Here is a 57,671-nt window from a genome sequence, read left to right as displayed (position 1 = left end):
AATTCCAAACTTATCTCTTAAATATTTTAATTCCATTATTAATTCTTCTAGGTTTATATAAATATTAGGCATAATACTATATCTATCTTTAACTCCTTCTACAAAGAAGCGTTTTCTGCAAGTTTGAATTAGTTCTAAAAATATCTCTAATAATCTCCTAAACGAAGTAACTGGAAGCATATTATTTATATCAATTACTAATTCGTTAATAGTACTTCCATCAATAGAGGTTACATATGATACACAAACTAATATTACATCTAAGAAATATACATTATTATATTTACTACATATATAATTCACATTATCATGAGCTTCGCTTATTCTTATATTACTTGGATGTTCCTGATGAACATTTAAAATATCTTTATCAAATACAAATTTACTTCCAGATTTATATAGTCGTATACCTAAATCATAATCTTCATACCCATAACCAACTATACTTTCATCAAACATACCAACCTGTATAACTCTACTTCTTTCTACAGAAACGTTATTAGTTATGAAAAATCTCCATGGTAAAGCATAGTCTCTAAAATTATCTCCGTATCTATCTAATATACCTTTTAAAATTTTCATAAAATCTGTATCTAAATTATAAATATAATTTAAATAACTTCTATCTACTATAGATTCACTACTTATTAATGGTTGCTTGTCCATCTTAATATCATCTATATCCATTCCATATATAGGTAATATATCATCTTTATAATTCAAACCAGCTTTCTCTAATTCTTTATAATAAAAAGTATTTATTCGCTTCCATGGAACACCACATACAACTATATTTCCTTCTTCATGGTGCTTTAAATGTCTGGTTATGAAATCTATAGGTGCTAACATATCACTATCGTGAAATATTAATATATCTCCTTCTGCTCTTTTTACCCCTTCATTTCTACCATGTGCAATTCCTTTATTCTCCTTTACTCTTACAAACTTAAGAGGATATTTAGATTCAAACTCCTTTAACATCTCTATTGTGTTATCATTAGATCCGTTATCAACTACAACTACTTCAAAAGTATCATAGTCACAATCTTGATTATTTAAAGTTATTAAATTATAATATAACCTTTCTCTCGAGTTGTAAGATGGAATTATGACGCTCACTCTCATAAAATCTATCTCCTTATACCTTATTAGTTAATTATCTTCAACTTCAGCTACTGTTTTATACTCTATAAATGTCGGATCAATCTTTTCAACTTCATCAATAAGATTAGTTAATAGCTTTCTATATATTTCATATATAAAAGGTTGATTTATTCTATCTTCTTCGTGAATTTGTCTTATATCATTCTTATTAACTATTCTAAAACCACTAAAGTGATAGAAAATCAATTTATCATTATTTACCATTATATTGCTATCTCTAACACTAAATCTATATTTCGGATAATTCCAATGTCCAATATTTATACCTGGTGTTGTAATCTCTTCAACATCTTTAAATAAGAATGGCATATCCTCAAGATATTTCTGGTCCCCAAACTTATTATCTTCCGGATTTGCCGTGCAACTTTCAATACACTTCTTATCCCACCACTTTACACACTCTATGCCATTTATATCGTTTTTAAAACTAATAAATCCTGAGTTATACTTACCAGTAAGATACTGCATATATTGATTAAATTCCTTAGAATACATAGGCAAAAATATTTCTCCACTTGATAGTAATACAGATGCCTCAGGCTGATTCTCAAAAATTATTCTAACGTCTTGTAAAAAGAATAGGTCTGAATCTATATAAGTCACCCTTTCTATAGAGTTATCCATCTCAAAAATATATCTTATAAACCCTGGTTTTAATGTCCAACAATATTGATTCAATAATCTCTTATCCTCTAAATCTATTAAATCAGCTCTATTTAGTTGAGATATTGTAAATAATCTTAGTCTATCAAAATTAACTTTCTTTAAGAATTCATAACATTTATTATCTACACAAAGAACATATATTACGAAATCATCCAGTGTTTCATATAAAGATAAAAAGCAAGCAATACCTTGAATTAACCTTGTCTTAGAAACAACAGCACAAAAAACACTCTTTTTCATACCTATTTATCTCCTAAAAACTCTTTATACCACTTTACTGTTTTTGCTAATCCATCCTCTATTGTATACTTTGGATTCCATCCTAATATATCTCTAGCTTTCTTTGCAGATAAATATTGATGTTTTATTTCATTACTTCCTATATTTAATATTATAGGTTTTAATTCACTACCCATAATATTTAATATTTTGTCTACTAATTCTAAAACTGTTAATTGAATTTCATTACTAAAATTAAATGCTTGTCCTCCTAAATTTTGCTCCTCAATTTTTTCTGCTAAAGTAATATATGCTTCTACTGCATCTTCAACATAAAAATAATCTCTGATAAAGGTACCATCACTTCTAATTATTGGTGCTTCTCCTTTTAATATTGATTTAATACTTTGGGGAATAATTCTATTAAAATTTAAATCTCCTCCACCATATAAATTTCCACATCTAGTTATACAAACTGGTAGCTTATAGGTTTCATAATAACTTTGAGCAATTAAATCTGCACAACTCTTTGAAACATCGTAAGGATGTTTTCCTTGTAAAGGCATACTTTCATCATATGGAAGCTTCTCTTGATCTCCATAAGCTTTGTCGCTAGATGCCACTACCACTCTTCTAATTAATGGACTTCTCCTGGATGCTTCAAGTATATTCCATGTTCCTTGAATATTAGAAATAAATGTTCCTAATGGATTCCTATTTGCAACGCCTACAATTGCTTGAGCTGCTAAATGAAAAACTGTATCTATCTCATATTCTCCTAATATTCTTTCTATTAAATAATAATCTTCTAAACTTCCTCGTACTACATTTATGGATTTATATTCATCACCACTATAAAGATTAGATTTTGGTATATCATCTCTTACCAATAAGGTTACATTAGCACCATAATCAACAAGAGCCTTAGTTAAATAGCTACCTAAAAATCCTGTTCCACCAGTTATAAAAATATTTTTATCTTTCCAAAACTTATCATTTGTACCTACCATATTTTCCACAATCTCCTTCCCTCATTCCACATTATATTTACATTATTAATATCACTTAAAGTATCCATTGCAGTCCAAAAACCATTATGCATATAAACTGCTAACTGATTATCTGCAACTAACTTTTTCAATGGACTTTGCTCTAAAACACATGTTGAATCATTTTCTAAATAATTAAATATTTCTGGTTCGAATACAAAAAATCCACCATTTATTATTTCTTCTGTATTTTTCTTTTCCTCAAATGATTTAGCTACTCCATCTCCTACTGTTAAAATGCCATATTGACTCTTTTTATATATTCCAGTTACAGTTGCTATCCTTCCTTGCTTCTTATGAAATTTTAATAATTCCTCTATATCTATATCAGCTAAGCCATCTCCATAAGTTAACATGAATGTTTCGTTTCCAATATATTCTTTAGCTCTTTTTATTCTTCCTCCAGTCATTGTATCAATACCTGTATCAACGAAAGTTATCTTAAAGTCTTCAGGATCTGAATACACTTTTATATCTCCACTATTCATATCTAACTTAAAACTATTAGTTTTCCAGTAGTAATCCATAAAATATTCCTTTATTTTTTCCCCTTTATATCCTAATAACAAAATGAAATCATTAAATTTATAATACTGATACATTTTCATTATATGCCACAATATTGGCATACCCCCAACCTCACATAGAGGTTTAGGGGTATCCACTGTTAATTGACTCATTCTAATTCCCTTTCCACCTGCAAGTATAACAACTTTCATCTTTAGTCACTCCCTTTTTTACTATAGTTTATATTTTTCAAAATTAATTAATGATTTAGCATCTAAATATCCACAATGATCAATTTCTTCATATAGAATAATAACTATTAACACACTCCATATTAATCCACGCGTCTCACAAAAAGTCGTTTCAGAATTTATACTAATAACACGCTTATCTTTAATAAAATTATTTATTCTATCTTCTAATTCTCTAAAATTTTTCCCATTAAATATTTTTACTTTCACTATTTTAGATTCCTTTAGCCAAATTTTTTATACTACATATTATTCCTAACTATAAATTATGTTCCATTAATTTCCCATATTTATCACATCTCATTTTGTAGCAAATAAATTTATAAATAAAAACAGTATTAACTATTTAATAAGCTAATACTGTTTTTGTTTGTAATTTTTTACCATTGATTATAAAAGTCAAATTTTTTGTTAAAGAAAATCACTCCTACTCCACCTATTCCCAAGTGAGTTCCTAATACACAACCTATTTTAGTAATTACACATTTAGTATCTTCTCCAAATCTTTCTTTTATAGCTTTAACAACCGCTTCTGCAGCTTCTTCATCATCAGCATGCCCTATTCCAATAACCTGGTCAGTAAACCCATCTATCCTTTCTTCAACTATATCTAAAAGAGTATTTATAGATTTTTTCTTCCCTCTAACCTTTTTAATAACTTCCAGATAACCATTGTTTACATCTAACATAGGTTTTAAATCAAGCATTGTCCCTAGAGCAGCCTGAACCTTGTTAATTCTGCCACCTTTCATAAGCCAGTTTAAATCTTCTAATATAAATACATGCTCGATATGATTAGTCATTTCATAAATATAGTTGATAATATTCTCAAAGCTTTCTTTATTTTCAATAAGCTTTATTACCTGCATAGCTATTACTCCTATGCCTATGGCCCCAGCCTTTGTATCTATAACTTCTATTTTTCTTTCTGGATATCTTTCCTTAAATTCTTTTGAAATATTCTTTGCTAAATCACAAGTTCCAGATAAAACAGATGAAAACGCTAAATATATAAAATCATTACCTTCCTCACAATGTCTATCAAATGTTTCATAAATTGCTGCCGGCGATACTTGAGATGTTTTAGGTAAAATACCATTTCTCATTTCTTCATAAACCTGGTCTATCGTTATAGTTACTCTATCTAAATACTCTTTATCATTAATCATTACTCTAAGTGGTAATATATCTATGTCATATTTATCATACATTTCTTCTGGCAAATCGCAAATACTATCAACAATTAACTTAATCATATTTTTCTCCTTAAATTTAACATATCATATATAATTTTTTCCAATACAACAAGTAATATATACCTATTTTCTATTAATATAAATATTTATTTTTATTAATTAATACAATATTAAAAAAATATTTTTAAAATTTTTACTTGTTTTATCCTAAAAAGAAAAAATGAGATGTCTCTAAAATTATTTTTAAAATCATTTTAGAGACATCCCCATAATTAATAATTCACAATTCTTAATTATTTAGAATTTCCTTCCTCCACCACCATGAGAATTTCCACTACTTGATGTATGAGTTGTTGTTCTTCCGCCACTACCGCCTGAATTACCATTATTCTTAGGAATTTTTCTTCTAGTAGTATTTGTCGTTATAAATCTATCACTTCTTCTAGTAAAATTAATTGAATTTCTATCTAGGTAATTTTCTTCAGGTAATGCTGCTGGCTTTTTATACTGCATAACTACAATTCCACATATAACTGAACTTATTACTAACGCTATTAATAATGCAATAAAAACTCTTTTTATTTTTGCTTCGGTAGATAGTACAATATCACCATTTGCATCAACCGTATATTGTTTTGATGGTATCCCTTTTTCTAAGCAATAGCTTGTATCCTTTAAAAATATTTCTGCACCTTTAGAGTAATTACCGTCACTTAAATATGAATATACATCATCTAAAATACTATCTACTCTGCTATCTGTAAAATATCTCTCACCATTTCCTGACGTAGAAATATATACTTCACGGTCATCCATATTTATAAGCATAAGTATACTACTATTCTTATCACCAAGTCCGTAGCCTTCATAGTCAAAAAAATCATCTGCATACTCCTTAGAGCTTTTACCTTGATTATCATTAGTTGTTACTATAACTATATCCATATTATATTTATGTGATATTTTATTAATAGAACTTTCTAAACTATTTATTTCTTCATCAGAAAATAAAGTTGCGTTATCTACTACTCTCTTAAGGTCAGCACTTATATTACTACTTAATGAAATACATAAAATCATCATGAATGCAATTACTAAAACTCTACTTATTATCTTTTTCATATAAGCATACCTCCTATAAGTGCTACTATAAATGAAATCACAAATAATATAGTAAATAATATACCTATACGCCCTTTAGATACTGGGAGAGATCCATATACTTCTCCGCTTTGTCCATTAATTGCAAATATATAATTTTTATTATTAAATTGATAAGTTAACATCCATACAGGAAATAATGCGTATTTAAATTTAGCATTGCTGTACTTACTATTAAAACTTCTTTCACTTACTATGCTATATCCATTAATAGAATTTCTTAAAATATTATTTACAGAATTATTAATAGTACTCTTTATACTAGGTAATACATCCTCCTTAGTTCTATCATATTTATCTGCTAAAAATCCTGGAAGATATGCCATAGAAAAATCCTTTATCTCATTATAATCAAAAGGTTCAATAGCTGTCATAACTTTATCATCTGCCTTTGAAGATGCGTTATGAGGAACATTATCAAATTTTAATTTAGCTTCTCTATATACTTCATAAGTATCAGTCTTTGTATATTCATAATCTCCCTGTCTCCAAGTCATTATTTTTTTTCCTATGGCCATCATGCTTCCATCTACATCACAGTCAAAAAGCCAGTATGGTATATATATACCAGTTATTTTTTCAAGCTGCTTTGCTGATGTAAACTCCTTAGGTATAAACCATTTTTTCTTTGACCAGTTCAATAAAATTTCTTCTGCTTTTCTCTTATCAATCTTAAAGGGAATAACTTTTGAAGGCTTGAAATCTCCTGATAATTTATCTGTTAATATAACTGGTCCATGACAGTAATAGCAAAATGTTGCTGCTGTGGATTTATCCGCAACCACTTCTGCCCCACACCTTGGACACTTATATACTCTTGTATTATTATTTATTTCATCACGTAATTCATCTGATATCTGTTCTTCACTATATTCACCACTTCTATCATCTTCTTTTTTAAGATAATCTTCTAACTCTTGAATTGAAAATGTGCTTAGGCAATAATCACATTTACCTTTCTGTGACTGCGCATCAAATGTTACATGTGCACCACAATTAGGACATTTATAAACAGCAGCTCCCATTTATTCACCTCATCTAATTAATACTAAATAAATAATAACATCATTTACAGTTTAAGTAAATCTACGCATATCTTATAATACTTATGCCTATCTATTATCATTATGAAAAACAAGTTATATTTATAATAAAAATCCTAAGAAAATAATCAAATATTATTTTCTTAGGATATCTACAACAACTATATTAGGTCTATTAAATAATCTTAATGGAAAACCACTATTCCCTAATCCCCTACTTACAATTAATTTATTATTTTCTCCATACATCCCTGAGTAATATTTTGGTAGTATTCCTTGCCCTGGGGCAAATAATCCTCCTACAAAAGGTAGTATAAATTGACCACCATGTGCATGACCTGAAAACATAATATCAAAGTTGTGTCTACTATATAATGTATCTTCATTTGCATCATAATTTTCTGGATAATGGGATAATACAAATTTTAACCCATTCATATTTTCTAACTTCTTTAGTAAGAGCTCTGATTTTTCTCCCTCATATTTACTCTTAACTTTTTCATAAAATAATTCTCCACTATCTATCCTATTTTCTACTAAACCTAAGATATTAATAATAGTGGATTTTATCTTTATCGTCTTTATTTCATTATCTAATACTACAACATTATTAGCTCTTAACTTATGTAATATTTCATTAATTCTCTTACATCTCATTTCATTATTTCCAGGAATATAGAATACCGGAATATTATTATTTACTTCAGCTAAAAAACTAATTATTTTATCAATTCTTTTCATGTTAGAATCTATTAAATCACCAGTAGCGACTACTATATCTGGTTTTTCATTAAATATTATATCCTTCAATATCTTATTATCTTTTCCGAATTCCTTACTATGCAAATCAGAAAGCTGTAAAACTTTTATATTATCATTACTACTTGAATCTATATTAAATCTTGTTATTTGTATTTTATTATTTTGATAATAACAAAAGCCATATGCAGATAATGCTGTAATTCCCAATGTCAAAAAACTCATATAAATTTCTCCAATTAATAATTTTAAATATAATTATATCACTTTTAATAATTATATTTTATTAAATATTAATGAAACTTTTAAAAATAAATAATAACTACTTTCCCATCTAACTTTTTCATACTTTCTCCTCCTTATAAATCTGTTATCTCTCTAATAACATATTTTCCCTTAATAAATTGCTACTAATTTATGTCTATATTATTAGTAATAACTTAAAATTTATTATTTCTATTACTTAACTAACAAAAATATTACTATTTTAGTTTGATACCCAAAATACTTGACATCATTTTATTTTTAAATTAAAATGATATTAATTTGATAATCAAAGTAATTTGGAGGTTTATTATGAACTTTAATATAGTTACGGATTCTACATCCGATATAACACAAGTAGATGCAAGAGAAAAAAATATACAAGTAGTTCCACTTCGTATTCTTTTTGAAGATGGTGAATACCACGATGGAATTAATATAAGTACTGAGGAATTTTATAATAAATTAGAATCTGCAAAAGTTTTACCTCAGACAAGCCAACCTTCCCCTGAGGATTTCTTTAAAATATTTGAAAAAGCGAAAAACAATGATGAAGCCGTACTTGTAATCACATTATCTAGCTCCTTAAGCGGCACATATCAAAGTGCAACTATAGCGAAAAATATTTGTGAATATGAAAAAATTTATATAGTAGATAGTCAAACTGTAACTTTAGGTTTAAAAGTTCTAGTTGATTATGCTATTTCACTTAGAAATGATGGTAAATCAATTGAAGAAACTTTTGAAATCTTAGAAAGAGAAAAACAAAATATTCGTATTTTCGCTGCAGTAGATACTTTAGAATACTTAAAAAAAGGTGGAAGACTTTCAAGTGCTGCAGCTTTAGCAGGTACTCTATTAAATCTTAAACCTATAGTGAAGGTTCAAGACGGTGCAGTATCTATGGCTGCTAAAGCTAGAGGAACTAATAATTCATACTCAAAAATAAAAGCTTTAATAGAAGAAGCTGGTGGAATAGATGAAACTAGATCTTATACTCTTGGATATACTGGCTCATCATCTAATTTAAATCAATTCGCCACTTTTATTGATAAGACATATAATCTTAAAAATTGTCCAATAAGTGCAATAGGTAGTACAGTTGGTGTACATGCTGGTCCTGGCGCTTGTGGTATAGCATTCTTTATAAAAACAACAAATTAATTATTCATACTCATACATTTATTAAATGATGATAGTTATAATGTACTAATTATCATCATTTTTTATAAATTATACTTTTTATGATTAGAATTACATTTTTGTGTCAAAAATTATAAATGACCATAAACCACTCTAATGTAATATAAATTGCATTACTCAATTGTGTGCCTCATAGGTGATCTTATAGAGATCCCTACACTTAAATTAAAGAAGGTGTATATTTAGTATTCTAAATATACACCTTCTTTAATTTCTACATATAAAATGTAACAATTTTCATATATTTTATTCTAATAAAAATAGCCGCAAATAATTACGACTATTATTTATTACCTTTTATTTAGTTTATTATTTGTACTATATTTTCTATCTCTACTTCCATTACTCATTTTTTCGTTTCTATTTTTTTGTTCCTTGCCTTTTCCTTGATACCTTCTTGATTTTCTACTATTATTACTCTTATGTTTATCAGTACCTTGTTTTATGACAGGTGGTACTATATTAATTATTTCAAACTTTTCTTCTTCGAGTACTGGTATTGATTTTCCTATAACTTTTTCAATTCTTCTAAATATTTCTAGTTCTTCTGAATCGCATAAAGTAATTGCAACTCCCTCTCTCCCAGCTCTTCCTGTACGTCCTATTCTATGTACATATGTCTCTGGGACATCTGGTAAATCGTAATTTATAACATGTGATAATTCATCTACATCTATACCTCTAGCTGCTATATCTGTAGCAACTAAAACTCTTAAACTACCTTCTTTAAAATTATTTAAAGCTAATTGTCTTTGATTTTGAGATTTGTTACCATGAATAGCTGCTGCTTCAATACCTACATTATTAAGGTCCTTTGCTATTTTATTTGCACCATGTTTAGTTCTTGAAAAGACTATAACTGATTTTATAGATTCATCCTTTAGTAAATGTACTAATAGTGACTTTTTATTTTTCTTTGAGACCATATATGCCCCTTGTGAAATAATATCTACTGTTGATGAAACTGGTTGAACTTCTACCTTAACTGGATTTTTCAAAATAGAGTTTACAAGTTTCATAACTTCTTTAGGCATAGTAGCTGAGAATAATAAATTTTGTCTTTCTTTAGGTAATTTTGATATTATTCTCTTTACATCATGAATCATTCCCATATCTAACATACGATCTGCTTCATCAAGTACAAAATACTTAACATTTTTTAAATCAACATGTCTTTGATTTGATAAATCTATAAGTCTTCCTGGTGTTGCTATTAAAACATCTATTCCAGATTTTATTTTTCTAACTTGTGAACTTTGATTTACACCGCCAAATATTACTGTACTTTTAATATCTAAATGCTTTGAATATGTAGCAACATTTTCACCTATTTGTATTGCTAACTCTCTTGTTGGAGCTACTATTAAAGCTTTTAACACTCTCTCATTATTAACCATCTTCTCTTCACTTATTCTTTGTAATATCGGAATAGAAAAAGCTGCCGTCTTACCTGTTCCTGTTTGTGCGCAGCCTAATATATCTCTTCCACCTAATATTGATGGTATTGATTGCTCTTGAATTGGTGTTGGTTTTTCATATCCTGACTCTTCTATAGCCTTTAATATAGGTTCTATTATATTTAAATCTTTAAATAACATTATTTCTCCTCTTTAATAAAAATTATTTTCCACATAAAAATGAACGCTATATAAATGCAACTCACTAACATAAGCATTTATATAGCGTTCGTTATCATTCATTATATATTATTTTTATAATAATTTCATTAATTATTTATTGGAATATTAAAAACACTATTAATTTAGATGTAATAATAAAGTGTACCAACCGATATTTACTATAATTAAATAAATTAATTATATGTTATAATCTATAGGAACATAAGATGACTTTAGAGGTGACAATATGAACGATATCGAAAAAATTGTTAAAGACGTTACTTTAACATATGAACAAAAAGTATTATCTTTAGCTAGATATGCTGAAAATAGTGTAAAAGTATTAAATATTTCTGACGAAACTCAAAAACTAAGAGATGCAGGTATAATCTGTGATTTATTCGAAGGTAATGTACCTTATAGACCTAGATATATACTTCCTGATTATGAAAAGTTCATAAAAGAAGGATGTAAATTTTTAGAATTAGCTCCTCCAACAAACATATGGGAAGCTACTACAAATTTATTAATAATGTATAAACATGTTCCTTCAATCACTTCAATGCCAGTTTACATTGGTAATATAGACTACCTATTAGAGCCATTTATAGTAGATGAAGCTGAAGCTAAGCTTGCAATTAGATTATTCTTAACTCAATTAGATAGAACTATAACAGACTCTTTCTGCCATGGTAACTTAGGTCCAAAACCAACTAGGGCGGCTAAAATAATATTAGAAGTTGAAAGAGAGTTAGAAAATGCTATTCCTAACTTAACTTTAAAATATAGTGAAGAAACTCCAACCGATTTAGCTATTGAAGCTATTAAAACAGCATTAGTTACAGCTAAACCAAGCTTTGCAAATCATAAAATGTTTACCGAAGATTTAGGTAACTACGGAATTGCTAGCTGCTACAATGGTCTACATGTTGGCGGTGGAGCTCATACCTTAGTTAGAATGAGATTATCTACTTTAGCTTCTACTGCTACTGATATTGATGATTTCTTCAATGATAAATTACCTAATGCTATGCAATGTATGGCTGAATATATAAATGAAAGAATTAGATACATAGTTGAAGAAAGTACTTTCTTTGAAACTAACTTCTTAGTAAAAGAAGGATTTATAAGCAAAGATAGATTTACTTCTATGTTTGGTCTTGTAGGACTTGCTGAAGCTGTTAATATCCTACTTAAAGCTGAAAATTTAGAAGACAAATTTGGTCACTGCAAAAAAGCTGATGATCTTGGCGTTAGAATAATGGACTTTATGGAAAACTTCATAAATAACTTTGAAAGTAAACACTGTAAAGTTACTAACAAAAGACTTTTACTTCATGCTCAAGTAGGTATTGGTGATGATATAAATATAAGCCCAGGTTCAAGAATTCCAATAGGCGAAGAACCTGAATTATGGAAGCACTTAAAACAAACTGCTAGATTTCATAAATACTTCCCATCAGGTGTTGGTGATATATTCCCATTTGAAATGAATGCAATGAACAACCCTGAATTTATATTAAATATAATTCAAGGTGCATTTAGAGAAGGTATGAGATATTTCTCACTTTACTCTTCAGATGCTGATGTAATAAGAATAACTGGATACTTAGTTAAGAAAAGTGAAATTGAAAAGCTAAATAGAGGTGAAGCTACACTTCAAGATACAGTTGTTTTAGGACAAGGACAAGTTCAAAACGGTAAAGTACTTGAGAGAATGATACGATAATGACTGGATTCGTTAATAATATAATTCCTTTTAGCTCTGTTGATGGGCCAGGAAATAGAACTGCTATTTTTCTACAGGGCTGTAATTTCAACTGTATCTACTGTCATAATCCTGAAACAATAAATATATGTGGTAACTGTGGTACATGTATCACAGCTTGCCCTAATGGAGCTATTGCTCAAAATAACAGTAAAGTTTTTTGGGATAAAACAAAATGCTGTAATTGTGATGCTTGTATAAAAGCATGTAATAATAACAGTAGTCCTAAAGTTTCTAAAATGTCTACTGATGATATAATTAATGAAGTAACTAACTATAAACCTTTTATCCAAGGAATAACTGTATCAGGTGGAGAATGTACTCTTCAAGAAGACTTTTTGATAAGTTTATTTACTAAAGCTAAATCATTAGGATTAACTTGTTTTGTTGATAGTAATGGTTCTAAGGACTTTAAAGAAATGGCTAATCTTTTAGAACTTTGTGATGGTGTTATGCTTGATGTTAAATCATTCGATAATAGTATACATAACAAATATATAGATTTTGATAATAAACATGTATTATCAAATTTGGACTACTTAGCTTCTATAGGTAAACTTTATGAGGTAAGAACTGTCATCGTTCCTGAAATATTTAATAATGAAGAAACAGTAAAAAGAGTTTCTGAAATTATAAACAAATATGATCCAAATATAAGATATAAACTTATAAAGTTCAGAAATCTTGGAGTAAGGCACTCTTTAAAGTCTCACCCAAGTCCTTCTGATAAATATATGGATGAACTTAAAAATATTTCAGAAAAAAATGGTTGTAAAAATATTATTATAGTCTAGGAAAATACAAAGTATATATTATTTATTACTCCATAACCTATTTAAGAATTACTTTTTAAAGGAGACTTATTTTATGGAAAATCGTTTATTTAAATTAAGCCAAGTTGCTCAAGGTGATGATAAAGAAGCTAAGAAAACAGTAGTTTATACTTCCGATTCTACTACCGCTGCTGTTTGGGTTGTAAAGCCTAATCAATTTATCCCTACACATAAGCATACTACATCAGACGACTTATGGATTTGTATTCAAGGAACTGGAGTAGTTTACCCTGAAAAAGATAAAGAGGTTCCTTTCACTAAAGGAGATATGCTTTTATCTACTAAAGATGCACAACATGGTCTAAAAAATACAGGTAATGAAGATATTATACTAGTTAGTGTAATTGCTCCATTCCCATCTGACTTTGTAGGCTTAGAATAAAATTAAAATAAAACAACGCTTAATTTTACTTAAGCGTTGTTTTTTTACTTTATCTTTGTAAAAATACTGAAAAAGTTGTTCCTTTTCCTTTTTTAGATTTTACTTTAATATATCCCCCTTGTTTTATTATGATCTCATTAGTTAAATATAATCCTATTCCTATCCCCTCAACTTCTGATACCTCTCTACTCCTATAAAACCTTTTAAATATATTATTTATATCTTCTTCAGAAATTCCTATACCTGTATCCATAATATCTATCTTAGTAAATAACTCCCATTCCTCAACAGAAATACTAATTCTACCGCCATTATCAGTATATTTTACTGCATTTTCAATAATATTAAGCAAAGCTTCACTAGTCCACTTTTTATCATGATTTGCCTTTATAAATGTTGGACATTCTATTTCTAAGTCAATCTCTTTCTCTTCAGCCTTTAAGTACACTCCACTTAAAGCATTAGCTATAGTATCACTTAAAGTGCTATTAACTTTATTTAGCGATATTATATTACTTTCTAACCTCGACATTTTAATCAAAGCTTGCACCAGCCACTCTAGCTTAGATACTTGAAACTTCATATTATTTAAAAACATACTTTGCTGATTTCTATTTAGGTCTCTTTGAATTAATGTATCATTATACATAGTAATGTTAGCTATTGGCGTCTTAATTTGATGTGAAATATCTCCTATAAGAGATTTTATATTCTCTTTTTCTATTAAAGCCTCTTCTCTATTATTATCTAATATTTCAACGAGCTTTTTTAACTTATGTTGTAACTTTGAAAATATAGTTTCCTCATCTTCCACAAACTCTATATTTTCCTCTTTATAAATAACTTTATCTATAATATCACACATATTGTTGGAAAAACTTAAAATATTTTTTCTAACAACATATATGAACCCTAGAATAATTAAAGCTATTATTAAAATAAATATTCCAATTATAAAGAATAAACTATTTGCTTCATTGTAAATACTCTGATTAGTAGTAATGATATAATTTATATTCAACTTAATAATTATTAAAAATATAATACTTATTATTGAAACTAAAATAGTAAAAATACTATATATATTATTTAAAAACATCCTCTTTAATCTTATCAATACTTCTCACCTGTCCAAGCATATCCAATTCCATACACAGTTTTAATATATCTAGGCTTTGATGGATTATCTTCAATTTTATTTCTAAGTCTATTAATATTTACTGTTAGAGCATGCTCTTCAACATATTCTTCATTTTCCCATAACTCTTCTAGTAAAACTTGTCTCGTTAAAATTTCACCCTTAGATAAAATTAGTTTTTTTAACAATTTATATTCTGTAGGAGCCAAAACTATACTTTCTCCATTTTTCTGTACTGTGATTTTGTCTAAATCTATTTTAAACTCCCCCTCTTTAATAATATTTGAAGATATGCTATTTTTACCACACCTTCTAAGTACTGTTAGAACTCTTTCTCTTAAAACATTAATACTAAACGGCTTAGTAATATAGTCATCTGCCCCTATCCTTAACCCTGTTATTATGTCAAGTTCTGTATCACATGCAGTTAAAAATACAATTGGAGTTGTATACTTTTGTCTTATATTCTTACAAAAATCAAATCCACTACCATCTGGTAAATTACAATCTAATATTATAATATCTATGTTTTCTTTATCTAATTTTTCTCTAGCTTCCTCTAAAGTAAAAGCTGAAGTAATGTTAAACCCATCCATCTGAAAATTAAATGCTATTCCTTGATTCAACATAACATCATCTTCTATTATTAATAAATTGCTCATAAAATAATACCTTTCTAATACATAAACTAATCAACCTAATTATACCATCTTAAAATTACTTAATATAATTATTTATAATAAAAATAACTTCATAAAATTAAAGGAATATTTAGTTAAACTAAATACTCCTTTATTATATTACTATTTAATATTGTATATTAAATCCTTCAACTCAGTAATTTCCTTTGCTAAAAAAGTAGCTTCCTTTAATTCTTCATAACTACCAAATCCATATAAACAACCTATAGATTGTAAATTATGTACTTTGGCAATTTCAATATCTACAAATCTATCTCCAATAACTATAAAATCACCATGGTACTTCTCTTTTATAAAATTAAATATTTCATATTTAGGCTTAAATTCAAATTGTTCTGTACAATAAAAATCATTAAAATATTTATCTAATTTAAACAATTTATTATGCTCATTCATATATTTAATTTTACAATTACTTAAGAAAATCAAATTGTATCCTCTTTCTTGTAACTCTTTAAGTAATTCTATAGTACCATCATATAATTCTGCATTACCTTGGCTTAAATATTCAATCATTGAATTTCCTATAATAGAACTACATTTTTTCTTTACTTCTTCTTGTAAATTAGGCATAAAGTTATTCCACATATCTTTTGCACTATATCCTAACCATTTACTTATTTCTTTATCCTCCCAAACCTTCTCTTCTGCATACCCTTCTTTAATTAAATATTCATATGCTTTTCTAAAAGCTGGTCCATAAATTTTTATACTATTATGCAGTGTTCCATCATAATCAAATATAATATTAATTTTCTTATTCATAGTCTTAGAAATTCTTTAAAAGATTTGCCATTTCAATTGCTGTTACTGCTGCATCATACCCTTTGTTACCAGCTTTAGTTCCAGCTCTTTCAATAGCTTGTTCAATAGAATCTGTTGTTAATACTCCAAATATTACTGGCTTTTCAGTTTGTAATGAAACTGAAGCTATTCCCTTTGATGCTTCAGAACACACATAGTCAAAGTGAGGTGTAGATCCCTTAATTACTGCTCCTAAACATATTACTGCATCATACTTTTCATTTTGAGCCATCTTTTTAGCTACTAGTGGAATTTCAAATGCTCCTGGTACCCAAGCTACTTCAATATCATTTTCTTCAACTCCATGTCTCTTTAATCCATCTAAAGCTCCACCTAATAATTTTGAAACTATAAATTCATTAAATCTTCCTACTACTATTCCTACCTTAAGCCCTTTTGATACTAAATTCCCTTCTATTGTTCTCATTTTTATTTCCTCCTAATATTTCATATCTTTTATTTATTTAAATTTTAATAATTTAACATGTGATTTAATTTTTCTTTTTTAGTTTTTAAGTAAAATTCATTTTTCTCATTATGATTCATTTGTATAGGTACTCTATCTACTATCTCAATTCCAAATTCACCTAACCCATCTATCTTTCTTGGATTATTCGTCATAAGACTTAATTTTTTTACTCCTAAGTCCTTTAAAATAGCGGCTGCAACATCATAACTTCTCATATCTGCTGGAAATCCTAACATCACATTAGCTTGTACAGTATCATATCCTTCATCTTGAAGTGCATATGCTTTCATCTTATTTATAAGTCCAATACCTCTTCCTTCTTGTCTCATATAAAGAAGTATTCCAGAACCTTCTTCTGCAATTCTCTTCATAGCTGAATCATATTGTTCTCCACAATCACATCTTTTAGAGCCTAATGCATCACCAGTTAAACACTCTGAATGTACCCTAGCTAAAATTGGCGTCTCTTCATTTATATCACCTTTAACTAAAGCAACATGATGTTCTCCATTTAATTTATTTATAAATCCAAACATCTTAAAATCACCATATCTTGTAGGCATTTTTATCTCTACTACTCTTTCAACTAAAGTATCTTTCAGCTCTTTGCTTTTTCTGTATTTAACTAAATCTGCTATAGTAATAATCTTTAAATTATGATACTTTGCAAACTCAATAAGCTCTGGAGTTCTTGCCATAGTTCCATCTTCACTCATAATTTCACATATAACACCTGCTGCCTTTAGCCCTGCAAGCTTAGGTAAATCTATAGCAGCTTCAGTATGTCCTATTCTCTCTAGTACTCCTCCTTCTTTAGCTATTAGAGGAAATACATGCCCAGGTCTCCTAAAATTCTCTGGTTTATCATCTTCTAAAACCTTTTGTATTGTTAACGCTCTTTCAAAGGCAGAAATTCCTGTAGTTGTCTCAATATGGTCTATAGAAACTGTAAATGCTGTTTCATGATTATCTGTATTATTTGATACCATTGGTCCAATATTTAACTCTTTAGCTCTCTTCTCTTCAATTGGCATACATATAAGACCTCTACCATACTTGGCCATAAAGTTTATAGCTTCTCCTGTAACCTTTTCTGCAGCCATTAAAAGATCTCCCTCATTTTCTCTATCAGGATCATCAATTACTACTACAATCTTTCCTTCTCTTATATCTTCTATAGCCTCTTCAATACTATTAAATTTAAACATACTCTCTCTCCTCCACTATAAAAATCCATTTTCTCTTAAAAAGCTTTCGCTTATAGATGTTTTTTTACTTTCTTCTTTTTTAGCTAATCCTAATAACTTTTCAACATATTTTCCTATTACATCACACTCAAGATTTACAGTATCCCCACACCTCTTCTTTAAAAGTATTGTTTTTTCTCCAGTATGAGGAATTATAGAAACTTTAAATATCTCATTATCTACATATGCAACTGTCAAGCTTATTCCATCTATTGCTATAGAGCCTTTATAAACTATATACTTTAAAAGTTCAGGTTCAGCTTTTACACTTACCCAAGTAGCATTATCCTCTTTAACTAAAGAAATAACTTCACCAATTCCATCTATATGTCCACTTACTATATGTCCACCAAGTCTAGTTTCTAAACTTAAGGCTCTTTCTAAATTAACTTTACTTCCAATAGAAAGATTACCTAAATTGCTCTTACGTAATGTCTCAGCCATAACATCTGCTTCAAATGTATCTCTATTAATATTTGTAACAGTTAAACATACTCCATTAGTACAAATGCTATCCCCTAATTTTGATTTATCTAATACCTTATTAGCCTTAACTACAAGTACTGAAGATTTCTCCCCTCTTTTTATTCCTTTAATTTCTCCTATTTCTTCTACTATCCCTGTAAACATCTAGTTTTCACCTCTCTTAATATAACCTTGTATTAATATATCCTCTCCAACACTTTCGGTAGTGATATTTTCTAATAATATAGCTTTACTTAACTCTTCTACTCCATTACCTTCTACTGGAGTTTTTGATTTTTCACCACCAATAATTTTAGGTGAAATGTAAGCTTGTACCTTATCTATAATTCCTTCTTCTAAAGCTGAGAAGTTTAACGTACCTCCACCTTCTAAAAGAATACTATCTATATTTAATTCTCCTAATTTAATCATTAAATCTTTTAAATCTACTTTTTCATTTTTAGATTTTACTACGACTATTTCTACTCCCAATTTCTCTAAGCTATCTCTTTTTGATTTATTGGATTCTTTCGTTGTAGCTATAATAGTTCTAGACAATTTATCATTTATAACTTTTGATTCTATTGGAATTCTAAGCTTGCTATCAACTATTACTCTTACTGGATTTCTTCCACCTTCAAGTCTACAAGTAAGTTCTGGATTATCCTTTACTACTGTATTTACTCCAACCATGATAGCTGATAATTCATTTCTTAACTTGTGAACGTTTCTTCTTGATTTCTCACAAGTAATCCATTTAGACTCTCCAGTCTGTGTAGCAATCTTTCCATCTAATGTCATAGCAGTTTTTAATACTACAAAAGGGGTTTTAGTAACTATATATTTCATAAAAACTTCTGCAAGATTTTTACACTCTTCTTCAAGTATCCCAACTACTACCTCTATACCAGAATCTCTTAGTTTTCTTACTCCTCTTCCTGCTACTAACGGATTGGGATCCAAAGTTCCTATTACTACCTTAGAAATTTTATTTTCAATTATTTTATCTACACATGGTGGGGTCTTTCCATAATGAGAACAAGGTTCCAATGTCACATATATAGTTGCCCCTTCAGAACTTTCTCTTAAGCTTTTAAAGGCATTAACTTCTGCATGTGCTTTCCCATACTCTTCATGATATCCTTGTCCAATTACTCTTCCATCTTTAACAATAACTGCTCCAACTAGTGGATTGGGATTCACCTTACCATTTCCTTGCTTTGCTAAATCTATAGCTAAGTACATAAATTTTTTATCCACTTTAATCATCTCTCAATCATAAAAACTTAAACTTAATAAATCTTATAATTAAAAATTAAAAGCCCTGAGATTAAATCTCAGGGCCATATAATGGAAGTATTTATAAAAATTAATATCTTAACTTTAATAAAAATCAATATATTAATTAATATACTTAATAAAAATCTTAACTACCTATGTATGTAAAACACATATTTACTTATGAATTAACCTTAAATAGTTAACCCAAGTATTTATAAGCATAAACAAAAAGCTCTGAAATATATAATATTTCAGAGCAAAATAAATCACTTACTAAATATAGTTAAGATTATACTATACTTTTCATCTATCTTCTTTCATCCAGACTTTACTGTCGGCTTCGGAATCTCACCGAATCATGCCATGAGGCTCGCGGGCTTTACCGCCGGTAGGGAATCTCACCCTGCCCTGAAGATTTATTAAATTTTATATTTGTATTTTATTACCTTAAATTATTTTTGTCAACTTATTTTTACATAAAAAATTTAATTTAATTTTTATTTAATAAATATACTTTATTACCAAACTTATACTTTATTCCATTTTATCTTTATGTTTAAAATACCATTTTCCAAACTAGCATCTATACTATTTCCTAAACCTTCTACTAATGACTTAGTAATAGCAAGCCCTAATCCTGTATTCATATCACTTCTTGATTTATCAGCAGTGTAAAACCGATTAAATATTTTCTCTACATTTTCTGTGGTTAGCCCTTTAGCACTATTGCAAAAAGTTGTTACTATATATTTATCCTCTTCTCTTAAGGAGATTTTTACTTTTCCATCACCATGCTTTAACATATTTCCTATTAAATTAGAAAAAATTCTATTTACAGCTTTATCATCAGATACAATTGATGATATATTTTCTTCTATATCTATAATTGGTTCTATTTCTTTATTTACAAATTCATTATAATATTGTGCTATATTATCACATAAGATATTTTTTATATTTATCTTTTTTAATTCAAATTTAAATTCACTACTATGAAGCCTAGATAAATCATAAAAGCTTGAAATTAATTTTTGTAAGCTACTACATCTTCTCTCTATAATCTCTATATAAGACTTTCTCTCATCTTCCATAGTATCTTCTTCATTTATAAGCTGAATATATCCCATTATAGATGTTAATGGAGTTCTTAAATCATGAGATATATTAGCAATACTTCTTCTTAACTCTTCCTCAATATTTTTATTCTTAGCTTGTATTTTTTGTCCTTCATCATATAAGAAATTTATATCACAAACTAAATTTTCTATGTCATTATCAATAGCCTTAGTATGTATATTTACATAGCTCCCCTTACTATCTTTAATCTGATTTGAAATATACTTAAGCTCTTTTTTTATTTTAACTATGTAAAACAATAATAGTATTACAACTATTATAAGCACTATAAATCCTATCTTTATTAACATATAACCTCCTCAATACGTAATATATCCAAGCTACCTCAGAGGTTTGGGAATTCCCCCTAACCTCTGAGGTAGCTTGGATTATTTTTATTTTATATCTTGTGCTTTAAATATTCTTGTGCCAGCAAGTAAGAATATTACTATTGTAATTAATGCAACTGCTATTGCTCTAATTAAATCTCCACCTGTAGCATGAACTGATGTTGCTAATGCTGTATTATAAAATGGAGTTAATTCATAAATTTTATCAAAGGTTGGGTATACTCCATATGCAAGTGATAAAAACATTGGCGCTAATAAGAATAATCCTGCTGTTATTCCTATAGTTGCTCCGTTACTCTTAACAGCTATTGCTATTACCATAATTATTGATGCTACTGCTGAATTAGCAATAACAGCTGTAATAAATGTAGCAATCATTCCTGTTATTTGAGATAATTCAAACTCCTGTCCCCAGCCACTTACTAATGTTGCTCCTATAGTTGGTAAAATACTTAATATTGCTATTATAATTGATATTCCAACTATAAGTGCTAAAAACTTAGCTAAATAAAACTCTCTTCTTTTCTTTCCATAAGCTAATGTATTTTTTATGGTACCTTCACTATATTCCTTAGCTAAAAATGCTGCTATTAATACTCCTATTAGAATTTCAGTTAAACCTGCTCCAAATGATGAATGATAAACTTCTATAGCTGTAGGATTCATAGGGTCTTTAGCTACTAAGTTTAATCCCATATTTCCTGGGGTTACTACTTGCTCTTCGCTTTCTGCAGCTCCCATTGATTGAAGCACTTGTTGTTTATTTTCTTCAGGCATATCACCTAATTTATCCATCATCATATTTTCTATAAGTGAGCTTGTCATAACAGTCATCATCACTGCTAAGAATACAGCCACTCCACATAATACTCTAAATGTCTTATTTTTAAATAATTTAAATATTTCAGCTTTAACTAATCTAAGCATTGTTAGCACCTCCAATTTTATTCATAAAGTATTCTTCAAGATTTTCTCCCTTTAGTCCTATTCTTTCAACTAATACACCTTTTCTAGATAAAGTTGAATTTACCTTAGAAACTGAATCTAAGTGACTAAATATTTTAATCTTATTATTTTCTAATACTTCATAATTAGTTATATCCAACTCTTTTTCTAATAAAGTTGTAGTATTTGGTGCATCATCTACTTCTAACTCAATATATTGCTTACATTTTTCACTTAACTCATCTGCTGAAATTTCCTCTACAAGCTTCCCTTTATTTATTATTCCATAACAAGTTGCAAGTTCAGAAAGTTCTCCTAATATATGACTAGATATTAATATTGTAACGTCCTTTTCTTTATTAACCTTCTTAAGTAATTCTCTTATTTCAACTATCCCCATTGGATCTAATCCATTGATTGGTTCATCTAAAATTAATAACCTTGGATTTCCTAAAAGCGCATTCGCTATCCCCAACCTTTGTCTCATACCTAATGAAAAATTCTTAACTTTCTTTTTACCAGTATCAGAAAGTCCAACTAAGTTTAACACTTCATCAATACAGCTCTTTCCAGCTATATTTCTAACTAATCTAGATACTTCTAAGTTTTCTCTAGCAGTCATATTTCCGTAAAAAGCTGGAGTTTCTATTAAGCTTCCTATCATAGTTCTTGCATCATCTAATTCATTTTCAGAGCTTTTTCCAAAGAGTTCTATATCTCCACTACTCTTATGACTTAATCCAGTTATCATTCTTATTAAGGTAGTTTTACCTGCTCCATTTTGTCCAATTAAACCATAAATCTCACCTTTTTTTATTGTCATATTTACTTTATCGTTTGATAATTGTTTGCCATATTTCTTTGTTATATCATGAGTTTTTAAAACTATTTCATTCATTACTAATTACCTCCCGTTATCTTATGACTTAATTATATGAGCTAGGTTATAAGATACCTTAAAGCAAATATTAAGAAAGTATTAAGAATACCTTTAAGAAATTATAAATATTAATTGAGTCGCTTATACGTATATCTATATGGAATCTTTACTATTTAAATTGCATCAATTATTATTCAGCTAGTTTAAATCCAATTCCCCATATTGTCTTAACATATTCTGTATCCTTATCTACCTTTGATAACTTTGAACGTAAATTACTAACATGAACATTTACAGTATTATCATCACCTAAAAATTCATTACTCCAAACTGATTCAAATAGATTTGCCCTTGTAAAAACTTTATTAGGATTACTCATTAATAATTCTAAAATATCAAACTCCCTTAAAGTTAATTGAATCTCTTCATTATTGAAATGAACTTGTCTACTTTCTGTATCCATCACTATATTCTTATGAATTAATTTACTACTTTTATTTTCATTTACAGAAAATTGCCTATATCTTCTTAATTGCGCTTCAACTCTTGCCAAAACTTCGTTTATATCAAAAGGCTTAGTTATAAAATCATCTGCTCCTATACCTAAAACATTTATCTTTTCCTCTTGAGATGTCTTAGCTGATATAACTATTATAGGCATTATCTTAACTTTTCTAATTTCAGTTATTATCTCTTCTCCACCTATTCCTGGTAACATTAAATCTAATAAAACAAGATCATAATTAAACTTTTCAATACACATTATAGCTTCTGATCCAGAATAAGCGCCTCTTACCTTATACCCCTTCTTTAATAGGATATTGCAAAGTAATCCATTTATATCTACATCATCTTCTACAACTAAAACTTCAATATTACTATTCATTATTGCCTCCCTATAGTTATATATAACTAAATATGTATATACTATCTACTTTTATATTAACATTATACATATAACTGGATATTTTTTCTATAAAGTTGTAATTTATGAAAAATAAAAAAACCGTAAGTATTTTAAATATACTTACAGTCTTTTTAATAAATATTATCTTTCCTCTTCGATTAACATTTTCATAGTTTCCTTATTCATTGCACCTGGAATATATCTTGTTATATATCCCTCTTTATCTATTATAAGTGTTGATGGGAATGCATTCATTCCATATCCTTGCATTAAGGATCCCTTTTCGTCAAATACTACTGGGAAAGTCATTTCATTATCCTTTAAAAATTCAGTTATATGTTCTTCCGTACCTTCTCTTCCTAAGTTTGGAGATGCAACTCCAAGTATTATAACATCATCTTTATTTTCATTATATTCCTTGTATAATTCCTCTATATAAGGCATCTCTTCTCTACAAGGAGGACACCAAGTTGCCCAGAAATTTAAGAATACTGTTTTACCTTTATATTCACTTAAAGTATGTTGGTTTCCGTAATTATCATACAATGTGAAATCTATTGGAGCTAATCTATTATCCTCTTCTTCTGCATTTTCTTCGCTTGAAGAACTACTATTTTGTGAAGAACTGCTACTTTCTGAAGAGTTATTGTTTTCTACAGTATTTTCATTTTTAGTATTTAATTGTTTATTAACATCAACAAATCCATTTACTAGCATAATTAATCCAGCAATTAATATAAATATACCACTTATCTTTTTAATAGTATCCATATGATTCTTAATCTTATTTAATCTCTTTCCTAATTTACTATAGAATATAGCTACTATAAGGAAAGGCAATATAAATCCTAATGTATAAACTAATATTAATAAATTAGATATTACAATATTATCTGCTGTTGATGCCATTACAAGCACTGATGCTAATATTGGTCCAATACAAGGAGTCCATCCAAAACTGAATGTAAAACCTAATACAAAAGCAGATACAGGTGACATAGTCTTATATTTTACACTTAATCTCTTTTCTCTACTTAAAAATTCTGATTTTATAATTCCTAAGTAGAATAATCCCATAATTATTATTATGACTCCACCTATAATCATAATTAAATATTTATAAGTATTAAAGAATGCTCCTAGTGCGTTTATAGATGCACCTAGTATAAAAAATGTAGCTGATATTCCTAATGTAAAAAATATAGTATTTCTTATTAGTACGCTACCTTTAAACTTTGAATCATTCATATCACTTACAGTGCTATTTGCTAACATACTTAAATATATTGGCAGTATAGGTAATATACAGGGTGAAAAGATTGATAATATCCCTTCAATAAAAACAATAAAGATATTAATATTTCCCAAAATTAAATTTCCTCCTAAATTTCTTGTATTTATTTAAAATTAATATTACGTTATATTGTTAAATATATCAATTATTTACTTATCCTAAATTATTCAATCATTTTACATCTTTATGAAATATTATTATGTGATATAATCATATATTCCAATTATTATTTTATAATATTCCTTTATTTTATTTTTTCTCTTTACAATATAAATTTATTGTAACACCTTAATATACATGTCATATACTATATTATGACAAATCGATAATTACTAATTTTCTTATGATAAACTAGTATTAATCTTTTAATAATTTAGCTAAAGTATGAGTTTCTCATTTACCTATCATTAATGTAAGTAAGCTTATGTTAGCTAAATAATTATTATCTTCTTGTTTTTAGTAAGTAACCTAATAATCAACCTAATATTTTAGGGTTTGTGATTAATTCACAAACCCTATCTTTTAATCTAATTCTTAATGAATTTCCTCTAATATAATTTTATAACCTAGCATCATCTACATAATATGGTAATAGTTTATTTTCAATTCATTTAATCACTTAATATTTATATAAAAAATTTTATTTACTTTATAATCAAAATAAATAATCAGCTATAACCTTTATAAAGTCATTTTTCTTTGAGTATAAAGTATCATTAACTAAAAATGGATTATCTGTAATTATACTATCTACATTTAAATCAATCATTTTGCTCATCATGCCTTGGTCATTTACAGTCCATACAAATATTTGTTTTCCTTTATCATGAATATTCTTTATTAAACCTTTAGTTATAAAAGTTGATTCAATACCATATATATCAACATATTCAAACGTATAGATATCTCCATATGCAAGAGCCGTTAAATAACAAGTAAGGAAATTAGAATCTATCTCTTTTACCTTTTTTAATACTTCCTTATCCATAGATGCTATTACACATTGGTTTTCGGCTCTATTTTTTTTAATAACACTTATAACCTTGTCTATTATATCTGGACTTTCATGGCCATTAAGTTTTATTTCTATTAATAACTTGCATCTACCTCTTACGTATTTTATTGCTTCATCAAGTGTAGGTATCTTGGCTCCTGTATAACCTAGATTCATATAGTTCCCTGCATCATAATTTTTCACTTCTTCATAATCAACTTCCCAAACATTTTTATCTACCCCTGTAGTCCTCTTAAAGTTTGAATCATGAATAAGTATTAGTTCTCCGTCCTTAGTTTCCTGAACATCAGTCTCTATGTACTCAACTTGAGCAAGTATAGCCTCTTTAAATGCAGCTAATGTATTTTCTGGTGCTGATACATTACCACCTCTATGAGCTGTAGCTGTAGTATTATAAAATAATTCTATATTCAATAAAGTATTACTATTTATTGAAAGTGCCATTGATTCAATAGGTATGAGGATAACTATTAATACTACTGTTATAATCTTTTTCATACTTGATACCTTAATCTTATTATGTTTATTATTATAAAATCCAAAATTTTTATAGTTATAATAAATTGCTGATATAAAAGCAAGATTAAGTATAAAGCTAGAAATTGATGCGATTAACATCGAATAATCTTTAAATAATATAGCTTTAGCAATAAATATTTCCTTTAGATCAATACCTATTCCATAATACTTAATTACTATAGCCATTAATATTATCAATAAATAATAAATTCCATAACCTATAAGGCTAAAAACTATAAAAGTTCCAATTGAATATAAAAATATTTTTATATTTTTCCCTTTTGTTATTCTATTACTTTCATTTTTTGCTTCTTTAAAACTACTTCTATTTAAAGTTATTTCATGTATACTAAAAATCCATCGAATAACAATCATATATAAAATAATCATCAATCCCATATATACTATATTTAAAAATTTATTAGACTTTATAAAATCTAGTATATACTCTGGTAACTTCAACTCTCCAATAAATCCTGATGTTAATGTTAAATTTGTTAATGGAATTATTAATAAAATAAATATCATTAATAAGTAATTTTTAATGTTTAATATTCTTACTGATTTTTGTAATCCTAGTTTAATAAGTTTAAATATCTCTATCTTTTCATATCTTATAGATTTATCAAAACAAATAATTGTAGCTGTAAATTCAAAAAAGACATAAAACCCAAAAATAAGTAACAACAAGATTAATAAAAATATTGAAATAGGATTTGTTAATATCTTAAATACATTATCTGTACTTAGATAAATCATTCCTGAATTGTGCATTGCACTTTCAAATATATATTTTATAATAGGTAGTACCAAAATTAATGCAATACCTTTATGGAACAATTCAAATAATATTAAGGTTCCTAAATTATATCTGAGTAATAATATAAAATTTTCAATTATTCCTTTTCTCATAAATATTTCCTCAATATCTTATCTTTATTATTTATACTTCCCATTTTCTTACTACCTATATATGTTAACTGAAAATTAATTAATTTCAAACATTACTTTTAAAATCACTTATAAAATACTATTGCACTTTTTAATACTTGCTAACATTTATGTATAAAAAAATAGTAGGTCTATTATAAAATATTATCATAATAAATCTACTATTTGTCATTTTTTAATTAAGCATGTGATAATACTGGGAACATAATATTGTTAAATTCTAAAGGATTATCTTTATCTTTCATTACAAATAATGTAGTATCTTCTTCTTTTAATATCTTTTCATCATATAACACAGTATTAAATGGTGTAAAACCTAATACTACTTTCTTCGTATTCTTATTTACAATCTTATTAATTATGCTCTCCAAATCAATATTTTTAGTTCCAAACACCTCTAATATATATATTATCTCATCACTTTTTTCTGCAATTACTATGGCATCATAATCCTCTACATAATAAATATTTTCTTTCATAAAAGAATTACAGTAAAACATAACTAAATTCTTATTATTCAGAACTGCAAACTGTGAAAATAATACTGTATTTTCAATTATGTTTTTAAATATCTCCTTATCATTACTATCTTCCATATTTATCTTTCTAATACGGCTTTCTTCGTCTATAGTGAAGCAACCTATTGAGTATTCATACTCATAAGCTTCTATAAAATTAAACTTAGGATAAAAATTAATAGCGCTATCATTAGCAAATAGATAAATTAAATCACATTTATCCTTCCATTCTTCAATCACAGTCTCCATTAAATATCTAGCAAGTCCTTTATTTCTATATCTTTCATCTGTCATAACAGTACCAATTTGTATATAGATTTTCTTTTCTCCTTTAAAATTAAACTCCATAATGCTTACGGATACATTTGATACTACTTCACCATTATCTATTAATGAATATGTTATATAAGAATCTCCCCAATAACCTTCTTGATACCATTGTTCAAAATCAATACCAAATGTCCTATTAGCTAATTCATTAAAGCTTTTTCTTAAACGCTCATTTTCTTTGTAGTCTTTTTCATATATATATTTTTTTCCTTGTACCTCCACATAATTACTCATAGCCCAATCCCCCTATTAAAAACATCTATATATCTATTATCTTACTTTTTATTTATACTTTAAAATTTAATCTGATATTAATAAATTATAATTAATTATAATATCATCCCCACTTTTCATATTCCTTACTTTTACTTTATTATTTGCTATTTCTTCTTCTCCAATTAATATTACATTTTCAACACCAATTTTATTAGCATAATTCATCTTTTTCTTTAATGAATCATCTTCGAAATATATACTTACGCCATAACCTTTTGATTGTAGATACTGTAATACTTTTCCGCAATACTCCATCGTATCTCCTATTGGAATTATTAAATACTCTAATTTATTTTCAATTTTATATTTATCTATAAATCCAATTTCCTTTAATACAAAAAATAATCTAGTTAGCCCTATCGATATCCCTACTCCTGGCAATATATTTGCTGTATAATTTTCTGCTAAATTATCATACCTTCCCCCTGAACATATAGATCCATATCTTTCATCCCCTAATAATATTGTTTCAAATACAGTTCCTGTATAATAATCTAATCCTCTTATAATCTTTAAATTTATTTCAAAATTTTCTTTATCTACTCCTAATATTTCCAATAGTGATTTAACCTTTTTTAATTCTTCAACTCCCTCATTGTAATATTCATTTTTTATATCAAGCTTTGAAAGTTCTTCTAATTTTTCATCATTTGATCCATCAAGTTTTAATATTTTATTTAAATACTCACTTTTATCAATTCCTATAAGATTTTTAAGTTCACTAATAAATACCTCTTCACCTATCTTGTCTATTTTATCGATTAATATCATTACATCAGCTTGATTATCTATTTCTAATTCAGTTAATATTCCCTTTAATACTTTTCTATTACTTATTTGAAATCTATAATTAGATAAACCTATTTCCTTAAAGGCTTTATCTGCTAAGTTTATAACCCATGCATCATTATTTATACTTAATTTTTCTTTCCCAATAACATCAATATCACATTGATAGAATTCCCTATATCTACCTTTTTGATTTCTTTCACCTCTATAAACCTTTCCTATTTGATATCTTTTAAAAGGAAAAACCAAATCATTATAATATTGAGCTACATATCTAGCAAATGGGACAGTCAAATCAAATCTTAAAGCTAAATTGTTTTTTCCCTTTTGAAAACTATAAACTTGCTTTTCTGTCTCTCCACCTGATTTGGCAAGAAGCACGTCAGCCTTCTCAATTATTGGTGTATCTATAGCTAGACATCCATTCATCTCATATACCTTTGATATTTTACTTACTATATCATTAAAAATTTCTTGTTCCATTGGTAATAACTCCATAAATCCTGGCAATATGCTTGGTTTAATTATATTCTTTTTCATTTTATTCACTCCTAAAATAATTTATTTTTATATAACAAAAAGCCATGCAGGCATATATCCTACATGGCTTACAATAAATTATGATTACACTTAATTTATCATTACCAGAGATACAAGCCTAACAGCGATAGACTTGTATCCGTTTATTAAACAGACCAAGTCTCTAGTAATGATGATGTATTAAATTTGTTTTAATAACACTAAGTGTATTCATAATATTCCTCCAAAATTTTCTTTTCTACATTATATATTATAGTTATATAAAAAGCAATTATCAGATATTGATATTTAAGTAACATTTAATGGTTATACCTTAAAATTATTTACTTCTTTCTAAAATAATATCTCTATTTTGAGTCCGTCTCCTAACTTTCCTATAGCCTTAATTTCTGCGCCATGAGCTTTAATTATATCATGAGCAATAGCCATTCCTAAACCTGAACCTTCTATCTTTTTACTTGTATTTGTTCCTCTATAATATCTTTTAAAAATATTATTTAATTCATCTTCAGATACACCTTTACCATTATCTTCTATGGATATATAAACATTACCACTATCTAGCTTTTGAATATCTATCTTTACCTTTACATCATTGCTATTATGAATAAAAGCATTAGTTATAAGATTTATAAATACTCTCTTTATTAATCCTTCATCTAATTCCAGCATTATCTCTTCATCAGAATAATTAAACCCTATATTACTATCGTTATATTTTTCATCATTTATAATATCAATTAATACATGTCTTACTAAAGATACAATATTTATTTTACTCTTATTTAAAACTATAGTATTATTTTTTAACCTAGTTGATAAATTCAAATCTTCTATCAATATTTTAATATACTGACTTTTATTTATTATTGTCGTACAACATTTCTCTCTTATTCTATCATCTATTTCATATTCTGTGTCTGCCATTATTTCAGCATTTCCTATAATTGATGTAAGAGGGGTTTTTATATCATGAGAAATGTTAGAAATCCATTCCTCTCTCATTTCATCAAGTTTTTCTCTTTCCTTTTCATTAAAGGTTAATATTCCTGCTAGCTGACTTAAACACTTTTCAACATCATAATATATTCCCTTCTGTGGTGTATCTATTTTATATCCACCTTTAGATAGCTTCGATATTTTATTTACTATTCTATTTATAGGCTTTGTTATTCTTAAGGTGTATAAAAAGCTTATTCCCAAGATTAAAAATACATTTAATAAAATTAATATAGGAAACATATGAGCTTCGTCTACCAACTTAACATCATAAGAATAAGTTATTCGCTTAACCCTAGAAGGATCTAAAAATAATAAGTAAGTATATCTTTCTCCTTCTAGTTCTTTCTCATCTAAAAACAAAGTAACATCCTCATTATTATATGTTTCTAATAGTTGTACATTTGAATAATTACTATGAGCTATTTCAGGTTTATTATAACTAAATACCTCTCTATTATTTTTGTCTAAAATCTGAATTCCTGAGTTCTCTTCTATCAATTTATTTATTCCATCATTTGAAACCTCTATATTTCCATCTTCCGAATAAACTATATAATCTTTAAAAGCTGAAATCATCTCCTCAGGATGATAATTATATAATCCACCTTTTTTATAAATATTAATTCCCATAAAAGTAATATTTACAAAGGCTATAAATACACAAGCTAAAATGATGTACACAGAGTAATGAATTATAAGCTTTCCTCTCATATATTATTCACCTTTCATAACTAGCTTATATCCTAAGCCAATTACAGTTATTAAATATTTAGGTTTAGATGGGTTATCTTCTATCTTTTTTCTAAGTCTTCTTATATGAACTGTAATTGTATTATCGTATCCAAAGAAATCTTCACCCCATACCTCATTGCATATGGTTTCTTTGCTTAAAATTCTATTTGGATGATTCACAAGATAAATTAACAATTTTAATTCCTTTGCTGTAAGCTCGAGAAGCTTTCCACTTTTATATACTTCTCCAGTTTCCTCATTTATTTCTATATCACCAAATTTAATTATCTTATTTTCTTTAATATTTTTATTTGTAACTACATTATCAAAAGTTTTTAATCTAGCTTTTAATCTAAAAGCTACCTCTTTTGCGCTAAAAGGTTTAGTTATATAATCATCTGCACCTATAGCGAAGCCTAAAAGTCTATCCACCTCTTCCGTCTTTGCTGATATAAATAATATTGGAATCTGACTATCTTTTCTAAGTTCATTAAAAACATCGTATCCACTTATGTCTGGTAACATAATATCTAGCAATACTATATCTGGATTAACTTTTTTAAATAACTCTATTCCATCTGTTCCATTATTAGCTATGTAAATATTGCTAAATCCCTCACGTTTTAATACTGTATCTAAAATATCAGTAATATCTTCTTCATCATCTATTATTAAAACTTTAAACTTCTCAAAAATATTATTCATCAATATCACTCCTTTTATTTTCTAGATTATATCATATAAACTTTTCTCTTCTCGTAAAACCAATTTATTTAAGATGGATTTAAGATACAGTTTATATTAAATAAATATGTCTATAATAAACTAATATCAGACGCCGGTACTTAACTGACACTCAAAATAAAAGGACTAATTAAGGAGAATAAAATTATGCAAGCAATTATGGAACCAATTTTTCATGTAGTTTATTTAACTACCGTTATCTCTTTAGGAATAATAATGATAAGAAAATCAAAAGATAATCAATACTTTAAAATGTTCGGTTTTATGTCATTAATATTAGGATTAGGTGATTCATTCCACCTTATACCAAGAATTTATGCTTTACTAACTACAGGGTTAGAAAACAATGCACCTGCTTTAGGTTTCGGAAAACTAGTTACATCAATTACTATGACAATATTTTATTTAATACTTTATAAGATTTGGAAAATAAGATTTGATGTTAAAAATTCAAAATTATTAGATATAACAATGTATACATTATCTGCTATAAGAATAATACTTTGCTTATTCCCTCAAAATGAATGGTTTATAAATAATCCACCTTTAAGCTGGGGTATATATAGAAATATTCCATTTGCAATTATGGGAATTATTATGATTTATCTTTTATATAGCTATGGAGCTAAAAATAATGATAGAGATTATAAAAACCTTGGTATAGCTGTGTTCTTATCATTTGCCTTCTATGCACCAGTTGTTCTTTGGGCTTCTGAAAACTTCTTTGTTGGAATGCTTATGGTACCAAAAACATTAGCATATGTTTGGGTTGTTTTAATAGGGTATAAAGAATTTAAAAAAGCTATAAAATAATTGTAAAAAATAAGTTAGAGCTATCAAATATAAATTCAATAGCTCTAACTTATTTTATTCTACTGTAGTAGTATTATTGTCATCTGAATCACTCTCATAAATAATACTATCAATTTTAGCTATTTCTAAGTCTTCATTTTCTTCTACTACTACATCTTTAGGAATTGGTAAATCTCTAATATAAATTCTATTACCTGCTTGTAGATTAGATACATTTACCTCTATATGTGGTGGAAATTTATTTGGTTCCCCTTGTAATTCTACTTCTGATACAAAAGTCTCTAGCAATAAACTCTTAGCTGCTAATGCATCTTGTCCTACAAAAGTAATTGGTATACCTAATTTTACTACTTCCCCTTTTCTTATTGTTTGAAAATCTATATGAGCAACTTTCCCATATATATCTTTTTGAGTTTCTTTAACTATACATGTTTTTATATCTCCATTTAAATTTAGAGATATTATTGAATTTTTAGGATAACCTAATAATCTATACATCTCTTTTTTTGTCATCTTTGCAGATATAGCTTTATGTGTCTCATCTCCATAAATAACACATGGAATTTCTCCTCTTTTTCTTACTTTGTTTCCTTTTTCAGCTCTTTCGTAAACATTAAATAATAAATCATCCATCATATAATCCTTCTTTCAAATATTAAATATGGTATTTATCATATTTTCGATTTCTAAAATATTTTATTAATTAATTGCATCTAATATTACTCTAATTTATATCTAACGTTTATCCTTTTACTTAATAATCTATTACGTATATTTAAAATTAAAAATATTAAAAAAGAAAAACGACAATAAATATTGTCGCCTTTAATAAATTAAATATAGAAAATTTCTACTCCTGCAAAACTTATACCACCTATTAAAGTTAATGTATTAGTTTTGACTGCATCTATTCTATTTTTCTCTTCAACAGCTCCAAAAGAAGCACTTGTGTTATTTATAACATTCCATCCTCTTGGTATATATAGTTGCATTCCAGCAAAAGATACATCAATCTTAACCACTGCATTTTCTTTTTCCATTATAGCATTATCAAAATATACATTCATACTTCCAAAGGAACACTTAAGATTAGCATATTCAAATTTATCTGTATTTATATACTTTATACTACTCCCAAATGATGTTTCTAACTTTATATGTCCTTCATCTTCTATATCAATAGTCTCTGTTGCGTTTCCATCCCATTTATAATTAGCTTTATTCCATTTAGGTTTTTTATTAAAAATTAATGATAATCCTATACTTCCAAGTAAAGCTACAAATAAAATTGTCCATGGAGTAATAGCCGTAATTCCAAGCTTGTCATCATATATTATTCCTATAAAAGCTAATGGAAATAATATACCTGGAAAACTAAGCTTTATAATACTCTTTATAATTATTGCTACCAATAATATTGTAAATAGTAAACTAAAAATATTTATATCTGAAAAATATCCTAATTTGCTTACAAGCAAAAATACTGCTCCAAGTAAAAGAAATACTCCCCAGAATATTCTATCGCTCTTCATCCTATCTCCTCTTTTCTAATAATTTAAATTGTAATACTTTATAATAATGTCTTGATACGAATACTTTTTTATGTGTGTTTTGAAATTCTACTATACTTGCAGATGTTATATTTCTTGTTATTGAGTAAATATGATTAGTATTTAGAATTGTTGATTTAGAAACTCTTAAAAAATTATTTGGTAAAATCTCTTCCAATTCATAAAGTTTATACTTTACTGAATACACATCATTAATGGTATGTGCACTTATACTACTTTCTTCAGTTTCAAAAAATAAAATTTCATCTAAAGAAATATAATATTCTGTATTTCCCTTATAAAAGATTATTTGCTTACTTTGTGATAATATTTCAGCTAATAACTTCTGTATATTCTTAACCTCATCATTTAATTCACTACATCTGACGATAATTTCATTTTCTTCAATTCTATCATCAACTTCAATTCGTATTCTCATCTCTTCACTCTCCACACTATTAATTATATTCTCCTTAAAATTTCCTGTAAACTGGAATTAGGTAAGTGGTTAATTATTAGATGTAAGAGGTTAGTTTTTTTAATTAACTGCATATTTTATCTATTGATAGTGCAATTATAACTTTATTAAATTTTGAACTTCATCACTTATACTTTCGATAATATGTATTACTGGAACTTGAGTTGCTGAATTATGAAAGTATTTATCTCTACTATTTGGTACGTAATACCCTATACTATAATCTGCTAAACTTGCAGCTGTAGACATCTCGCTATTGCTAATAACTACAATCTTTATATCTCTAGTCTTTAAATTCAATATAGCCTTATTAACTTCTTCAGTTTCACCTGATACAGTCAAAATAATTGCTAATGTTTTTGAATCGTAAATATTTTCTACACGCCAGCTCATATCATCAACAAATGCTGTTCTAAAGCCCTTACGATTTAATAATAATGCTCCATATTTAGCTATTGCTGAAGATAAGCCTAATCCTAAAAATAATACTTCGTTACTGTTTACTATAGCATTTGCAACCTTCTTTATCTCTAATATTGAATTTTCAGTAGTCGACCTCTGAAAATAATCTAATAGGTAATTTAACTTTTCATCTTTTACTTTTCTATTATTTTCTTCATTGTATCTTAAATGTAGTTTATATTCACTAAATCCATCAAAGCCTAACTTTTTACATACTCTTGTAATCATTGAAGCTGATACATGCAATTCATCTGCTACCTCTTTTAACCTTAAATCTTTAACTTTATTCTTATCCTTATTTAAATGTACATAAATAGAATATTCTAATTCATTAAGTGACTTTACCTTTTCCAAAAGATTCATACTTATTTCATCCCCTACATACTTAAATTTATACTTATGTAAAATACGCTCTAATTTAACATACTCATTTTACCAAATTATAATCAAAATACATAATATATTATTTTAAATGAAGTATTTTCCTGTAGTTGATTAATAAAATAAATAGCTATACAAAGATTGATAAAAATCTTCATATAGCTATTTATATTATTTATATACTTTTTTATAGTTTGCTAAAGCTCCAATTAAGTTAGAATCATTAAAGAATTTACAATTTACTATTTGTACTCTAGGAATTGGAATAGGCATTTTTGAATAAACCTTTTCTAATGATTTATTTATATACTCCATAAGAATTGGCTGTCTACTTATTCCACCACCTATAGCAATTTTTTCTGGATCTACAGTAGCTTGGATATTCCATAGTCCCATTGCTACTATATCACAATAATCACTTAGAGCTTTTAAAGCAGCTTTATCACCATTATTACAGAATTCAAAAGCCTTAATTCCATCTAAATCTTCAGCCTTTAACCCTTTCGCTTGCGCAATCATAGAGACTAATGTAAATGCACTGTTCTCAACTGCCCATTTACTATTAAACCCTTCATAATCTCTCCAATTAGTTGAAAAATAGCTGAACTCTCCAGCAAACCCATTACTTCCAGTTAAAACATTATCCCCAATGGTAACTCCACCACCAATTCCAGTACCAATGATACATACAGCACCTACACTTGTCCCTTTTAAGCTTCCGTAAGTTACTTCACATAACGCAGCACATTTTGCATCATTTTCTATTGTAAACCTATCTGTAGTTACAGATTTTAGCTCACTTAATATATCTACACCAAAGTTATATTCTAGCGCACCTGGAATTTGCATCCTATTAGTTTTTCTATTTATTAATCCTGGTAAAGACATTGCTATTCCATCAATCTGTCCTTTATACTTTTCATAAATCCCCTTTATGACTTGCTTAAAATTTTCTAATGAATCTAATGGAGTTTTTTCACTTCCCTTTTCTAACATTTCTAATTCGTCATTCATTAGAGAATACTTTATAGCACTACCTCCAACATCAAATACTAAATACTTCATACCCTAATCCTCTCCCAATTATATTTTCATTATTATATTTATGTTTCCTATTATAAAATTAGACAAAACAATCTATTCAATAATCAATATTTACATATAATTTTTACTTTATTATTAATTTAAAGACCCTGAAAAGAATATAAATCAGACGTTAAACTTAACCCCTGATTTATATATTTTATATTTTCAATTTTTATGCCATACTCAATTCTGGTGAATTTTCAGTTACCACTCTAGTATTTATTATAATATCGTGTAAAGCTCTTCTTGACTTAAACATTATAACTAGTAGTGCTGAAAAGACTGTTATAACTATACCTATAGTATTATATATACTTACAATATTTGCTCCAGTAACTTCATTAATTACTTGATGTAACATATTACTTGAAGTATAAAGACTTCCTTCTAATAAAAGAATAATAACAAATTGTCTAATAAATAATTGCTTTTTTGAAGCTTGAGTATAATCATTATTTACTATTCTTAACTTCATTATTTTCTTTCCTAATGTTTGTCCATTATTTATAAACATAGGTACATATACATAGTAAAGTGCAGCTACCATGAATGATGCAAGTCCAATTATTATATTTAAAGGATATTCAAATATATTTATGTTTTGCTCTATAATCCCTATATTGCCATTATTCATAGCTGTATAAGTTAAAATAATTGGTAATGAAGTTAGTATTCCACCAATATACCAATCTATCATATATGATATAAATCTTCTGAAAAATCCTACATTATTTGGCTTATCAAATTTTAATTTTAATATTAATTCTTTCATGGTAACTCCTTTGTCAACTTTTCTATCTAAATACTATAGCTCTTCACCATTTGAAGCTATAACATTTTTATACCAATTAAATGATTCCTTTTTAGATCTTCTTAAAGTACCTTCACCTTTATTGTTTTTATCTACATGAATGAACCCATAACGTTTTTCCATCTCACCAGTACCATAAGAAACAACATCTATACATCCCCAAACAGTATATCCAATAACATCAACGCCATCTTCATCTACCGCTTTCTTTAATTGCTCAATATGCTTTCTTAAGTATTCTACACGATAATCATCATGATATTTTCCATCTTCACTTAATTTATCATAAGCACCAAATCCATTTTCAACTATAAATAGAGGTACTTGATATCTTTCATAAAGAACATTTAAAGAGTATCTTAATCCTACTGGATCAATTGGCCAACCCCAATCGCTTGACTTAATGTAAGGATTTTGAACAGCTCCTTTAACCCCAGCCATTATTGTATCTTCACCAGTTTTAGTCGTTGCTGACATATAATATGAGAATCCGATGTAATCTACACATCCATTTCTTAATATTTCATCATCACCTGGTTCCATAACAATATTTAAGTTATTCTTTTCCCAGAACTTTTTAGTATATGATGGATAGTAACCTCTTACCATTACATCTGTGAACATATATCTTTGATGCATTTGCTCTACTGCTTGCATAACATCATCTGGATTACAAGAATAAGGATATACAGGTACACATGCTAGCATACATCCAATTTTAAAGTTAGGATTTATCTTTTTACCTTCAGCAACTGCTAAAGCACTTGCTATAAACTCATGATGAACAACTTGATACATAAGCTCTTCACGATTATCATCTTCCTTAAATCTAACTCCAGAACAAGTATATATACCAAATTCATTTTCAACTGCAGTTTGATTATTTATTTCATTGAATGTCATCCAATATTCAACTTTATCTTTATATCTTTCAAAACATACTTTTGCAAATCTAACAAAGAAATCAATACATTTACGATTTCTAAATCCGCCATATTGCTTTACAAGATTATATGGCATCTCAAAATGAGATAATGTAATAACTGGTTTTATTCCATTTTTTAATAATTCATCAAATAAATCATCATAGAATTTTAACCCTTCTTCATTTGGTTCTAATTCATCTCCATTAGGGAATATTCTTGCCCATGAAATTGAAGTTCTAAAGCACTTGAATCCCATTTCTGCAAATAGTGCAACATCTTCTTTATAATGATGATAAAAATCAATTGCTTCATGGTTAGGGTATATTTCTCCTTCTACGACTCCATCTGTAATTCTTCTATGAATACCATTGCCTCCAACTGTCATTACGTCTGCTATAGATAATCCTTTACCATCAGCATTATATCCGCCTTCTAGTTGGTGTGCAGCAACAGCTCCACCCCATAAGAAATTTTTATCCATTAAACTACTTCCTCCACTTCTAGGTCATCATCTTTTTGTGCAGCTTTTGCACTAACCATTACGAATGGCATATAAATAAGTGTACTTACCCCTAAACATAAAATACCTATTAATAATGATAAGAAGTTATTAGCTCCTGACCCTAAGAAAGGTATTAAGAATCCAGGTGTTGTCCATGCAACACTATATGCTACAGGTGGTATAATTTCAAATACTGCTACACATAAATATCCAATAATATTACATACAACTGGTGCTAATATAAATGGTATTACGTAAATTGGATTCATAACTATTGGTAATCCAAATATAATTGGTTCATTTATATTAAATAACCCTGGAGCAAGTGCCATCTTACTAATTTCATATTGTGCTTTATTTTTTCTACCTACAAGGAATATTGCTAAAATTAATCCTAGTGTTGCACCAGATCCTCCAATATTACCAAATGCATCATTTATTGATCCCCAGTTTACTGGATAAGGAGCTCCCCATGCAGTCCCAGCTGCTACTGTATATTCTAAATTAATAAGACCTTGTTCTGCGAATATAATTGATCTTAATGCACTTAAAGTATTTGGTCCATGGATACCTAAAACCCATAATAATTGTTGAACTACTACAAAGGTTAAGATTGTTCCCATTGAGCTTCCTAAAGATTGTAATGGTGCTTGTATTACATTATAAACTAGTGCTTGTATACCATCTGGTGTAACCTTTAAGAATATGAAGTTAGCTAAACCTGCTAAACCTAAAACCATTATTATAGGTATTAATAAGTTAAATGATTTTGATACAGCTGGTGGAACCATTTCTGGCATCGCAATACGTAATCTTTTATTTTTACTTAATCTAGTTATAAGTTCTCCTACAACTAAACCTACTAATAAAGAAACGAATAATCCTTGTGCTCCAAAGTAAGTAGTGCTTAAACCTGAACCACCATTTACAAATTCTTGAGCAGTTGGATACATTATAAAGTAACATGAAAGAGATGTTATACCTGATAATAACTTATCTCCACCCATGTTTCCAGCTAATTCATAAGCTGTAAGAAACGCTATAATAATTGCAAGGATACTAGTAGTACCATTTATAATAGGAGTAAATATTGCTTGATAATCTGCTAAATTGGGAATTAACTTATCTAAGTGAAGTATACTTGCAACGAATCCATCTGGTGATAATAAAACGTAGTTGATTAATATAACTAATGAACCTCCCATTGTAAGTGGGAATGATAATGTAAATGCATCACGTACAGCAGCAACGTGTCTTTGTCCATTAAGCTTTGTTGCTAATGGAACGAAATACTTTTCCATAAATGCTTGGAATTTTTCCATCATATTTTATTTCAATCCTTTCTTTGATAAAGATTTTAAAATATATTTGGCCAACCAAAATTAATTAATTATTAATTATAACTTGAATCGATTTCAAAAATAATTATATCAATTGTGAATAAAATTTGAATAACTTTGGGAGTTCTATAAAAAGTAATCATCTTATGTTTTTTTGTCAAAAATAAAAAACATAGCGTTTTTTATTTAGCTATGTCTTAATTACTTAATATTCTACTTAAATTTTCAATTATTCCTATAGCAGGCATTTGGGTAGTTATATCTATAAACTCATTATAAACAGACTCAATATAATACGGGATTGTAACATCAGACATTCTAGAAAGGGTACAATTCTCAGTTGTAGCTATTACAATAATCTTACATCCTAGCTTTTTAAACTCCTTGACTTCCCTAATAATTTCTGGTGTTTCTCCAGATACTGATAAAACTATTATAGTAGACCTTGCACCTAAATAACCAACTCTTAGATATGGGTCATTTATAGCTAACGAAAACTTCCCAATACTTGAAAATAACCTTGCTCCATATTGAGCTATAATACCTGAATTCCCTATCCCTATGAATATAACATTATCACTATTTCTTAAAATATTAATGGCGCATTCAAATTTATCTTTATAAAATGTTGAATCAAATTTATCTAAACATTTTATGACTTCCTTAAAATCATACTTATTCTCTTTGCTTTTTTCTTTCTTTTCCTTTACCTTATATGCATATTTAAAACTACTATAATTAGGATATCCTATCTTCTTGATAAAATTTAATATAGTCGTTGTTGATACTGATACTTCATCAGCTACTTCTCTTATTGTCATATAAGGAAATTTATCGCTATTTTTATTTATATAATCATATATTCTCATTTCTTTTTCACTAAAATATTTAATTACCTCAGGTTTTATCATTTTTAACTCCTATCTTCACACATAAGTATATATTTCACTCTAGATATTATGTATATATTTTACCTAATATTTAAATTATTCTAAATAGAATTTTTTACTCAGTATTCACGCTTAAAACTTATACTAATTGTTAAGTTATGTAACCCAATAGAAAATACTAAGAATTTAAGAGAAATCACGAGTATATCAGACTATTTTAATCAGAATTAATCTTTTTCATCAGTTATGATATTTGATAATTATTATCTAATGATATATATTATCAATTAAATAATAATATAATATACTCGAGGTGATAGAAATGAAATTTATGATGGATATTAAAGAAAAGACTTCACTATTGCATAGTGCAGCAGAAAATACAGGATATATAAAAAAATTAATGGATGGAACTGCTTCTGTTGAAGGATATGCTGAATATATCTTTAACTTAGAAAGAATGTATAGAGCAATTGAAGTAGCTTTAGATAAAAATGAAAATAATGAAATAGTTAAACCTTTTGTTACTAAAGAATTATATCGTTCTGAACTTATGAGAAAGGATTTAGAATTCCTTTTAGGTGATAAGCTAGATTCAATGAAACTTCTTGCTTCTACTGAAGCTTGTGTTGCTAAAATTGAAGAGTTATCAGAAAAAAGCCCTGAGCTTGTTGTAGCTTATGCTTATACAAGATTTTTAGCTGACTTATTTGGTGGTAGAACATTCTTATCTCTATTAAGTACAAGCTATAATATATCTGCTGAAGGATTAAACTACTATCGATTCCCTGAAATTACTGATTTAAGAGGATATGTTATGAAATATCACAAAATGTTAGCTGATATTAATCTTACAGAGGAAAAGAAAATTGACTTTATAAATGAAGTAAATAATGCTTATATTTATAACTTAGCAATATCAAATGAATTAGATGCTAAATTAAAATAGTATCCTATTTTAAATTATTAGCACCCCTTATTATATATAAGCTCTAATTAAATAAAAAATATATATTAATTATGTATACTTCTATTCAACTTTAAAAAAACTAAAATTGAAATCTAATTATTAAAGGAGTATATATTAATGAAAAAAACTTTAGTTAACACAGTATTTTCACTATTTTTATTATCTTTAATCTTATCACCAACTAAAGTTCAAGCTTTAGAAGATAGAGAATCTAAAGATATACCCTATAATAAAGCTACATGTGAGTTAAGAATGGCAGAAAGGAAACTTTGGATAGACCATGTTTTATGGATTAGAAGCTTTATTGTAAGTGACTTAGACTCACTTGAGGATAAAGGTCCTGTATTAGAAAGACTTCTTAAAAATCAAGATGATATCGGTTCATCAATTAAACCATATTATGGTGAAGAAGCCGGAGATAAACTTGCCACTTTATTGAGAGAACATATAGAACTTGCAGGTCAAGTTGTTGATGCAGCTAAAAACGGAAAGAAAGATGATTTAGAAAAATATAATAAATTATGGTATGAAAATGCTGATCAAATAGCTGACTTTTTAAGTTCTGCTAACCCTAACTACTCAAATCAAACTCTAAAAGATATGCTACATAAGCATCTAGAGTTTGTTACAGCTCAAGCTGTAGCTAGATTAAATGGGGATTGGAGCTCAGATATTATTGCATTTGATAAAGGTGAAGATCACATGATTATGTTCGCTGATATACTTGTTGATGGTATAATTAAGCAATTTCCACAAAAATTCAAATAATTAAATATTGAAACATTAACAATTAACTTTTTATGTTTAATATTTATAAATCAAATAAAATTAGAAGCTATACTTAAATTAATAAGTATAGCTTTTATATTAGTTACTTTCTCATAATCTTGTTAATTGACTCTTCATTTAAATTCTTAATAACTTCTACAGCTAAAGATACAGATGCTTCAATATCTTCCTTTGCGCAGTAATTATAATGACTATGAACATATCTTGATGGAATTCCTAAAACTAAACAAGGAACTGCCTTATTCCCTAAACTTATCTTAGCTGCATCTGTTGAGCCACCACGTCTAACTGCATTTTGATATTTTATAGAATTTTTATCTGCAATATCTTCTGCATATCTTATAAATAAAGGATTTGCTATATATCCTTGATCTAAATTTCTAATTTGAGTACCTTTTTTTAATGCTCCTTGAGATATATTTTTTGAATAATATAAATCATCTGCTGGTGAGCCTTCAAAAACAATTGCTAAATCAGGATTAACTACCTTAGTTGTTATTTGAGCCCCACGAATACCAACCTCTTCTTGTGCTGCAAAAGCACCTACTACATCTACTTCTAAATCTATAATATCTGCTAAAGCCTTTAATGTTTGAATAATACAGAAACACCCTACCCTATTATCAAAAGCCTTTCCAAAACATACACCAGTTTTTTCATTAAAATCAAATTCTACATTTGGTGCTACTGGGTCTCCAACCTTAATTTTAAATATATCTATAACTTCTTCCTTACTACTTGCCCCAACATCAATAAATATATCCTCAATTTCTAATGCATTGCTAGATTTTTCAGCTGCAGTCATAAAATGTGATGGCTTAGAAGTTGTAATACCCCTTATTAATTCACCATCTCTATTTTTTATATAAACAGTATGTGCAGGAATAGTAGTGTTATGCCATCCCCCAAGCTTTACTATACTTAATAACCCATTATCATTTATAGCTTGTACCATAAATCCAACTTCATCAGTATGGGCATCTAACATTACTGTTATCTTTTTGCCACTATTATTTTTTAACTTAGCAAAAACATTATTCATAGCATCATTTTCTACTATCATATCTTTACAATGCTTTTTTATAACCTCTACAACATCATCTTCAAAGCCTGATGGTCCAAATGCATCAGATAATTCTTTTAATACATTTAAATTAATCATTATTTATCCCCCCAAAGTTGCTTTTGCACCCTTTAAAATTAATCCTTATTATTTTCTTAAATTAAATATTTACTATTTAATTTAGATTAATAGATATTAATTATTTTTCTTCTTTAACTTCAGTTTTTGGTTCTGTTAATACAGCCTTACTAGATATTAACTTTTTACACTCATTGCAAAAGTATCCAGTTGAACCACAGCCTCTTATACATTCTATAACCTTACCACAATCTGGACAATAATATGTCATATTAATCACCTCTCTCACTTATATTAAAATTAGCTATAATTTAATATAAATCCCCTTAATTTTACATTACCATATTTTTATTAAATTTCAACATTTTTAATGTCATCTCATTTAGTAAAATTTAGTATAAATCTATATATTCTGTATAAAATATATTTATTACGAATTAATTTTAATACTAAAGTGGATTTCATACTATTGAAAGGAAGGTCGTCTAAATGGTAGATTTTAAAAATAGTAGGACTAAAGAAAATTTAATGAGAGCTTTTGCTGGTGAGAGTCAAGCAAGAAACAGATATACTTTTGCTGCAGATGCTGCTAAAAAAGAAGGTTATCAAATTTTACATGACTTATTTATCTATACTGCAAATCAAGAAAAAGCTCATGCTTGGCAGTTTATGAAAAAGCTTAAAGAGCTTTCTGGTCAAGAAATAGAAATAACAGCTACATATCCAGCTGAAGTTGAAAGCAGTACTTTAACATTATTAAAATCAGCAGCAAAACATGAATCTGCTGAACATGATGAAATCTATAAATCTTTTGCAGAAACAGCAAAAGAGGAAGGTTTCATGGATATATATACTTTATTTAATAATATTGCATCAGTTGAAAAAGTTCATTCAGAAAGATTTAATAATTATGCTACTATGCTTGAAAATGGTTCCTTATTTAAAGCAACTAATAAGCTTCAATGGATGTGTACAAATTGCGGATATATTTATGAAGGTGAAAGTGCACCTGCTAAATGTCCTGTATGCGAATACACTCAAGATTATTATATAAGATTTAATGAAAGCCCATTTGAAAAGTAAATAAAATTTAAAATGCTATAGAGTAACATTCATAATCTTAGTTACCCTATAGCATCTTTTATTTTAAAATATTTTTAAGTTGTCTATTTAATAGAAATACATTATCTATTTCATTTAGATTTTCATCATAGTATTTAATTTCTGCACCTGTTATATAACCAACTGTATCTCTATCAAGTACACTACCTTGAATTTTTAATAATTCTTCCTCATTCATAGGTAGGTCTACAATTTTTGTTTCATTATCTCTAGTACATACTATCTTTACTTTCATATATATCATACTCCTTATAAAGTTAGTATGCTTCAATAAATAATCTTTATTTAAACTACTTCTTTATAGTCTAATTGTTTTTTATCAATATTCTTATCTAGCGACTTTAAGAATAATGTAACAAATATCATAGAAATAATCATTCCTATTCCATCTGCAATAGGTGCTGCCCAAAGTATCCCTGTAATCTCCATTTTAATTGGAAGCAATATTACAAGTGGTACAAAGCAAACAATATCTCTAGTTAATGAAATAATTGCTGCTTTAGCTGGTTGGCCAACTGCTTGGAAGAAAATTGATGTCATTTTTATTGTACAAGTAAAAGTAACTAAAGAAAGGAAAATACGGAAAGTCATCTTAGCAAACTCATTATACAACTCTGACTCAGCGCCAAACATTCCAATTATAACTTGTGGACAAAGTTCAAAAATAAGTGTAGCTATAATTCCTACGATTAATGTAGAAATGAATATTATCTTATAAGCTTCTTTTACTCTATTATATTTTTTTGCGCCATAGTTGTATCCAAGAATAGGTTGTCCTCCAAGAACTATACCAACAACAATATTAATAACTATAGTAAATACTTTCATTGCAATACCGATAACTGCAATAGGAATATCTTGACCATACTTAGACACTGACCCATACTTAACAAGCATGATGTTACATACTAATGATATTATAACTATAGACATTTGTGTAATAAAAGTAGATGCCCCTAATTTGATAACATTACTAAATATACCGAAATTCATTTTAAAGCTTTCTAACTTTAATTTGAATGTTTTTGTCTTAAAGAAATAGCTTGCTGAAATTATAAATGAAATTATTTGTCCTATAATAGTTGCGTATGCTGCCCCTTTAATTCCCCATTTAAACACAAAAATAAAGATTGGATCTAAAATGATATTTATAATAGCTCCAACAAGCATAGACGCCATTGAGTATGCAGGGCTTCCATCTGCACGAATAATTGCATTCATCATATTCATAAGCATATATATAGGAATTGCTGCAAGTATTATAACAAAATATTCTCTAGCTAATCCTATGCTTGCACTAGATGCACCAAAAGCAAATAATATTTCATCCTTAAACATAAAACCTATGGCTACAAAAATTAAACTTATAACAAATGTAGCAGTAATACTATTACCTATGCTTTTATGAACATCCTTTGTATCCTTCTTTCCCTGACATATACTTAAATAAGCTGCTGCACCATCTCCAAAACACCATGCAAAAGCAACTGCTATAATAGTAATTGGGAATACTATAGTTGTTGCTGCATTTCCTAAATACCCCATCTCACTATTACCAATAAATATTTGATCTACGATATTATATAATGAACTGATAAGTAATGATAAAATACATGGAACAGAAAATTTTAATAATAATTTTGAAATTTTCTCTTCACCTAAAAACTTACTCTCTTCTGATTTTTTCATTTGAACCTCCTAAATTACATAACTGGAGTCTTTTTTAGAAAAGCTACCTGAAACTTATTTTGGCAAAAAAAAATATGCGTAGAATCCTGTCCGAATTCTACGCATTTCTGCTGTCGACTTTATAAACATTATCATAAAATTTAAATATATGTCAAGAAAGTTTTTTTAAGAAATTTATGCTAACTCTCTTACATTCCATTTAATAAACAGCATAAGTGCAATGTTTAATATAGCTGTTATACCTAAGATTATACTTATATGTATTCCCATATCTATTACTTGTCCAAATAGTAATTGCCCTGGCGCAACACTTATAGTTGCTACTGCTGTTGAAAAGGCTGATACACGTCCAAGCATATCGCTTCTTACTTCTTTTTGTATAAATGTTAAAGTAAGTACATTTGATAATGCTAAAGATAGCATTATTGCCATACCCCCAAATGCAAAAAGTCCAGCTAAAGCATAATTATTTATTTTCATTACTCCTAATGTTGCCATTAATATAACACCTATTATCATAGGGAAATATGTATAATGAACTTTTTTCATTGAGAACATTTTTGGCTTAACACTTATAAGGAATCCTCCTAGTATCATACCTAACACACACAGTCCTTCTACTATTCCATAAACCTGTGATGAAAGTCCTAATAATATATTTATAAAATATGGTGCAACTATTGATAATATTGGCACTAAGAAAATATTACAAAATGCATAAGAAGCTATAATTCCTAATATGATTTTCTTTTCTTTCTTTAAGTAAATAAAGCTATTTTTCATATCCACAAATGATTTTTTTACAAAATCCATAGATATTACTTTATCATCTTTATCGCAAGCTACTTCTTCAACTTTAACTACATCTGGTATATCTAAGAATAATTCCATTACTGCTGATGCTAAGAAACTTACTGCATTTATTATTACTATAAGCTTTATCCCAACAAATCCATAAAGTAACCCTGCCAATATAGGGCCTACAAAATTTACTATTGAACTTACTTGATTTATTATCCCATTTGCTGAAGTTAGCTTTTCCTCTTCTACAATTTGAGGAATTGAAGAAGTTACTGCTGGTCCATATAATGTATAGCAGATTGATAGTATAAACATAACTGTTCCAACTATAAGTTCGCTATCTCTTCCTCTAAGTAATATAAAGGCATATCCTCCAATCAATACTGAGCAGAAAAAATCTAAGTATACCATTATCTTTTTCCTATTTACATTGTCTGAAAGTCTTCCAGCAATAGGTGCACATAAGATATAGGGTATAGTTGATATAGCTAATATCCTAGAAAAAGCAGCTGTACTTCCTGTAAATTCTAACAAGTATAAGGACATACTAAATCTTTGAATAGCATTACCAAAGAGAGATATAATCTGCCCTAGTACTATAATTATAAAGTTTTTATTTTTCATTTATCCCCCTAAAAAGTTCATAATCTACGCATATTGGGTATTCTTTATTTTCACTTTCTGTAAGTTTTGCATCTATACCGTAAATCTTTTTCAAGTTTTCTTTATTAATAACTTCTAAAGGTCTTCCTTGGCAAACAATCTTTCCTTTTTTAAGACCTATTATGTTATCTGCAAATCTACAAGCATTGTTAAGCTCATGAAGAACTATGACTACTGTAATCTTTTTTTCTTTATTAAGCTTTTGAAGCACTTCTAAAACCTCAAGCTGATAAGACATATCTAAATAAGTTGTAGGTTCATCAAGCATTATAATCTCTGTTTCTTGAGCAAGAGTCATAGCTATCCAAGCTCTTTGTCTCTGTCCACCTGATAAATTTTCAACTTCTCTATCTGCAAATTCACTAAGTCCAGTTTCTTTTATTGCCCAGTCAATAACTTCTTTATCATGGCTATTAAGTCCACCTATCATTTTTTGATGAGGGAATCTTCCAAAGGCTACAAGTTCTCTTACTGTAAGACCGCTTGGACAAACTGGTCCTTGAGGAAGAAATGCAACTTCTTTTGCTATATCCTTTTCCTTAACCTTTTTTATATTTTTATTATTTATGAAAATATCACCTGCTTTAGGCTTATTAATTCTTGATATAGTTTTTAGGAGTGTTGATTTTCCGCATCCATTTGCTCCAATTATTATACTTATCTTTCCCTTTGGTATAGATAAATCCATATCTTGAATTATAGTATTATTTTCATAAGATACTGTTAAATTCTTTACACTAATAGCTTCCATAATTATTTCTCCTTCATCATTAAATAAATAAAATATGGTACTCCAAATATTGACACTGTTATTCCCACTGGAATTTCAATTGGAGAAAATAAATTTCTTGAAACCGCATCAGCAAGAAGAATTATTATAACGCTTATCACCGCTGAAATTACAACGAAATTCTTATGATAAGTCCCAACTAACTTCTTTGCAATATGAGGAGATATAAGTCCTAAAAATCCAATATTTCCTGCAAAGGCTGTTGCTACTCCTGCTAAAATAACTGCAAAGCTTAAAAACTTCTTTCTTTCTTTTTCTAAGTTTAATCCTAAAGATATCCCAATCTCATCTGAAAGATTTAAAACATCTAATTTTTTATGGTTTAGTAAAACTACTACAAACATTAAAAGTACTATTGGGATTATTACTTTTGCATAGCTCCATCCTGAACCCCAAAGACTTCCTGATGTCCATACTAATACCTTATTATAATCTCCAACTCCACCTCTAAAAGTAAAGAAAGTTATAAAAGCATTAAGTCCTGCATTTAATCCAATACCTATTAATAAAAGTCTTTTTGGTCTTATTCCTTTTCTGCTTGATAACATATATATCATAAAGGCTGCAATACCTGCCCCTATTACTGCCATAATAGGTAATACAAATATTGAAAGTCCTCCAAGCTCACTATAATAATTAGCAGTTTGATAAGTGATAAATAATATTGCTGCTACTGATGCTCCTGCATTTATACCTATTATCCCTGTATCTGCTAAATCATTCTTAGTTATAGTTTGAAGTATTGCTCCTGCTGTTGATAATGCAACTGCTACTGATATTCCTACTAACATTCTAGGCAGTCTTATACTTAATATAGCTGTATTTTGAAGCTTAGTTCCATTTCCAAGAAGAGTATTTATAACCTCTAATGGTGAAACCTTATATGTACCCCAGCATAATGTAACTGCAAAGGAGATAACTAATAACGCTAATAAAATTAATAAAGTTATTTTGTATTTTCTTTTTTTCATTATCCCCTCTCCTTTCTAGCTATTGCTATGAAAAATGGTATTCCAATTAATGCTGTAAATACTCCAATTGGAGTTTCATACGGATTAAATAACATTCTAGCTGCAATATCTGCATAAGTTAAAAGAACTGCTCCAAGTAAAAATGAACATGGAATATTTCTTCTATAATCTTCACCTAATAATTTTCTAACTATCTGTGGAACTATAAGTCCAACAAAGGCTATATTTTTACCTACTGCTACTGCTGCCGCACACATTGGTATCATAACCATAAGAGTCATAAACCTTATTTTCTCTGGATTTTGACCAAGACCAATAGCTACATCGTCACCAAGATTTAAAATATTTATCTTTGGTGATAAAACACAAGCTATAATAAGACCTATAATTCCTACAAAAAATACTAATCTAAAATCTGCCCAACTAGCATTTCTGAATCCTCCAGACCCCCAGAAACCTATCATTTGAGATTGGTTTGATAAAAGTCCTATAACTGTAGTTAATGAAATAAAAAAGGTACTCATAGCTGTTCCTGCTAAAAGTATTTTTGCAATAGAATTATTATTGGCTTTTTTTGATATAAATCCTAAGACTATAATTCCAGTTATAAGTGCTCCTATAAAAGAAGCTATCATTACATTAGTTGTAGTTATTGCAATACCTGCTGCATAAAAAATAGCTATTACTAAAGTTGCTCCTTGGCTAACCCCTAATATTGATGGTTCAGCTATTGGGTTTCTTGTAACTCCTTGAATCATAGCACCTGTTACTCCTAGTATCCCTCCTGTTAATAATACAGAAAGAGCTCTTGGAATACGTACATCTCTAACAAGCATTTTTTCTAAAGTTTCACTATAATTAAAGATACTATCAAAAATGTCCGTAAAAGTAATATGGACGGATCCTAGCCTTACAGCCAGAACCAGTCCTCCTACTAAAAGTAACAAACTACAAATCACAAAGATTATTGTACGCTTCTTACTTTGTTCCATTTAACATTTCACCTATTTCATCTACTAATAATTCTCTTCCGATTGAGCTATATCCTTGGTTAAAGTATGGTGATGAATCTAATACTACTACATGACCTTCTTTAACTGCAGGTAAGCTGTTCCATATTGCATTTGATTCAAGCTGAGCTAAATCTTCAGCAGTTGCTATTAAGAATATATAATCAGCTTTGATTGATGCTAATCCTTCATAAGTTACAACTGGTAAGCTTATATCAGTTTGTTCTGGCATTCCTTCTGGTTTTGCAAGTCCCATATCGTTGTATAATACATCACCAAAACCTGCACCATCAAAGATAAAGAATTGTCCACCACTTGCTAAGAATGAAAGATAAGTTGTATCTTCACCGTATTCTGCTTTAATCTTATCTCCAGCTTCCTTAGCTTTAGTTTCATAATTTGCTATCCATTCATTTGCAACATCTTCTTTATTGAATACTTCTGCTAAAGCTTTAACATCATCTTTCCAGTTTAAAGCTTCTAATTGAATCATAACTGTTGGAGCAATCTCACTTAATTGGTCATACATCTTCTCTTGAACTGTTGATATAACTATTAAGTCTGGGTTTAAGTTCATAACTGCTTCTACGTCCATAGTATCTTGCATGCTGTAACCTAAAATCTCTGCACCTTTTAATGTTTCTTCTAAGTATGCTGGGAATTTAGTATAATCATAAGCATCACTATTTGCAGTTCCTATAACCTTATATCCTAAAATTGATAAAATATCACTGTTTCCGCTTAAGTCTACTATTCTTTGAGGATCTGCTGGTATTTCTACTTCTCCTCTTACATCTGTAACTGTTACAGTATTTTCTGATACGTTATTAGCTCCATCTTCTGTTTTAGCTCCACATCCCATGAACATTAAAGCTGTAACACAAGAAACTACTAACGTCTTTAATAAATTCTTTTTCATAATTTACCTCCGTATATATTTAAGTCTAACTTTTTATTTCTCTTTCGTCTGAGATGATTGTATATGAGATTCATTCTCAATTTCAACTGTTGCACCCAATTTAATAATTTTATCATCTATTATAATTATTTTTGTATCATACTAATTTATAAAGTAAATATGTATTTTTTATCGTAAATCTGATTAATTACTACTATTATTCCCAAATATACATAAATAATGGCATCTTCAAGAAATACTAAATAATTTTATTTGCCTGTTAAATACCATTATGTTTATAATATTTAAAAAGTTAAAAATTATATAACTTATACAATTTATATAAAGGATTGATAATCTATGATTTCGATTTGTAAAACAACTAAGGAATTTCAAAGCAGAGTTTTAGACAAAATGACTTTTAGCCCATATCCTAAAGAAAATTGCATTATATATAAGAATGAATCTAGACCAGAACTAGGATATTTTATTAAATATAGCCGAGAAGATTATTATGATTTTGGAGTTGGTGATTATACAATTCCATCAGATTTTTCTCTCTCCTTTGACCATGAAGAAGAATTAATGCGTTTTGGCACGGTTTATACTGGAGAAACTAAATTTAAAATAGAAAATAATCCAGTTTCTTCTTTTAGCCCATCATCCTTTTTCGTAGTTGAAAAAACACTTAAAGGAAATCAAGTTTGGAGTAAAGGACAACATTTTCATGGCGCAGAAATAACAATTCATAAAAAATATTTTGATGAAGTAATAAAGCCAAATTTTAAAAATATCATAGATTTTGATTATTTTATAACCAACTATACCTACAACTATCTTCCTCTTGAAATAGCCTCAATTATACAGCATTTAAGGAGTTTAGCTGAAGTTGAGCGTTTAACCCCTATATATTTAGAAAGTAAAATTTTAGAATCTATTTCATTGATTAATGATGAAATTAATTCATCTCCTAATAATGCCTTTACTAATCAATTAAATTACGGAGAAATTAAAATAGGAAAAGATAGATATATCACATTAACAGCTTCAGACGCTAATGCAATAAAAGAAGCTTATGATATTTTGACAAAGGAAGCTTGTAATCCTCCAACTATCAAAAGCTTAAGCAAGAGAGTATTTCTAAATGAGCAGAAACTAAAGGCTGGATTTTCAGCTAAATACCATATGTCTATTAGCCAATATACTAATTCCATAAGAATGACAATGGCAGAAAATTTATTATCTACAACAGAATTAAGTATTGATGAAATTTCAAAAATGATTGGATATAATTATAGCAGTAATTTTATAAAAATGTTTAAAAAGACTCATGGAAAAACACCTCTAGATTTTAGAAAAGGTAAAAAATAATATACAAAAAAGGTTGTAGTTAAAACTACAACCTTATAAATTCAAAACTATCTTCTGTTGTTTTGTTCTTTCTTTGCTCTTCTGCAAGGTATGCATCTTGTTGGCTCGTTAGTGAATCCTTTTTCTTTGTAGAATTCTTGTTCTCCTACTGTAAATACGAATTCAGCTCCGCAATCTCTGCATGTTAAAGTCTTATCTGTCATATTTGTTCCTCCTAAATTTAAAGAATTTAAATCGATATAATAATCTCTAATTTACGAGAAACTATTTACCTGAATTAACTCTTATTGTTAGCATTTACGCTACTCATTAATAGTAACACACTTTCTTATCTATTACAACAAATATAATTTTAAAATTTATTTTATTTATTTCCAATACATCTCAAACATACTGATATCCTCTTTTATCGGTTAATTAAAAATAATTTTTTTCTTTATTTTCATAGTGAATTATATTATTTTGTAATATTAAAATCTTAGTTTTGATATAATATTTTTAACAAAAATTTTTGGAGGCTATTATGAAATTTCATGAAAAGACTATCAAAGAAACTCACATATATACAGGAAATTATCTAGAAATAAATAATATTGAAGTTGAATTACCTAACGGAAAAACATCTAATAGAGATATTATTAAACATCCAGGTGCATGTGCTATAATTCCGTTTTTAGATAAAGAAACTGTTTTATTAGTTGAACAATTTAGAAAACCATTAGAAAAAACTATACTAGAAATTCCTGCTGGAAAACTTGATAAAAACGAAGATCCTTTAAATTGTGCATATAGAGAATTAGAAGAAGAAACAGGCTATAAAGCTGGCTCTATTACATATCTTGGTTCTATAGCTACAGCCCCTGGTTTCTGCGATGAAATTATTCACTTATATAAAGCCGAAAACTTATCATTAGGTACAAAATGCTGTGATGAAGATGAGTTTACATCAATTAAAACTTTTTCTTTAGATGAAGTAAAGGCAATGGTAAAATCCGGTGAAATAATAGATACAAAAACTATAAGTATACTTGCATACCTATAATAAATAAAGTGCCAATAGATATTTTATTATAATTATCTATTAGCACTTATAATTTATAAATTCCCTTTAATTTTTAATTAGTATAATTTAAATAATCTTAAGAATTTTTGTAACATATTAAGATTTTCTTCTACTTGAATTTTCTCTTCTGTAACAGTAGCTTTTTCTACTCCTGTTGTCTTTATTACAAATTGCACTGACTCAACATTAGTATTTTTTTCTGATACAAATGATACGACTTCTGAATCTGAGCCTGTGAACTTTTCTAGCATAGAATCAATTTGTTCATCCACTTCATCTTGTAATCCACTTGTTTCTTTAGAAAATTCTCCTGTTCCTTCTGCCATAGTCTTTGTTCCATTATAAAGTTCTGATGTTCCATTTACTAAATCAAGTGCTCCATTGCATATTTGATTCTATCCCATAGTTATACTATTTACAGCATTTGTGTATTCATTAATTCCAGAATCTAATGTGCTGTAATTTTCAGTAAGCATATTTATTCCATTCTTTAAATCATTCATATTTACTAATAGATTTCCTAATGATGATACAAGGTTTTGTATGCTTGCATCAAATACTTCATAGTTTTGTTGTAATGCAGTTGCTCCTGTCATAAGCTCTCCGCTTTCACTGTCTAAAGCTGAATCTATTCCACCTATTAAAGCTTGGCTTCCTTGTATATAAGCAACATCTGCACTTAAAAGTGCTTCAACTGATATAAGTTTTCCTGCAGTTGTAACGTAATTAACTACTGCATTAGTATCTCCTGAAGCATATTGATTAAATAAAGCTACTGCTTCTGCATCACCTGCAGCTACTAGTTGACCAAGGCTAGCTTGTACTCCCTCTATTCCTCCATTTACATAAGCACTATAAAGATTTCTTTGTGTATCTGTTATTCTTAAAGCAGCAATAGCATTATTATGGCTATTTATAAAATCATTTATATCTGTTAATCCATTTTGTGATAATGCTCCATAGTATGTGTCTATTGATCCATCTATAGACTGAAGTCCTCCTACAAGCATAGCTATTCCATTTTTTATTTGTGCAGAAGCATCGCTTAATTTTGTAATCTCACCAGAAGAAATAGTAACTCCACTTAAAGCTGAATCTATAGTTTCTAAGGCAATTTTTACTTCAGAAGAACCATTTGTTAATGAAGATGATTTTCCATTTAAAGTATTTAAAGCTTCATTAATTGTATTTATTCCATCATTTAATTTCCCTGCTCCACTATTAAGGGTTTCTGCTCCGTCATTTAGATCCTTAGCGCCATTATCTAATTCGCTTACTGCATCTTGTAATTCTGTTATCTTATCTGAAAGGTTGCTAGTATCAACATTATCCTACTAATACCAAGATTTAATTTAATCCCATTTATATCAATACCATCCATTTCGAAATCAGTTACATCTGCTGATATTTTAATATCTTTTTCTTTGCCTGGCATCACTGTGTAAGTAAGCTGTTTTAAATCACCAGCATTAGCTACTGTAGCACCTTCACTTACAATATTTTTGCATATATTTGTATCTAACTTAACTGTAGATTGTAATGCATAACTTTCAAAAAATCCTTCTTTTGCTTTAGTATTTTCTGTAATGTTAATTTCTATCGTAAGCTTCCCACTCATTCCTGCAATTTCTTCTGCTGAATACTCTTTTCCATCCATCTTATAAGTAATATTTATATTCCATGGTATTTCTGCATTTTCCATAATACCTTCATAATATAGCTTATCCTTAGAATTTTTTATTTTTATTACTCCTGAATCATAATTAATTTCATCATTTGTATTCATATTTCTTACTTCTATATAATTTCCATAATCAGTTATATCATTATCATTAAATAAAAAAAACGATTAATTATATAATTGTGTAAACTATTATTTATTAGAATTTAATATTTTAATTTTTTATGGTAAAATATAATTTAATTAAAAAAAATTAGGAATCTGTTAAGTTGATATGAAAAAATAGCTTGATTTTTCATAGAATTGCTCGCTCTTTGAAAATTATATAAGTTTGAATTTTTTATTGTATGGTAAACAAACCTACAATAAAATTGAT

General features: G+C 27.9%; 59 protein-coding genes and 1 riboswitch (1 of these 60 running past the window's edge). Of the genes, 10 read left to right on the top strand and 49 right to left on the bottom strand.

The features are described 5' to 3' along the window. The 9 genes from H8S10_RS07480 to H8S10_RS07440 all read right to left on the bottom strand — a co-directional run. Positions 1-1,125, bottom strand: the 5' portion of a protein-coding gene (locus H8S10_RS07480; protein WP_055266399.1) for a glycosyltransferase family 2 protein. The gene continues 54 nt to the left of window position 1, outside the view; the window shows 1,125 of its 1,179 coding nt (coding positions 1-1,125); its start codon is at positions 1,123-1,125; its stop codon lies beyond the left edge, outside the window. A gap of 27 nt (positions 1,126-1,152) precedes the next feature. Continuing rightward, on the bottom strand, positions 1,153-2,070 hold the full coding sequence (locus H8S10_RS07475) for a putative nucleotide-diphospho-sugar transferase (RefSeq protein ID WP_186838453.1): 918 nt from the start codon (positions 2,068-2,070) through the stop codon (positions 1,153-1,155). Positions 2,071-2,072: 2 nt separating this feature from the next. Beyond that, a complete protein-coding gene (locus H8S10_RS07470; protein WP_055266395.1) occupies positions 2,073-3,059 on the bottom strand; it encodes a GDP-mannose 4,6-dehydratase in 987 nt (328 codons plus the stop codon). Next, positions 3,053-3,817 (bottom strand): glucose-1-phosphate cytidylyltransferase, encoded by a 765-nt coding sequence (locus H8S10_RS07465; protein ID WP_055266393.1) that lies wholly within the window; start codon positions 3,815-3,817, stop codon positions 3,053-3,055. The genes H8S10_RS07470 and H8S10_RS07465 overlap by 7 nt, the downstream gene beginning before the upstream one ends. Before the next feature lie 21 nt (positions 3,818-3,838). Continuing rightward, positions 3,839-4,066, bottom strand: coding sequence for a hypothetical protein (locus H8S10_RS07460; RefSeq protein ID WP_055266391.1), 228 nt, complete (start codon positions 4,064-4,066; stop codon positions 3,839-3,841). A 170-nt stretch (positions 4,067-4,236) separates the two neighbouring features. Beyond that, entirely contained in the window at positions 4,237-5,112 is an 876-nt protein-coding gene (locus H8S10_RS07455; RefSeq protein WP_207731851.1) for a DegV family protein, read from the bottom strand. Between the two features lie 237 nt (positions 5,113-5,349). Then, positions 5,350-6,174: a TPM domain-containing protein gene (locus H8S10_RS07450; RefSeq protein WP_186838452.1), complete on the bottom strand. Its 825-nt coding sequence runs from the start codon at positions 6,172-6,174 to the stop codon at positions 5,350-5,352. After that, positions 6,171-7,238 carry a hypothetical protein gene (locus tag H8S10_RS07445; protein WP_186838451.1) on the bottom strand — a complete coding sequence of 356 codons (1,068 nt, stop codon included), beginning with the start codon at positions 7,236-7,238 and terminating at the stop codon, positions 6,171-6,173. The genes H8S10_RS07450 and H8S10_RS07445 overlap by 4 nt, the downstream gene beginning before the upstream one ends. Before the next feature lie 153 nt (positions 7,239-7,391). Continuing rightward, complete coding sequence (locus H8S10_RS07440) at positions 7,392-8,240, bottom strand: metallophosphoesterase (protein WP_186838450.1); 849 nt, start codon at positions 8,238-8,240, stop codon at positions 7,392-7,394. Positions 8,241-8,591: 351 nt separating this feature from the next. Between H8S10_RS07440 and H8S10_RS07435 the strand changes: the two genes are divergently transcribed. Then, on the top strand, positions 8,592-9,443 hold the full coding sequence (locus H8S10_RS07435; protein WP_186838449.1) for a DegV family protein: 852 nt from the start codon (positions 8,592-8,594) through the stop codon (positions 9,441-9,443). Positions 9,444-9,772: 329 nt separating this feature from the next. Here the strand turns inward: H8S10_RS07435 and H8S10_RS07430 are convergent, their stop codons facing one another. Next, a complete protein-coding gene (locus H8S10_RS07430) occupies positions 9,773-11,080 on the bottom strand; it encodes a DEAD/DEAH box helicase (protein ID WP_186838448.1) in 1,308 nt (435 codons plus the stop codon). Positions 11,081-11,348: 268 nt separating this feature from the next. Here H8S10_RS07430 and H8S10_RS07425 point away from each other — a divergent pair, with 268 nt between their 5' ends. From H8S10_RS07425 to H8S10_RS07415, 3 genes are all read left to right on the top strand, one after another. Next, positions 11,349-12,830, top strand: coding sequence for a YjjI family glycine radical enzyme (locus H8S10_RS07425; RefSeq protein WP_186838447.1), 1,482 nt, complete (start codon positions 11,349-11,351; stop codon positions 12,828-12,830). Next, on the top strand, positions 12,827-13,663 hold the full coding sequence (locus H8S10_RS07420) for a YjjW family glycine radical enzyme activase (RefSeq protein WP_186838461.1): 837 nt from the start codon (positions 12,827-12,829) through the stop codon (positions 13,661-13,663). The genes H8S10_RS07425 and H8S10_RS07420 overlap by 4 nt, the downstream gene beginning before the upstream one ends. Before the next feature lie 73 nt (positions 13,664-13,736). Beyond that, positions 13,737-14,084: a cupin domain-containing protein gene (locus H8S10_RS07415; RefSeq protein ID WP_186838446.1), complete on the top strand. Its 348-nt coding sequence runs from the start codon at positions 13,737-13,739 to the stop codon at positions 14,082-14,084. A 49-nt stretch (positions 14,085-14,133) separates the two neighbouring features. Here H8S10_RS07415 and H8S10_RS07410 read toward each other — a convergent pair whose 3' ends face one another. The 17 genes from H8S10_RS07410 to H8S10_RS07330 form a co-directional block, all read right to left on the bottom strand. Continuing rightward, positions 14,134-15,201: a HAMP domain-containing sensor histidine kinase gene (locus H8S10_RS07410; protein WP_186838445.1), complete on the bottom strand. Its 1,068-nt coding sequence runs from the start codon at positions 15,199-15,201 to the stop codon at positions 14,134-14,136. Next, positions 15,198-15,884 (bottom strand): response regulator transcription factor, encoded by a 687-nt coding sequence (locus tag H8S10_RS07405; RefSeq protein WP_186838444.1) that lies wholly within the window; start codon positions 15,882-15,884, stop codon positions 15,198-15,200. Before H8S10_RS07405 ends, H8S10_RS07410 begins: the two co-directional genes overlap by 4 nt. 141 nt (positions 15,885-16,025) lie before the next feature. Next, positions 16,026-16,688, bottom strand: coding sequence for an HAD family hydrolase (locus tag H8S10_RS07400; RefSeq protein WP_186838443.1), 663 nt, complete (start codon positions 16,686-16,688; stop codon positions 16,026-16,028). Between the two features lie 4 nt (positions 16,689-16,692). Beyond that, positions 16,693-17,154: a 6,7-dimethyl-8-ribityllumazine synthase gene (gene ribE / locus H8S10_RS07395; RefSeq protein ID WP_186838442.1), complete on the bottom strand. Its 462-nt coding sequence runs from the start codon at positions 17,152-17,154 to the stop codon at positions 16,693-16,695. Positions 17,155-17,198: 44 nt separating this feature from the next. Then, positions 17,199-18,404, bottom strand: a complete 1,206-nt coding sequence (locus tag H8S10_RS07390) for a bifunctional 3,4-dihydroxy-2-butanone-4-phosphate synthase/GTP cyclohydrolase II (protein WP_186838441.1) — start codon at positions 18,402-18,404, stop codon at positions 17,199-17,201. A gap of 15 nt (positions 18,405-18,419) precedes the next feature. Next, on the bottom strand, positions 18,420-19,073 hold the full coding sequence (locus H8S10_RS07385; RefSeq protein ID WP_186838440.1) for a riboflavin synthase: 654 nt from the start codon (positions 19,071-19,073) through the stop codon (positions 18,420-18,422). Next, positions 19,074-20,168: a bifunctional diaminohydroxyphosphoribosylaminopyrimidine deaminase/5-amino-6-(5-phosphoribosylamino)uracil reductase RibD gene (gene ribD, locus H8S10_RS07380; protein ID WP_186838439.1), complete on the bottom strand. Its 1,095-nt coding sequence runs from the start codon at positions 20,166-20,168 to the stop codon at positions 19,074-19,076. Between the two features lie 326 nt (positions 20,169-20,494). Then, positions 20,495-20,609, bottom strand: a riboswitch (FMN riboswitch). A gap of 107 nt (positions 20,610-20,716) precedes the next feature. After that, on the bottom strand, positions 20,717-21,616 hold the full coding sequence (locus tag H8S10_RS07375; RefSeq protein ID WP_186838438.1) for a HAMP domain-containing sensor histidine kinase: 900 nt from the start codon (positions 21,614-21,616) through the stop codon (positions 20,717-20,719). 84 nt (positions 21,617-21,700) lie between these two features. Beyond that, positions 21,701-22,582: an ABC transporter permease subunit gene (locus H8S10_RS07370; RefSeq protein WP_186838437.1), complete on the bottom strand. Its 882-nt coding sequence runs from the start codon at positions 22,580-22,582 to the stop codon at positions 21,701-21,703. Next, complete coding sequence (locus H8S10_RS07365) at positions 22,575-23,498, bottom strand: ATP-binding cassette domain-containing protein (protein WP_186838436.1); 924 nt, start codon at positions 23,496-23,498, stop codon at positions 22,575-22,577. The genes H8S10_RS07370 and H8S10_RS07365 overlap by 8 nt, the downstream gene beginning before the upstream one ends. 172 nt (positions 23,499-23,670) lie before the next feature. Beyond that, the gene (locus H8S10_RS07360; protein WP_186838435.1) at positions 23,671-24,366 is read right to left on the bottom strand and encodes a response regulator transcription factor; all 696 of its coding nucleotides are present in this window, start codon (positions 24,364-24,366) and stop codon (positions 23,671-23,673) included. Between the two features lie 162 nt (positions 24,367-24,528). Continuing rightward, a complete protein-coding gene (locus tag H8S10_RS07355) occupies positions 24,529-25,755 on the bottom strand; it encodes a cytochrome c biogenesis protein/redoxin (RefSeq protein ID WP_186838434.1) in 1,227 nt (408 codons plus the stop codon). A gap of 581 nt (positions 25,756-26,336) precedes the next feature. Beyond that, the gene (locus tag H8S10_RS07350; protein WP_186838433.1) at positions 26,337-28,127 is read right to left on the bottom strand and encodes a glycerophosphodiester phosphodiesterase; all 1,791 of its coding nucleotides are present in this window, start codon (positions 28,125-28,127) and stop codon (positions 26,337-26,339) included. A 218-nt stretch (positions 28,128-28,345) separates the two neighbouring features. Beyond that, positions 28,346-29,248, bottom strand: a complete 903-nt coding sequence (locus H8S10_RS07345) for a GNAT family N-acetyltransferase (protein WP_186838432.1) — start codon at positions 29,246-29,248, stop codon at positions 28,346-28,348. Positions 29,249-29,314: 66 nt separating this feature from the next. Then, a complete protein-coding gene (gene hisS / locus H8S10_RS07340; protein WP_186838431.1) occupies positions 29,315-30,619 on the bottom strand; it encodes a histidine--tRNA ligase in 1,305 nt (434 codons plus the stop codon). 333 nt (positions 30,620-30,952) lie between these two features. Then, positions 30,953-32,332, bottom strand: a complete 1,380-nt coding sequence (locus tag H8S10_RS07335; RefSeq protein ID WP_186838430.1) for an ATP-binding protein — start codon at positions 32,330-32,332, stop codon at positions 30,953-30,955. Positions 32,333-32,335: 3 nt separating this feature from the next. Beyond that, entirely contained in the window at positions 32,336-33,058 is a 723-nt protein-coding gene (locus tag H8S10_RS07330; protein WP_055266358.1) for a response regulator transcription factor, read from the bottom strand. A gap of 186 nt (positions 33,059-33,244) precedes the next feature. Here H8S10_RS07330 and H8S10_RS07325 point away from each other — a divergent pair, with 186 nt between their 5' ends. Further along, the gene (locus H8S10_RS07325; protein ID WP_186838429.1) at positions 33,245-33,910 is read left to right on the top strand and encodes a hypothetical protein; all 666 of its coding nucleotides are present in this window, start codon (positions 33,245-33,247) and stop codon (positions 33,908-33,910) included. A gap of 54 nt (positions 33,911-33,964) precedes the next feature. Here the strand turns inward: H8S10_RS07325 and H8S10_RS07320 are convergent, their stop codons facing one another. The 9 genes from H8S10_RS07320 to H8S10_RS07280 all read right to left on the bottom strand — a co-directional run bounded on the left by H8S10_RS07320 (position 33,965) and on the right by H8S10_RS07280 (position 42,357). After that, positions 33,965-34,546, bottom strand: a complete 582-nt coding sequence (locus H8S10_RS07320; protein WP_084759011.1) for a 50S ribosomal protein L25 — start codon at positions 34,544-34,546, stop codon at positions 33,965-33,967. Between the two features lie 197 nt (positions 34,547-34,743). Beyond that, the gene (locus tag H8S10_RS07315) at positions 34,744-35,442 is read right to left on the bottom strand and encodes a hypothetical protein (RefSeq protein WP_186838428.1); all 699 of its coding nucleotides are present in this window, start codon (positions 35,440-35,442) and stop codon (positions 34,744-34,746) included. 1 nt (position 35,443) lies between these two features. Further along, positions 35,444-35,899, bottom strand: a complete 456-nt coding sequence (locus H8S10_RS07310) for a LytTR family DNA-binding domain-containing protein (RefSeq protein ID WP_186838427.1) — start codon at positions 35,897-35,899, stop codon at positions 35,444-35,446. Positions 35,900-36,034: 135 nt separating this feature from the next. After that, positions 36,035-36,763, bottom strand: coding sequence for a MurR/RpiR family transcriptional regulator (locus H8S10_RS07305; protein ID WP_055267793.1), 729 nt, complete (start codon positions 36,761-36,763; stop codon positions 36,035-36,037). A 189-nt stretch (positions 36,764-36,952) separates the two neighbouring features. Continuing rightward, positions 36,953-37,846 carry an ROK family protein gene (locus tag H8S10_RS07300; RefSeq protein WP_186838426.1) on the bottom strand — a complete coding sequence of 298 codons (894 nt, stop codon included), beginning with the start codon at positions 37,844-37,846 and terminating at the stop codon, positions 36,953-36,955. A 193-nt stretch (positions 37,847-38,039) separates the two neighbouring features. Continuing rightward, positions 38,040-38,639, bottom strand: coding sequence for an RDD family protein (locus H8S10_RS07295; protein WP_186838425.1), 600 nt, complete (start codon positions 38,637-38,639; stop codon positions 38,040-38,042). 33 nt (positions 38,640-38,672) lie between these two features. Next, positions 38,673-40,085, bottom strand: coding sequence for a 6-phospho-beta-glucosidase (locus H8S10_RS07290; protein ID WP_186838424.1), 1,413 nt, complete (start codon positions 40,083-40,085; stop codon positions 38,673-38,675). Then, positions 40,085-41,431: a PTS transporter subunit EIIC gene (locus tag H8S10_RS07285; protein WP_207642912.1), complete on the bottom strand. Its 1,347-nt coding sequence runs from the start codon at positions 41,429-41,431 to the stop codon at positions 40,085-40,087. Before H8S10_RS07285 ends, H8S10_RS07290 begins: the two co-directional genes overlap by 1 nt. 212 nt (positions 41,432-41,643) lie before the next feature. Continuing rightward, positions 41,644-42,357 (bottom strand): MurR/RpiR family transcriptional regulator, encoded by a 714-nt coding sequence (locus H8S10_RS07280; protein WP_186838423.1) that lies wholly within the window; start codon positions 42,355-42,357, stop codon positions 41,644-41,646. A gap of 301 nt (positions 42,358-42,658) precedes the next feature. On the opposite strand from H8S10_RS07280, the gene H8S10_RS07275 reads away from it, so the two are divergent. Both H8S10_RS07275 and H8S10_RS07270 read left to right on the top strand, forming a co-directional pair. Beyond that, on the top strand, positions 42,659-43,285 hold the full coding sequence (locus H8S10_RS07275; RefSeq protein WP_055267803.1) for a biliverdin-producing heme oxygenase: 627 nt from the start codon (positions 42,659-42,661) through the stop codon (positions 43,283-43,285). A 138-nt stretch (positions 43,286-43,423) separates the two neighbouring features. Next, positions 43,424-44,074: a glycosyltransferase gene (locus tag H8S10_RS07270; RefSeq protein ID WP_186838422.1), complete on the top strand. Its 651-nt coding sequence runs from the start codon at positions 43,424-43,426 to the stop codon at positions 44,072-44,074. Between the two features lie 103 nt (positions 44,075-44,177). Here the strand turns inward: H8S10_RS07270 and H8S10_RS07265 are convergent, their stop codons facing one another. Together H8S10_RS07265 and H8S10_RS07260 are read right to left on the bottom strand one after the other, a co-directional pair. After that, on the bottom strand, positions 44,178-45,257 hold the full coding sequence (locus H8S10_RS07265) for a M20/M25/M40 family metallo-hydrolase (RefSeq protein WP_186838421.1): 1,080 nt from the start codon (positions 45,255-45,257) through the stop codon (positions 44,178-44,180). Positions 45,258-45,357: 100 nt separating this feature from the next. Next, on the bottom strand, positions 45,358-45,507 hold the full coding sequence (locus H8S10_RS07260; protein WP_084759044.1) for a zinc-ribbon domain-containing protein: 150 nt from the start codon (positions 45,505-45,507) through the stop codon (positions 45,358-45,360). A gap of 218 nt (positions 45,508-45,725) precedes the next feature. Here H8S10_RS07260 and rbr point away from each other — a divergent pair, with 218 nt between their 5' ends. After that, complete coding sequence (rbr, locus tag H8S10_RS07255; RefSeq protein WP_186838420.1) at positions 45,726-46,319, top strand: rubrerythrin; 594 nt, start codon at positions 45,726-45,728, stop codon at positions 46,317-46,319. A 58-nt stretch (positions 46,320-46,377) separates the two neighbouring features. On the opposite strand, the gene H8S10_RS07250 is transcribed toward rbr, so the two are convergent. From H8S10_RS07250 to H8S10_RS07220, 7 genes are all read right to left on the bottom strand, one after another. Then, entirely contained in the window at positions 46,378-46,593 is a 216-nt protein-coding gene (locus H8S10_RS07250) for a hypothetical protein (protein ID WP_055267811.1), read from the bottom strand. A 50-nt stretch (positions 46,594-46,643) separates the two neighbouring features. Then, positions 46,644-48,047: an MATE family efflux transporter gene (locus H8S10_RS07245; RefSeq protein WP_186838419.1), complete on the bottom strand. Its 1,404-nt coding sequence runs from the start codon at positions 48,045-48,047 to the stop codon at positions 46,644-46,646. 174 nt (positions 48,048-48,221) lie between these two features. Next, positions 48,222-49,472, bottom strand: coding sequence for an MFS transporter (locus tag H8S10_RS07240; RefSeq protein ID WP_186838418.1), 1,251 nt, complete (start codon positions 49,470-49,472; stop codon positions 48,222-48,224). Then, positions 49,462-50,262 (bottom strand): ABC transporter ATP-binding protein, encoded by an 801-nt coding sequence (locus H8S10_RS07235; RefSeq protein WP_186838417.1) that lies wholly within the window; start codon positions 50,260-50,262, stop codon positions 49,462-49,464. Before H8S10_RS07235 ends, H8S10_RS07240 begins: the two co-directional genes overlap by 11 nt. Positions 50,263-50,264: 2 nt before the next feature. Then, positions 50,265-51,272 carry an iron ABC transporter permease gene (locus H8S10_RS07230; protein ID WP_186838416.1) on the bottom strand — a complete coding sequence of 336 codons (1,008 nt, stop codon included), beginning with the start codon at positions 51,270-51,272 and terminating at the stop codon, positions 50,265-50,267. After that, the gene (locus H8S10_RS07225) at positions 51,272-52,264 is read right to left on the bottom strand and encodes an iron ABC transporter permease (RefSeq protein WP_186838415.1); all 993 of its coding nucleotides are present in this window, start codon (positions 52,262-52,264) and stop codon (positions 51,272-51,274) included. Before H8S10_RS07225 ends, H8S10_RS07230 begins: the two co-directional genes overlap by 1 nt. Beyond that, positions 52,251-53,201: an iron-hydroxamate ABC transporter substrate-binding protein gene (locus tag H8S10_RS07220; RefSeq protein WP_186838414.1), complete on the bottom strand. Its 951-nt coding sequence runs from the start codon at positions 53,199-53,201 to the stop codon at positions 52,251-52,253. Before H8S10_RS07220 ends, H8S10_RS07225 begins: the two co-directional genes overlap by 14 nt. A 339-nt stretch (positions 53,202-53,540) precedes the next feature. Here H8S10_RS07220 and H8S10_RS07215 point away from each other — a divergent pair, with 339 nt between their 5' ends. Further along, positions 53,541-54,551 (top strand): AraC family transcriptional regulator, encoded by a 1,011-nt coding sequence (locus tag H8S10_RS07215; protein WP_186838413.1) that lies wholly within the window; start codon positions 53,541-53,543, stop codon positions 54,549-54,551. A 47-nt stretch (positions 54,552-54,598) separates the two neighbouring features. Here H8S10_RS07215 and H8S10_RS07210 read toward each other — a convergent pair whose 3' ends face one another. Next, on the bottom strand, positions 54,599-54,754 hold the full coding sequence (locus tag H8S10_RS07210) for a zinc-ribbon domain-containing protein (protein ID WP_055267825.1): 156 nt from the start codon (positions 54,752-54,754) through the stop codon (positions 54,599-54,601). Between the two features lie 320 nt (positions 54,755-55,074). On the opposite strand from H8S10_RS07210, the gene H8S10_RS07205 reads away from it, so the two are divergent. Beyond that, a complete protein-coding gene (locus H8S10_RS07205; protein WP_186838412.1) occupies positions 55,075-55,593 on the top strand; it encodes an NUDIX hydrolase in 519 nt (172 codons plus the stop codon). A 77-nt stretch (positions 55,594-55,670) separates the two neighbouring features. Here the strand turns inward: H8S10_RS07205 and H8S10_RS07200 are convergent, their stop codons facing one another. The 3 genes from H8S10_RS07200 to H8S10_RS07190 form a co-directional block, all read right to left on the bottom strand. Next, a complete protein-coding gene (locus H8S10_RS07200; RefSeq protein ID WP_186838411.1) occupies positions 55,671-55,940 on the bottom strand; it encodes a hypothetical protein in 270 nt (89 codons plus the stop codon). A gap of 69 nt (positions 55,941-56,009) precedes the next feature. Further along, positions 56,010-56,624 (bottom strand): hypothetical protein, encoded by a 615-nt coding sequence (locus H8S10_RS07195; protein ID WP_243175846.1) that lies wholly within the window; start codon positions 56,622-56,624, stop codon positions 56,010-56,012. 284 nt (positions 56,625-56,908) lie between these two features. Then, complete coding sequence (locus tag H8S10_RS07190; protein WP_186838410.1) at positions 56,909-57,400, bottom strand: hypothetical protein; 492 nt, start codon at positions 57,398-57,400, stop codon at positions 56,909-56,911. Between the last annotated feature and the right edge of the window lie 271 nt (positions 57,401-57,671).

The organism is Clostridium sp. NSJ-49, from assembly GCF_014287725.1.
Taxonomy (GTDB): Bacteria; Bacillota; Clostridia; order Clostridiales; family Clostridiaceae; genus Clostridium; species Clostridium disporicum_B.
Note: the sequence above shows the minus strand (reverse complement) of the source record. Positions and strands in the feature narration are given on the sequence as shown.

Bases quoted from the DNA above. Each gene is read 5' to 3' on its own strand.
- H8S10_RS07475 (WP_186838453.1), bottom strand. From the start codon at position 2,070: ATGAAAAAGAGTGTTTTTTGTGCTGTTGTTTCTAAGACAAGGTTAATT.
- H8S10_RS07470 (WP_055266395.1), bottom strand. From the start codon at position 3,059: ATGGTAGGTACAAATGATAAGTTTTGGAAAGATAAAAATATTTTTATA.
- H8S10_RS07465 (WP_055266393.1), bottom strand. From the start codon at position 3,817: ATGAAAGTTGTTATACTTGCAGGTGGAAAGGGAATTAGAATGAGTCAA.
- H8S10_RS07455 (WP_207731851.1), bottom strand. From the start codon at position 5,112: ATGATTAAGTTAATTGTTGATAGTATTTGCGATTTGCCAGAAGAAATG.
- H8S10_RS07450 (WP_186838452.1), bottom strand. From the start codon at position 6,174: ATGAAAAAGATAATAAGTAGAGTTTTAGTAATTGCATTCATGATGATT.
- H8S10_RS07445 (WP_186838451.1), bottom strand. From the start codon at position 7,238: ATGGGAGCTGCTGTTTATAAATGTCCTAATTGTGGTGCACATGTAACA.
- H8S10_RS07440 (WP_186838450.1), bottom strand. From the start codon at position 8,240: ATGAGTTTTTTGACATTGGGAATTACAGCATTATCTGCATATGGCTTT.
- H8S10_RS07435 (WP_186838449.1), top strand. From the start codon at position 8,592: ATGAACTTTAATATAGTTACGGATTCTACATCCGATATAACACAAGTA.
- H8S10_RS07430 (WP_186838448.1), bottom strand. From the start codon at position 11,080: ATGTTATTTAAAGATTTAAATATAATAGAACCTATATTAAAGGCTATA.
- H8S10_RS07425 (WP_186838447.1), top strand. From the start codon at position 11,349: ATGAACGATATCGAAAAAATTGTTAAAGACGTTACTTTAACATATGAA.
- H8S10_RS07415 (WP_186838446.1), top strand. From the start codon at position 13,737: ATGGAAAATCGTTTATTTAAATTAAGCCAAGTTGCTCAAGGTGATGAT.
- H8S10_RS07405 (WP_186838444.1), bottom strand. From the start codon at position 15,884: ATGAGCAATTTATTAATAATAGAAGATGATGTTATGTTGAATCAAGGA.
- H8S10_RS07400 (WP_186838443.1), bottom strand. From the start codon at position 16,688: ATGAATAAGAAAATTAATATTATATTTGATTATGATGGAACACTGCAT.
- ribE (WP_186838442.1), bottom strand. From the start codon at position 17,154: ATGAGAACAATAGAAGGGAATTTAGTATCAAAAGGGCTTAAGGTAGGA.
- H8S10_RS07390 (WP_186838441.1), bottom strand. From the start codon at position 18,404: ATGTTTAAATTTAATAGTATTGAAGAGGCTATAGAAGATATAAGAGAA.
- H8S10_RS07385 (WP_186838440.1), bottom strand. From the start codon at position 19,073: ATGTTTACAGGGATAGTAGAAGAAATAGGAGAAATTAAAGGAATAAAA.
- H8S10_RS07375 (WP_186838438.1), bottom strand. From the start codon at position 21,616: ATGTTAATAAAGATAGGATTTATAGTGCTTATAATAGTTGTAATACTA.
- H8S10_RS07370 (WP_186838437.1), bottom strand. From the start codon at position 22,582: ATGCTTAGATTAGTTAAAGCTGAAATATTTAAATTATTTAAAAATAAG.
- H8S10_RS07365 (WP_186838436.1), bottom strand. From the start codon at position 23,498: ATGAATGAAATAGTTTTAAAAACTCATGATATAACAAAGAAATATGGC.
- H8S10_RS07360 (WP_186838435.1), bottom strand. From the start codon at position 24,366: ATGAATAGTAATATTGAAGTTTTAGTTGTAGAAGATGATGTAGATATA.
- H8S10_RS07350 (WP_186838433.1), bottom strand. From the start codon at position 28,127: ATGAGAAAAGGAATAATTGAAAATTTTATATTATTACTCAGATATAAT.
- H8S10_RS07345 (WP_186838432.1), bottom strand. From the start codon at position 29,248: ATGAGTAATTATGTGGAGGTACAAGGAAAAAAATATATATATGAAAAA.
- hisS (WP_186838431.1), bottom strand. From the start codon at position 30,619: ATGAAAAAGAATATAATTAAACCAAGCATATTGCCAGGATTTATGGAG.
- H8S10_RS07335 (WP_186838430.1), bottom strand. From the start codon at position 32,332: ATGAGAGGAAAGCTTATAATTCATTACTCTGTGTACATCATTTTAGCT.
- H8S10_RS07330 (WP_055266358.1), bottom strand. From the start codon at position 33,058: ATGAATAATATTTTTGAGAAGTTTAAAGTTTTAATAATAGATGATGAA.
- H8S10_RS07325 (WP_186838429.1), top strand. From the start codon at position 33,245: ATGCAAGCAATTATGGAACCAATTTTTCATGTAGTTTATTTAACTACC.
- H8S10_RS07320 (WP_084759011.1), bottom strand. From the start codon at position 34,546: ATGATGGATGATTTATTATTTAATGTTTACGAAAGAGCTGAAAAAGGA.
- H8S10_RS07315 (WP_186838428.1), bottom strand. From the start codon at position 35,442: ATGAAGAGCGATAGAATATTCTGGGGAGTATTTCTTTTACTTGGAGCA.
- H8S10_RS07310 (WP_186838427.1), bottom strand. From the start codon at position 35,899: ATGAGAATACGAATTGAAGTTGATGATAGAATTGAAGAAAATGAAATT.
- H8S10_RS07305 (WP_055267793.1), bottom strand. From the start codon at position 36,763: ATGAATCTTTTGGAAAAGGTAAAGTCACTTAATGAATTAGAATATTCT.
- H8S10_RS07300 (WP_186838426.1), bottom strand. From the start codon at position 37,846: ATGAAGTATTTAGTATTTGATGTTGGAGGTAGTGCTATAAAGTATTCT.
- H8S10_RS07295 (WP_186838425.1), bottom strand. From the start codon at position 38,639: ATGAAAGAATTAATATTAAAATTAAAATTTGATAAGCCAAATAATGTA.
- H8S10_RS07290 (WP_186838424.1), bottom strand. From the start codon at position 40,085: ATGGATAAAAATTTCTTATGGGGTGGAGCTGTTGCTGCACACCAACTA.
- H8S10_RS07285 (WP_207642912.1), bottom strand. From the start codon at position 41,431: ATGATGGAAAAATTCCAAGCATTTATGGAAAAGTATTTCGTTCCATTA.
- H8S10_RS07280 (WP_186838423.1), bottom strand. From the start codon at position 42,357: ATGATAAAACCTGAGGTAATTAAATATTTTAGTGAAAAAGAAATGAGA.
- H8S10_RS07275 (WP_055267803.1), top strand. From the start codon at position 42,659: ATGAAATTTATGATGGATATTAAAGAAAAGACTTCACTATTGCATAGT.
- H8S10_RS07270 (WP_186838422.1), top strand. From the start codon at position 43,424: ATGAAAAAAACTTTAGTTAACACAGTATTTTCACTATTTTTATTATCT.
- H8S10_RS07265 (WP_186838421.1), bottom strand. From the start codon at position 45,257: ATGATTAATTTAAATGTATTAAAAGAATTATCTGATGCATTTGGACCA.
- H8S10_RS07260 (WP_084759044.1), bottom strand. From the start codon at position 45,507: ATGACATATTATTGTCCAGATTGTGGTAAGGTTATAGAATGTATAAGA.
- rbr (WP_186838420.1), top strand. From the start codon at position 45,726: ATGGTAGATTTTAAAAATAGTAGGACTAAAGAAAATTTAATGAGAGCT.
- H8S10_RS07250 (WP_055267811.1), bottom strand. From the start codon at position 46,593: ATGAAAGTAAAGATAGTATGTACTAGAGATAATGAAACAAAAATTGTA.
- H8S10_RS07245 (WP_186838419.1), bottom strand. From the start codon at position 48,047: ATGAAAAAATCAGAAGAGAGTAAGTTTTTAGGTGAAGAGAAAATTTCA.
- H8S10_RS07240 (WP_186838418.1), bottom strand. From the start codon at position 49,472: ATGAAAAATAAAAACTTTATAATTATAGTACTAGGGCAGATTATATCT.
- H8S10_RS07235 (WP_186838417.1), bottom strand. From the start codon at position 50,262: ATGGAAGCTATTAGTGTAAAGAATTTAACAGTATCTTATGAAAATAAT.
- H8S10_RS07230 (WP_186838416.1), bottom strand. From the start codon at position 51,272: ATGAAAAAAAGAAAATACAAAATAACTTTATTAATTTTATTAGCGTTA.
- H8S10_RS07225 (WP_186838415.1), bottom strand. From the start codon at position 52,264: ATGGAACAAAGTAAGAAGCGTACAATAATCTTTGTGATTTGTAGTTTG.
- H8S10_RS07220 (WP_186838414.1), bottom strand. From the start codon at position 53,201: ATGAAAAAGAATTTATTAAAGACGTTAGTAGTTTCTTGTGTTACAGCT.
- H8S10_RS07215 (WP_186838413.1), top strand. From the start codon at position 53,541: ATGATTTCGATTTGTAAAACAACTAAGGAATTTCAAAGCAGAGTTTTA.
- H8S10_RS07210 (WP_055267825.1), bottom strand. From the start codon at position 54,754: ATGACAGATAAGACTTTAACATGCAGAGATTGCGGAGCTGAATTCGTA.
- H8S10_RS07205 (WP_186838412.1), top strand. From the start codon at position 55,075: ATGAAATTTCATGAAAAGACTATCAAAGAAACTCACATATATACAGGA.
- H8S10_RS07200 (WP_186838411.1), bottom strand. From the start codon at position 55,940: ATGGCAGAAGGAACAGGAGAATTTTCTAAAGAAACAAGTGGATTACAA.
- H8S10_RS07195 (WP_243175846.1), bottom strand. From the start codon at position 56,624: ATGCTTGTAGGAGGACTTCAGTCTATAGATGGATCAATAGACACATAC.
- H8S10_RS07190 (WP_186838410.1), bottom strand. From the start codon at position 57,400: ATGAATACAAATGATGAAATTAATTATGATTCAGGAGTAATAAAAATA.